51 protein-coding genes and 2 tRNA genes (1 of these 53 only partly in view) are annotated in these 57144 nt (G+C 61.8%); 43 read left to right on the top strand and 10 right to left on the bottom strand.

From position 1 onward, the window contains the following. Positions 1 to 1852: the 3' portion of a molybdopterin cofactor-binding domain-containing protein gene (locus AB4Z32_RS17690; protein WP_442123172.1), read on the top strand. The gene continues 470 nt to the left of window position 1, outside the view; the window shows 1852 of its 2322 coding nt (coding positions 471-2322); its start codon lies beyond the left edge, outside the window; its stop codon occupies positions 1850 to 1852. Here AB4Z32_RS17690 and AB4Z32_RS17685 read toward each other — a convergent pair whose 3' ends face one another. Next, on the bottom strand, positions 1853 to 2278 hold the full coding sequence (locus AB4Z32_RS17685; RefSeq protein ID WP_442123171.1) for a thioredoxin family protein: 426 nt from the start codon (positions 2276 to 2278) through the stop codon (positions 1853 to 1855). It abuts the gene before it with no gap. Between the two features lie 52 nt (positions 2279 to 2330). Between AB4Z32_RS17685 and tsaB the strand changes: the two genes are divergently transcribed. The 4 genes from tsaB to AB4Z32_RS17665 are packed head-to-tail and all read left to right on the top strand — an operon-like array spanning position 2331 to position 5464. Further along, on the top strand, positions 2331 to 3053 hold the full coding sequence (gene tsaB / locus AB4Z32_RS17680) for a tRNA (adenosine(37)-N6)-threonylcarbamoyltransferase complex dimerization subunit type 1 TsaB (protein ID WP_442123170.1): 723 nt from the start codon (positions 2331 to 2333) through the stop codon (positions 3051 to 3053). Beyond that, entirely contained in the window at positions 3053 to 3523 is a 471-nt protein-coding gene (gene rimI / locus AB4Z32_RS17675) for a ribosomal protein S18-alanine N-acetyltransferase (RefSeq protein ID WP_442123169.1), read from the top strand. Before tsaB ends, rimI begins: the two co-directional genes overlap by 1 nt. Beyond that, on the top strand, positions 3520 to 4500 hold the full coding sequence (locus AB4Z32_RS17670; protein WP_442123168.1) for a uracil-DNA glycosylase: 981 nt from the start codon (positions 3520 to 3522) through the stop codon (positions 4498 to 4500). Before rimI ends, AB4Z32_RS17670 begins: the two co-directional genes overlap by 4 nt. Beyond that, the gene (locus tag AB4Z32_RS17665; RefSeq protein ID WP_442123167.1) at positions 4466 to 5464 is read left to right on the top strand and encodes a DUF1853 family protein; all 999 of its coding nucleotides are present in this window, start codon (positions 4466 to 4468) and stop codon (positions 5462 to 5464) included. Before AB4Z32_RS17670 ends, AB4Z32_RS17665 begins: the two co-directional genes overlap by 35 nt. Positions 5465 to 5699: 235 nt before the next feature. On the opposite strand, the gene lplT is transcribed toward AB4Z32_RS17665, so the two are convergent. Beyond that, positions 5700 to 6962, bottom strand: coding sequence for a lysophospholipid transporter LplT (gene lplT / locus AB4Z32_RS17660; protein ID WP_442123166.1), 1263 nt, complete (start codon positions 6960 to 6962; stop codon positions 5700 to 5702). A gap of 162 nt (positions 6963 to 7124) precedes the next feature. Between lplT and alr the strand changes: the two genes are divergently transcribed. From alr to AB4Z32_RS17580, 16 genes are all read left to right on the top strand, one after another. Continuing rightward, a complete protein-coding gene (gene alr, locus AB4Z32_RS17655; protein WP_442123165.1) occupies positions 7125 to 8228 on the top strand; it encodes an alanine racemase in 1104 nt (367 codons plus the stop codon). A 27-nt stretch (positions 8229 to 8255) separates the two neighbouring features. Further along, positions 8256 to 9635 carry a DNA repair protein RadA gene (gene radA, locus AB4Z32_RS17650; RefSeq protein ID WP_442123164.1) on the top strand — a complete coding sequence of 460 codons (1380 nt, stop codon included), beginning with the start codon at positions 8256 to 8258 and terminating at the stop codon, positions 9633 to 9635. Between the two features lie 49 nt (positions 9636 to 9684). Beyond that, positions 9685 to 10002, top strand: coding sequence for a PilZ domain-containing protein (locus AB4Z32_RS17645; RefSeq protein WP_442123163.1), 318 nt, complete (start codon positions 9685 to 9687; stop codon positions 10000 to 10002). A 478-nt stretch (positions 10003 to 10480) separates the two neighbouring features. After that, the gene (gene pstS / locus AB4Z32_RS17640; protein WP_442123162.1) at positions 10481 to 11524 is read left to right on the top strand and encodes a phosphate ABC transporter substrate-binding protein PstS; all 1044 of its coding nucleotides are present in this window, start codon (positions 10481 to 10483) and stop codon (positions 11522 to 11524) included. A gap of 68 nt (positions 11525 to 11592) precedes the next feature. Next, complete coding sequence (gene pstC, locus AB4Z32_RS17635; protein ID WP_442123161.1) at positions 11593 to 12600, top strand: phosphate ABC transporter permease subunit PstC; 1008 nt, start codon at positions 11593 to 11595, stop codon at positions 12598 to 12600. Beyond that, complete coding sequence (pstA, locus tag AB4Z32_RS17630; RefSeq protein ID WP_442123160.1) at positions 12601 to 13455, top strand: phosphate ABC transporter permease PstA; 855 nt, start codon at positions 12601 to 12603, stop codon at positions 13453 to 13455. Positions 13456 to 13465: 10 nt separating this feature from the next. Next, entirely contained in the window at positions 13466 to 14275 is an 810-nt protein-coding gene (pstB, locus tag AB4Z32_RS17625; RefSeq protein WP_442123235.1) for a phosphate ABC transporter ATP-binding protein PstB, read from the top strand. 47 nt (positions 14276 to 14322) lie between these two features. Next, on the top strand, positions 14323 to 15024 hold the full coding sequence (phoU, locus tag AB4Z32_RS17620) for a phosphate signaling complex protein PhoU (protein WP_442123159.1): 702 nt from the start codon (positions 14323 to 14325) through the stop codon (positions 15022 to 15024). A 4-nt stretch (positions 15025 to 15028) separates the two neighbouring features. Next, complete coding sequence (locus AB4Z32_RS17615; RefSeq protein ID WP_442123158.1) at positions 15029 to 15721, top strand: response regulator; 693 nt, start codon at positions 15029 to 15031, stop codon at positions 15719 to 15721. Between the two features lie 105 nt (positions 15722 to 15826). Continuing rightward, positions 15827 to 17119 (top strand): phosphate regulon sensor histidine kinase PhoR, encoded by a 1293-nt coding sequence (gene phoR, locus AB4Z32_RS17610; RefSeq protein ID WP_442123234.1) that lies wholly within the window; start codon positions 15827 to 15829, stop codon positions 17117 to 17119. Positions 17120 to 17204: 85 nt separating this feature from the next. Next, entirely contained in the window at positions 17205 to 18122 is a 918-nt protein-coding gene (locus tag AB4Z32_RS17605; protein ID WP_442123157.1) for a patatin-like phospholipase family protein, read from the top strand. Positions 18123 to 18155: 33 nt separating this feature from the next. After that, a complete protein-coding gene (locus AB4Z32_RS17600) occupies positions 18156 to 18563 on the top strand; it encodes a GlcG/HbpS family heme-binding protein (protein WP_442123156.1) in 408 nt (135 codons plus the stop codon). Positions 18564 to 18785: 222 nt separating this feature from the next. Continuing rightward, entirely contained in the window at positions 18786 to 19955 is a 1170-nt protein-coding gene (gene carA, locus AB4Z32_RS17595) for a glutamine-hydrolyzing carbamoyl-phosphate synthase small subunit (protein ID WP_442123155.1), read from the top strand. After that, positions 19956 to 23186, top strand: coding sequence for a carbamoyl-phosphate synthase large subunit (carB, locus tag AB4Z32_RS17590; RefSeq protein ID WP_442123154.1), 3231 nt, complete (start codon positions 19956 to 19958; stop codon positions 23184 to 23186). Positions 23187 to 23275: 89 nt separating this feature from the next. Beyond that, complete coding sequence (gene greA / locus AB4Z32_RS17585) at positions 23276 to 23749, top strand: transcription elongation factor GreA (RefSeq protein WP_442123153.1); 474 nt, start codon at positions 23276 to 23278, stop codon at positions 23747 to 23749. Between the two features lie 46 nt (positions 23750 to 23795). Then, positions 23796 to 24215: a DUF4149 domain-containing protein gene (locus AB4Z32_RS17580; protein WP_442123152.1), complete on the top strand. Its 420-nt coding sequence runs from the start codon at positions 23796 to 23798 to the stop codon at positions 24213 to 24215. A 33-nt stretch (positions 24216 to 24248) separates the two neighbouring features. Here the strand turns inward: AB4Z32_RS17580 and yhbY are convergent, their stop codons facing one another. Further along, complete coding sequence (gene yhbY, locus AB4Z32_RS17575) at positions 24249 to 24716, bottom strand: ribosome assembly RNA-binding protein YhbY (protein ID WP_442123151.1); 468 nt, start codon at positions 24714 to 24716, stop codon at positions 24249 to 24251. A 46-nt stretch (positions 24717 to 24762) separates the two neighbouring features. On the opposite strand from yhbY, the gene AB4Z32_RS17570 reads away from it, so the two are divergent. The 11 genes from AB4Z32_RS17570 to AB4Z32_RS17520 all read left to right on the top strand — a co-directional run bounded on the left by AB4Z32_RS17570 (position 24763) and on the right by AB4Z32_RS17520 (position 35404). Beyond that, complete coding sequence (locus AB4Z32_RS17570) at positions 24763 to 25401, top strand: RlmE family RNA methyltransferase (protein WP_442123150.1); 639 nt, start codon at positions 24763 to 24765, stop codon at positions 25399 to 25401. Between the two features lie 258 nt (positions 25402 to 25659). Then, complete coding sequence (gene ftsH / locus AB4Z32_RS17565) at positions 25660 to 27543, top strand: ATP-dependent zinc metalloprotease FtsH (RefSeq protein WP_442123149.1); 1884 nt, start codon at positions 25660 to 25662, stop codon at positions 27541 to 27543. A 72-nt stretch (positions 27544 to 27615) separates the two neighbouring features. Next, positions 27616 to 28455: a dihydropteroate synthase gene (folP, locus tag AB4Z32_RS17560; protein ID WP_442123148.1), complete on the top strand. Its 840-nt coding sequence runs from the start codon at positions 27616 to 27618 to the stop codon at positions 28453 to 28455. Positions 28456 to 28482: 27 nt separating this feature from the next. Continuing rightward, positions 28483 to 29823, top strand: a complete 1341-nt coding sequence (glmM, locus tag AB4Z32_RS17555; protein ID WP_442123147.1) for a phosphoglucosamine mutase — start codon at positions 28483 to 28485, stop codon at positions 29821 to 29823. Between the two features lie 82 nt (positions 29824 to 29905). Next, positions 29906 to 29982 (top strand) — tRNA-Pro (locus AB4Z32_RS17550). A 69-nt stretch (positions 29983 to 30051) separates the two neighbouring features. Continuing rightward, positions 30052 to 30128, top strand: a tRNA-Arg gene (locus tag AB4Z32_RS17545). A gap of 267 nt (positions 30129 to 30395) precedes the next feature. Further along, complete coding sequence (locus AB4Z32_RS17540) at positions 30396 to 31307, top strand: hypothetical protein (RefSeq protein WP_442123146.1); 912 nt, start codon at positions 30396 to 30398, stop codon at positions 31305 to 31307. A 132-nt stretch (positions 31308 to 31439) separates the two neighbouring features. Continuing rightward, entirely contained in the window at positions 31440 to 31631 is a 192-nt protein-coding gene (locus AB4Z32_RS17535; protein WP_442123145.1) for a DNA-binding protein, read from the top strand. Further along, entirely contained in the window at positions 31628 to 32104 is a 477-nt protein-coding gene (locus AB4Z32_RS17530; RefSeq protein ID WP_442123144.1) for a hypothetical protein, read from the top strand. The genes AB4Z32_RS17535 and AB4Z32_RS17530 overlap by 4 nt, the downstream gene beginning before the upstream one ends. A 1-nt stretch (position 32105) precedes the next feature. Further along, on the top strand, positions 32106 to 34811 hold the full coding sequence (locus tag AB4Z32_RS17525) for a hypothetical protein (RefSeq protein ID WP_442123143.1): 2706 nt from the start codon (positions 32106 to 32108) through the stop codon (positions 34809 to 34811). 200 nt (positions 34812 to 35011) lie between these two features. Continuing rightward, complete coding sequence (locus AB4Z32_RS17520; RefSeq protein WP_442123142.1) at positions 35012 to 35404, top strand: hypothetical protein; 393 nt, start codon at positions 35012 to 35014, stop codon at positions 35402 to 35404. Positions 35405 to 36040: 636 nt separating this feature from the next. Here AB4Z32_RS17520 and AB4Z32_RS17515 read toward each other — a convergent pair. Then, a complete protein-coding gene (locus AB4Z32_RS17515) occupies positions 36041 to 36970 on the bottom strand; it encodes a DUF4435 domain-containing protein (protein WP_442123141.1) in 930 nt (309 codons plus the stop codon). Further along, positions 36967 to 38124 (bottom strand): AAA family ATPase, encoded by a 1158-nt coding sequence (locus AB4Z32_RS17510; RefSeq protein ID WP_442123140.1) that lies wholly within the window; start codon positions 38122 to 38124, stop codon positions 36967 to 36969. The genes AB4Z32_RS17515 and AB4Z32_RS17510 overlap by 4 nt, the downstream gene beginning before the upstream one ends. 196 nt (positions 38125 to 38320) lie before the next feature. Between AB4Z32_RS17510 and AB4Z32_RS17505 the strand changes: the two genes are divergently transcribed. From AB4Z32_RS17505 to AB4Z32_RS17495, 3 genes are read left to right on the top strand one after another with little or no spacing between them, the layout of a single operon-like run. Then, positions 38321 to 38884, top strand: a complete 564-nt coding sequence (locus AB4Z32_RS17505) for a recombinase family protein (protein WP_442123139.1) — start codon at positions 38321 to 38323, stop codon at positions 38882 to 38884. A 10-nt stretch (positions 38885 to 38894) separates the two neighbouring features. Beyond that, on the top strand, positions 38895 to 39491 hold the full coding sequence (locus tag AB4Z32_RS17500; RefSeq protein WP_442123138.1) for a hypothetical protein: 597 nt from the start codon (positions 38895 to 38897) through the stop codon (positions 39489 to 39491). After that, complete coding sequence (locus AB4Z32_RS17495; RefSeq protein ID WP_442123137.1) at positions 39484 to 41058, top strand: hypothetical protein; 1575 nt, start codon at positions 39484 to 39486, stop codon at positions 41056 to 41058. The genes AB4Z32_RS17500 and AB4Z32_RS17495 overlap by 8 nt, the downstream gene beginning before the upstream one ends. A 508-nt stretch (positions 41059 to 41566) precedes the next feature. On the opposite strand, the gene AB4Z32_RS17490 is transcribed toward AB4Z32_RS17495, so the two are convergent. After that, the gene (locus AB4Z32_RS17490) at positions 41567 to 41827 is read right to left on the bottom strand and encodes a hypothetical protein (RefSeq protein WP_442123136.1); all 261 of its coding nucleotides are present in this window, start codon (positions 41825 to 41827) and stop codon (positions 41567 to 41569) included. 269 nt (positions 41828 to 42096) lie between these two features. Between AB4Z32_RS17490 and AB4Z32_RS17485 the strand changes: the two genes are divergently transcribed. The 4 genes from AB4Z32_RS17485 to AB4Z32_RS17470 all read left to right on the top strand — a co-directional run bounded on the left by AB4Z32_RS17485 (position 42097) and on the right by AB4Z32_RS17470 (position 48391). Next, entirely contained in the window at positions 42097 to 42339 is a 243-nt protein-coding gene (locus AB4Z32_RS17485; RefSeq protein ID WP_442123135.1) for a helix-turn-helix domain-containing protein, read from the top strand. Positions 42340 to 42420: 81 nt separating this feature from the next. Next, positions 42421 to 43986, top strand: a complete 1566-nt coding sequence (locus tag AB4Z32_RS17480) for a type I restriction-modification system subunit M (RefSeq protein ID WP_442123134.1) — start codon at positions 42421 to 42423, stop codon at positions 43984 to 43986. Next, positions 43976 to 45193 carry a restriction endonuclease subunit S gene (locus tag AB4Z32_RS17475; RefSeq protein WP_442123133.1) on the top strand — a complete coding sequence of 406 codons (1218 nt, stop codon included), beginning with the start codon at positions 43976 to 43978 and terminating at the stop codon, positions 45191 to 45193. Before AB4Z32_RS17480 ends, AB4Z32_RS17475 begins: the two co-directional genes overlap by 11 nt. 39 nt (positions 45194 to 45232) lie before the next feature. Further along, a complete protein-coding gene (locus AB4Z32_RS17470) occupies positions 45233 to 48391 on the top strand; it encodes a type I restriction endonuclease subunit R (RefSeq protein ID WP_442123132.1) in 3159 nt (1052 codons plus the stop codon). 35 nt (positions 48392 to 48426) lie between these two features. Here the strand turns inward: AB4Z32_RS17470 and AB4Z32_RS17465 are convergent, their stop codons facing one another. Continuing rightward, positions 48427 to 48630 (bottom strand): hypothetical protein, encoded by a 204-nt coding sequence (locus AB4Z32_RS17465; protein WP_442123131.1) that lies wholly within the window; start codon positions 48628 to 48630, stop codon positions 48427 to 48429. Continuing rightward, positions 48627 to 49973, bottom strand: a complete 1347-nt coding sequence (locus AB4Z32_RS17460) for a tyrosine-type recombinase/integrase (RefSeq protein WP_442123130.1) — start codon at positions 49971 to 49973, stop codon at positions 48627 to 48629. The genes AB4Z32_RS17465 and AB4Z32_RS17460 overlap by 4 nt, the downstream gene beginning before the upstream one ends. Positions 49974 to 50283: 310 nt before the next feature. On the opposite strand from AB4Z32_RS17460, the gene AB4Z32_RS17455 reads away from it, so the two are divergent. Then, complete coding sequence (locus AB4Z32_RS17455) at positions 50284 to 51264, top strand: MBL fold metallo-hydrolase (protein ID WP_442123129.1); 981 nt, start codon at positions 50284 to 50286, stop codon at positions 51262 to 51264. A gap of 16 nt (positions 51265 to 51280) precedes the next feature. On the opposite strand, the gene AB4Z32_RS17450 is transcribed toward AB4Z32_RS17455, so the two are convergent. Beyond that, positions 51281 to 52510, bottom strand: coding sequence for a family 1 glycosylhydrolase (locus AB4Z32_RS17450; protein ID WP_442123128.1), 1230 nt, complete (start codon positions 52508 to 52510; stop codon positions 51281 to 51283). Positions 52511 to 52724: 214 nt separating this feature from the next. On the opposite strand from AB4Z32_RS17450, the gene AB4Z32_RS17445 reads away from it, so the two are divergent. The 3 genes from AB4Z32_RS17445 to AB4Z32_RS17435 all read left to right on the top strand — a co-directional run bounded on the left by AB4Z32_RS17445 (position 52725) and on the right by AB4Z32_RS17435 (position 56475). Beyond that, complete coding sequence (locus AB4Z32_RS17445; protein WP_442123127.1) at positions 52725 to 54539, top strand: TonB C-terminal domain-containing protein; 1815 nt, start codon at positions 52725 to 52727, stop codon at positions 54537 to 54539. 124 nt (positions 54540 to 54663) lie between these two features. Continuing rightward, complete coding sequence (locus AB4Z32_RS17440) at positions 54664 to 55788, top strand: polysaccharide biosynthesis/export family protein (RefSeq protein WP_442123126.1); 1125 nt, start codon at positions 54664 to 54666, stop codon at positions 55786 to 55788. Between the two features lie 33 nt (positions 55789 to 55821). Next, entirely contained in the window at positions 55822 to 56475 is a 654-nt protein-coding gene (locus AB4Z32_RS17435; RefSeq protein ID WP_442123125.1) for a Wzz/FepE/Etk N-terminal domain-containing protein, read from the top strand. Between the two features lie 112 nt (positions 56476 to 56587). Here the strand turns inward: AB4Z32_RS17435 and AB4Z32_RS17430 are convergent. Further along, positions 56588 to 57144, bottom strand: a 557-nt coding sequence (locus tag AB4Z32_RS17430; RefSeq protein WP_442123124.1) for a polysaccharide biosynthesis protein, incomplete at its 5' end; no start/stop codon positions are given.

Raw genomic sequence — 57144 nt, 5'->3', positions numbered from 1 at the left:
CACCGGCGGTTCGACCAGCGTGAAGGATGCCTGGGGGCCGATGCGCGAGGCCGGCGCCGTGGCGCGCGCGATGCTGGTGCGGGCGGCGGCCGAGCAATGGAAGCTCGATGCGGCGCGCCTGTCCACCCGCGACGGCTACGTCCTGCACCCGGACGGGCGGCGTCTCGGCTACGGCGAACTGGCGGCACGTGCCGCGGTGGTCGGTGCCGACATCGAAGCGGGCGACGTGCGCCTGAAGACCCCGGCCGAGTTCCGCCTGATCGGCCAGCCCGTGCCGCGCCGCGACAGCCCGGCCAAGGTGAGCGGCAGCGCGCTGTTCGGCATCGACGCACGCGTGCCCGGCATGCTGTATGCGGCAGTGAAGATGGCGCCGGTGGTCGGCGCCGGCGTCGCTTCCTTCGATGCCGCCAAGGCGATGGCGATGCCGGGCGTCGTGAAAGTGGTCGAGGTCTCGTCCGCGCTGCCGGAGTTCTCCGGCGCCGGCGCCGGCGTGGCGGTGGTGGCGAAGACCTGGTGGCAGGCCAGGCAGGCCGCGGCAAGCCTGCCGGTGGAATGGAGCGCCAGCCCGCACGCGGGCCTGTCCAGCGAGGCGATCTTCGCGGACTTCGCGAAGCTGCTCGACAGCGAAACCGGCTTCACCTATTTCGAGAGCGGCAGCCAGGACGTGCAGGGTTCGGCGCAGACGATCCAGGCCGAATACCGCGCGCCCTTCCTGGCCCACGCCACCATGGAGCCGATCAACTGCACGGCCCAGCTCAAGGACGGCAAGCTCAAACTGTGGAGCTCGACCCAGGTGCCGAGCGTGGCGGTCGAGGTCGCGGCCAGGGTGGCCGGCGTCGATCGCGCCGACGTCTCGCTCGACCTGATGCTGCTGGGCGGCGGTTTCGGCCGGCGCCTGGAAACCGATATGGTGGCGCAGGCGGTGGCGATCGCAAAAGCGCTCAGCGGCCAACTGAGCGGCCAGCCGGTGCAGCTGATCTGGACCCGCGAGGACGACATCACCCATGACGTCTACCGCCCGCAGGCGCTGGCGCGCTTCACGGCCAGGCTGGACGCGGAGGGCAGGGTGCTGGCCTGGGATAACAAATCCGTCAGCGGCGCGATCGGCCACCAGTACTTCCCGCGCAACCTCGGTTTGCCGGGCATCGGCCCGGACAAGACCACGGCCGAGGGCGAGTACGACATGCAGTACGCGATCCCGAACCGCCGCATCGCCCACGTGATCGCCGGCAGCGCGGTGCCGATCGGTTACTGGCGCTCGGTCGGCCACTCGCACAACGCCTTCTTCAAGGAGGGCTTCCTCGACGAAGTCGCGCACGCGGCCGGCAAGGACCCGGTGCAGCTGCGGCGCGAACTGCTGCGCGGGCATCCGCGCCACCTGGCGGTGCTGGAGGCGGCGCTGGCGAAGGCCGGCACCGCGCCGGACGGGCGCGCGCACGGCGTGGCGGTGCACCAGTCCTTCGGCAGCATCGTGGCGCAGGTGGCCGAGGTGTCGGTCATCGGGAAGCAGATCCGCGTGCACCGCGTGGTGTGCGCGGTCGATTGCGGCATCGTCGTGAATCCGAACATCGTGGCCCAGCAGGTCGAGTCGGCGGTGGTGTTCGGCCTGTCGGCGGCGCTCGGCGGCGAGATCACGCTGAAGGACGGCCGCGTCCAGCAGGGCAACTTCGGCGATTATCCGGTGCTGAGGATGAGCGAGGCGCCGCTGGTCGAGACCGTGATCGTGCCGAGCATGGAAGCGCCCGAGGGGATGGGCGAGCCGGCCACGCCGCCGGTGGCGCCGGCGGTGGCGAGCGCGCTGTTCAAATTGACCGGGCAGCGTTTGCGGAGTTTGCCCTTGCGTCTGGCGTGATTATTCGGCGTTGTTTAATAACACGCGCAAATTGGCATCCCGCTGCCACACGCGCCGCTCCTCGCTCGACGTCGCCAGGCGCGCCAGTTCCTCGTCCGCCAGCGCCGCCTGGGACTGCACCAGGCGGTCGGCCAGGTTCGCATCCGGCAGCATGGTACCGAAGAAGGCGACCATGTCGCGGCGCTGCAGCAGCAGGGTAGGGAAGTTCTCGACGTCGAGGTCGCCGACCACGTCGGCCTGGTCTTCGATGTCGATCCAGACGAAGGTCTTGTCCGGGTGGCGCGCGGCCAGGCCGTCGAAGGCGGCGCGGTAGGACGAGCAGGTGCCGCACCAGGCGGCGCACAGGCAGGCGACGACCCAGCCTTCGCCGTCCAGGGCGGCGGCGAGCTGTTCGCGATTGTCGGGCTCGAGAGTCAGGCTTTGCATGGGCCGGATTTTACGGCTTTTGGCCGACAGGCGCCACGGGTTAAAATACGGCATGCCTATCATCCTTGCCATCGAAACCTCGTCCGAACTGGCTTCCTGCGCGCTGTTCAATAGCGACGCGCTGCCGCACATCGTCCTCGCCCGCGAATCCTCCGGGGTCCGCACCCACTCGCAATCCGTGCTGCCGATGGTGCAGGACCTGCTGCGCGAAGCCGGCGTCGCGCTGGCTGACTGCGACGCCGTCGCTTTCGGCGCCGGTCCCGGTTCCTTCACCGGCGTGCGCACCGCCTGCGGCGTGGCCCAGGGCCTGGCCTTCGGCGCCGGCCTGCCGGTGCTGCCGCTGGTGACCCTGGAGGCGATGGCCGAAGCCTGCCGCGCCCGCACCGGGGCGACCGAGGTGCTGGCGGTGCTGGATGCGCGCATGGGCGAAGTCTACTGGGCCCAGTACCGTTATCGGGATGGCGGCTGGAGCGAAGTGTCGGCGCCCGCCCTGTGCGCGCCCCAGGACGTCGCGCCGCTGCCGGCCGCCGGCCTGGCCGCCTGCGGCAACGGCTTCGCGGCCTATCCGGACGCTTTCGCCGGCAAGGACTTCGCCGCGAACGCCATCGGCGACATGCTGCCGCACGCGCGCGAGATGGCCGTGCTGGGCGTGGGCGCGCTGGCCGCCGGCCTGGCGGTGCCGGCCGACCAGGCCCAGCCCCTCTACCTGCGCAACAAGGTCGCCTATACCAGCGCCGAGCGCCAGGCGATCAACGCGGCCAAGGCGGGCGGCTGATGGACTTTCGCGCGCAGCAGTCCCTGGCATTGCGGCCGATGACGGCGGCGGACATCGACGAGGTCCATGCCCTCGAACAGAGCGTGTTCCCGCATCCCTGGAGCCGCGGCAATTTCGTCGATTCGCTGGCCAGCGGCTACGATGCCTGGGTGCTGCGCGAACCGGACGCAGGTCCGCTGGCCGGCTACTTCCTGCTGATGTATGCAGTGGACGAAGCCCACCTGCTGGACGTCGCCGTGTGCGGCGCGCGCCATGGCACCGGCCTGGGACGTCACCTGCTGGACCGGATCGCGGCGCGTTCGCGGGCGATGGGCATGGCCTCGATCCTGCTCGAGGTGAGGCCGTCGAACGAACGCGCGCTGAAGGTCTACGAGCGCTACGGCTACACGCAGATCGGGCGCCGCAAGGGGTATTATCCCGCCCATGAGGGACGCCGCGAGGATGCGATCGTGATGAGGTATGTACTATGAACGGATTGGCCGACCGCGACGCCGTCTTCCTGGCGGAGATGGGGATCACGCCGCTGTGGCATTTGCGGGATGCGCCGGTGGCGCCGGCCGTCGAGGCTGCGGCGCCGCTGGAGGAGGCGGCTGCCCTGGAGCAGGCCGTGGAGGCGGTGGTGGCGGAAGCCGCGCCGGTTGCACCGGCTGCGCCGCCGGATGCGGCCGAGGATGCGTTCGCCGCGCCCGCACCTGTAGCGGTACCTGCACCTTCACGCGCGCCTGCGCCGCGTCCGGCGGAGCAGGGGCCGCGTCCGCTGCAGCCGGTCGCCCAGTCGGTATCGGCCCTGGCACCAGTGGCGCCCGAAGACCTCGCCTGGGACGATGCCGCGCTGCCGCTCGATGCCACGCCGGAAGAAATCGCGCAGATGGACTGGGACCGGCTGCAGCTGGCGATCGCCGCCTGCCGCCGCTGCAGCGCCTGCCGCGACGGCCGTGCGCCGGTGCCGGGCACGGGGTCGAAGAAGGCGCGCTGGCTGGTGGCGGCCGGGGCGACCACGGCGGCCGACGAAAAGGCCCGCATCCCGCTCGCCGGCGATCCGGGCAAGCTGCTCGACAATATGCTGGCCGCGGTCGAGCTGTCGCGCGAGCGCGATGTCTACATCACCAACCTGATCAAGTGCCGCCCGACCACGTCCGCCGGCGGCGATCGCGCGCCGACGTCCGAGGAGGCGGCGGCCTGCCGTCCCTACCTGGAGCGCGAGCTGGCCTTGACCGGCGCCGGCACCGTGCTGACCCTGGGCCAGATCGCCGCCAATACTCTGCTGGGGCGTCCGCTGGCGGAGCCGCTGGCCGGCGTGCGCGGCAAGCCGTATCCGCTGCGGGACGGCGAGGCGACCCTGGTCGCGACCCTGCATCCGGGCGAGCTGCTGCGGCGCGGCGGCGACAAGGCGCTGGCCTGGGCAGACCTGTGTGCGGCAAGGGCAAGCCGTGCGCGGCGCGGCTGACAACTACCAGGCGCATTTCGAGCGCCGCTGGAGCCACCTGCGGCGCGCCAGGGTAAGGGCCCTGGCCTGGCTGCTGGACGCGCCCGACCTGCTCGACATCCACGACCCGCACTGGGAAGGCCGGATCGCGACCCTCGGGCCGATGACGCTGGAAACCGAGCGCTGGCTGGTCGCCCTGGACCAGGATCCGTCCGCGCTCGACGAAGCGCTCGGCGCCAAGATGACCACGCGCCTCGGCCTGTACGCCGAAAAGCTGATGGCCTTCTATTTCGCGCAGAAGGGCAGGCTGGTGGCCCATGGCTTGCAAGTGCGCGCCGGGCGCGACGCCACCATCGGCGAATTCGACTTCCTGCTCGATGCCGGCCCGGATGGCCTCGAGCACATCGAGTTCGCCACCAAGTTCTACCTGCTGCAGGGCGAGGCGCACGAGGGCCTCGCGGCCAGCTTCGACAACTTCGTCGGCCCCAACCTGGCCGACAGCCTGGGCCGCAAGATGCGCAAGGTGTTCGATCGCCAGCTGCAGCTCGGAAGCCATCCGGCCGCCCGGGAAGTGCTGCCGCGCCCGGTGACCAGTGCCAAGGCCCTGGTGAAAGGCTGGCTGTTCTATCCGGCCGGGACTTATTTCGCCATGAACGGCATCAGCGCCGGCCACTGCCGCGGCTTCTGGTGCGCGCTGTCCGAGCTGGAGCAGATGGACGCCGACCGCTTCCTGATCCTGCCGCGCCTGCAATGGCTGCCGCCTTTCCGCGCCTCGTCCGCGACCTGGATGCTGGACCGCGCCCAGCTGGTCGCCGAACTCGCCGACCATTTCGCCAGCTCGGGCACGCCGGTGCTGGTGGCGCTGGTCCGCGATGGTCGGGCCAACGGCGGCATCAACGGCCAGGGCGCCATCATCGAAACCGAGCGCGGCTTCATCGTCCCCGACGACTGGCGCGAACGCGCCATCACCCGCCCGCACCCCTAAAATTCGGGGTCAGAGCACATTTTCCCTTCAATTCGGGGTCAGAGCGATTTTTGGGAACATGGCCGTGCGGAAGGCGCACTCAAGAGATTCGGCAAATGGATGAAATATTCTTTCATTTTTAGAAAAATATTGAAATAATATTTCATGAGCCTCGGAGCCTCACTCTTCGGAGCAATTGCCCAAAAAAGTGCTCTGACCCCGAATTAAAGCGGAAAAGTGCTCTGACCCCGAATTTTTAGTGCTTGTGCTCGCCGATCAGCGCCAGCGAGTCGTGCTCGCGCTGGTTGGCGGCGTGGCGGCGGCCGATCATGTGCATCAGGCCGGCGAGCATGCAGCCGAACAGGACGATGATGATGTTCAGGTCCAGGTTCAGCGTGAGCATGATGGCGTATACCGCCAGCATGGTCAGGATCGACAGGTTCTCGTTGAAGTTCTGTACCGCGATCGAGTGGCCGGCGCTCATCAGCACGTGGCCGCGGTGCTGCAGCAGGGCGTTCATCGGCACCACGAAGAAGCCGGACAGCAGGCCGATGATCATCAGCAGGGGCACGGCGACCGTCACCGAATGCACCAGGGTCATGCTGGTCACGACCAGGCCCATGACGACGCCCAGCGGAATCACGGTCAGCGATTTCTTCAGCGGGATGATCTTGGCCGCGGCGGCGGCGCCTGCGGCGACGCCCAGTGCGAAGGTGCCGATCAGGAAACTCGACTTATCCAGCGGCATTTTCAGCGAACGTTCGGCCCACTTGATGACGATCAGTTGCAGCGTCGCGCCGGCACCCCAGAACAGCGTGGTGACGGCCAGCGAGATCTGGCCCAGCTTGTCCTTCCACAGCGTGGCCGAGCAGTTGGCGAAGTCTGCAATCAGCCTGGTCGGGTTGCGCTCCTGGTGATCATAGCGCGCGCCCGTGTCTGGAACGCCAAGGTTGAAAATGGCCGCCAGGATGTACACGCCGATCAGCACGGCCAGCGAGGCCTGGCTCGGCGTCGCGATGATGTTCTGGATGACGGGCAGGTGCAGACCCACAAGCCAGGCGCCGCCCATCGGGCTGACGAGGGCGCCGCCAAACGCGGTGCCCAGGATAATCGACAGCACCGTCAAGCCTTCGATCCAGCCGTTGGCGACGACGAGCTTTTCCGGCGGCAGCAGTTCGGTCAGGATGCCGTATTTGGCAGGCGAGTACACGGCCGCGCCGAAGCCGACCACGGCATAAGCGAGCAGCGGATGAATGCCGGTGAACACGAGGCCGCAGCCGAAAATCTTGATGAGATTGGCAATGAACATCACCCGGCCCTTGAGCATCGAATCGGCAAATGCGCCGACGAAAGGAGCCAGGAGGACGTAGAACAGGACGAATGAGAGTTTTAACAGAGGAATCAGCGACGGTGGCGCATGCATCGCTGCAAGCAGATCGATGGCGACGAACAACAGCGCACTATCTGCGAGCGACGAAAAAAACTGCGCCGCCATGATGGTATAAAAACCACGGATCATTCGAAACGTTCTAAAAGCTAGTGTGGGTTGCTTTATACCATGAAAGCCCGCCGCGCCAAAGAAATCGACAACACGCCATTTCAACAGCAGCGGCCACGGTTGGCGCCGAGTTGGCGCTAAAATAGCACTTCCGTTCGCCAGTTTCGACCCCATCTCCGCCCTATGCCACGCCCGATCCACGCCCTCATCCATCTCGATTCCATGCAGCACAACCTGGCCCGCGCCCGCGCCTGCGCGCCGACCGCCAGGGTGTGGGCGGTGGTCAAGGCGAATGCCTACGGTCACGGCCTGGAGCGCGGCATGCGCGGTTTCGCCCAGGCCGACGGCCTGGCCCTGATCGAGACCGAGAACGCCCTGCGCCTGCGCGAAATGGGCTGGGTCAAGCCGATCCTGCTGCTGGAGGGTATTTTCGACGCCTCCGACGTGCCGCTGCTGGCCGAGCACAATATCAATAGCGCGGTGCACTGCCTGGAGCAGATCCAGATGCTGGAATATACCCAGCTCTACCGCCCGATCGACGTCCACCTGAAGATGAACACGGGGATGAACCGGCTCGGCTTCCGTCCCGGCGAGTACGCGGCCGCCTACAAGCGCCTGCGCGCCATTCCCGGCATCCGCAACATCACCCTGATGACCCATTTCGCCAACGCCGACGAGCTGGAGCACCCGCGCCTGTCGATTACCGAGCAGGTGCGCCGTTTCCGCGAAGGGGCGGCCGGCCTGGAAGGGCAGCGCAGCCTGTCGAATTCCGGCGGCGTGCTGCACCAGGCGGAACTCGCCAAGGAATTGCACAACGACTGGGTCCGTCCCGGCGTGATGCTGTACGGCGGCACCCCGGGCGGCGCTTCGGCGCGCGATTACGGCCTGCTGCCGACCATGACCCTGAAATCGGAGCTGATCGGGATCCAGCGGATCGAGGCCGGCGACACGGTCGGCTACGGCAGCCGCTTCGTGGCGGAAGCGCCGATGACGATCGGGGTGGTCGCCTGCGGCTACGCGGACGGCTATCCGCGCCACGCCGAGCACGGCACGCCGGTGCTGGTGGACGGCGTCCGGACCCGTCTCGTGGGCCGGGTGTCGATGGACATGATGACGGTCGACCTGACCCCGGTCGCCAACGCGCGGGTCGGCAGCAAGGTCGTCCTGTGGGGCGACGGCTTGCCCGTGGACGAAGTCGCGGCCAGCGCCGGGACGATCGGCTATGAATTGATGTGCGCCCTGGCACCGCGCGTGCGCGTAGCCGAAGGCCGCCTCGGAACCGACTGAGAGCGCTCTAATATAAGAGAACAAGCAATGGCAAAATCCCGTACCAGTTTCGTCTGCAGCGATTGCGGCTCCGTGGCGAGCCGCTGGACCGGCCAGTGCACGGACTGCAAGGCCTGGAATACCATGACCGAGCAGGTCGAGACCGCCGGCCTGAACCGCATGTCGCAGACGCCCCAGATGCACAAGAGCCTGGCGCAGACCGCGCCGGTGCTGTCGCTGAAGGACATCGAGGCGCTCGACGTGCCGCGCTTCGGCACCGGCATCGAGGAATTCGACCGCGTGCTGGGCGGCGGCCTGGTGGCCGGCGGCGTGGTGCTGATCGGCGGCGACCCCGGCATCGGCAAGTCGACCCTGCTGCTGCAGGCGCTGTCCAACCTGGCCGCGAGCCGCAACACCCTGTATGTATCGGGCGAGGAATCGGGCGCCCAGATCGCCCTGCGCGCCAAGCGCCTGCAGGTCGAGGCCAAGGACCTGAAGCTGCAGGCCGAGATCCAGCTCGAGAAGATCCTCGGCACCCTGGCCGACCTCAAGCCGGAGGTGGCCGTGATCGACTCGATCCAGACCCTGTACTCGGACGCGCTGACCTCGGCGCCGGGCTCGGTCTCCCAGGTGCGCGAATGCGCGGCCCAGCTGACCCGGGTGGCCAAGCAGACCGGCATCACCATCATCCTGGTCGGCCACGTCACGAAAGAGGGCGCGCTGGCCGGCCCGCGCGTGCTCGAGCACATCGTCGACACCGTGCTGTACTTCGAGGGCGACACGCAAAGCAGCTTCCGCCTGGTGCGGGCGATCAAGAACCGCTTCGGCGCCGTCAACGAGCTGGGCGTGTTCGCGATGACGGAAAAGGGCTTGAAGGGTGTGTCGAATCCCTCGGCGCTGTTCCTGTCCCAGCACGACAGCCAGGTGCCGGGATCCTGCGTGATGGTGACCCAGGAAGGCACGCGGCCGCTGCTGGTCGAGATCCAGGCGCTGGTGGACGCCAGCCACCTGCCGAATGCGCGCCGGCTGTCTGTCGGCCTCGAACAGAACCGCCTGGCGATGCTGCTGGCGGTGCTGCACCGCCACGCCGGCATCGCCGCCTTCGACCAGGACGTGTTCATCAACGCGGTCGGCGGCGTGAAGATCGCGGAACCGGCGGCCGACCTCGCGGTGCTGCTTGCCATTAATTCATCGATGCGTAACAAACCGCTGCCGCGCGGGCTGGTGGTGTTCGGCGAAGTCGGCCTGGCCGGCGAGATCCGTCCGGCCCCGCGCGGTCAGGAACGCCTGCGCGAAGCCGCCAAGCTGGGCTTCTCGATTGCCGTGATCCCGAAATCGAATGTGCCGAAGCAGAAGATCGAAGGCATGACCATCGTCGCGGTCGAACGCATCGACGAAGCCTTCAGCAAGCTGCGGGAGCTCGACTGAACCTTTATAATCCCTGGCTCGTTTGATGAGTGGTCAAGGTAAAAAGGTAATGAAAGATCAAAGGCAGTCGGGACGCAAGATCGTGAAGGTGAAGGCGGTTGTCGCGATGGAGGGCATGGGGCCGATCCCGGGACGGACCTCGGACGTCGGCTCCAACGGCGTCAGCATCGCGGTGGATTATCCGCTGCAGGTGGGGCAGGCGGGGCAGCTCAGCTTCGACCTGCTGGTCGACGGCAAGCTGGCGCCGATCGCGGCGCGCGCCAAAGTCATCTATTGCATCTTCAGCGGCGGCGATTTCAAGGTCGGGTTCCAGTTCCTGAACCTGGATTTGAACGCCATGACCCAGCTTTCGCGCTTCCTGCGCTGAGTTTTCCTCGATAAAAAATGAAAGCGGCGAGCGCCCATTGGGCCTCGCCGCTTCGGTTTTCAGGCTATCAAGCCTTCGCTGCTATTCGTGATAGCGGTCCGTCAACTTCTCCGAGCCTCCATGGCCCTCGCTGATGGCTTCGAAGATCACCAGTCCGGCGATCCCTGCCAATACTGCTCCGACTGCAATCAAGGCCAACATCGACATAAACGCCGTTTGGCGAGTCCTCCCCGATGATTCCGCACGCTCGGCTGGCGTGGCGTGCGCACGCTGATCAAACCCTCCATACAGTCCCTACACCTTCACGGTAGCAGAGAATAAGGCATTTACAAGGATCGATTTCCGCTGTTCCGCATAGTGCCGTCCGCCCTATATGACATCCATGACGGCCATGTCATAAAGCCGTCATATTCGCCTACTACACTGCGCAGCATTAGCACGGCGTCACCACCCTTAACCAAGTAACCAAGGACCTGATATGCGCATGAAGCAACTGCTGGCAACCCTGATCATCGGCACCTCGGCCGCCTTCGCGAGCACCGCGACCCTGGCAGCGGACATCACCGGTGCGGGCGCTACCTTCCCGTACCCGATCTACGCCAAGTGGGCGGAGATGTACAAGAAGGCCTCCGGCAACGGCCTCAACTACCAGTCGGTCGGCTCGGGCGCCGGCATCAAGCAGATCAAGGCCAAGACCGTCGATTTCGGCGCCTCCGACATGCCGCTGGCAGCCGACGAGCTGAACCAGGCCGGCCTGTTCCAGTTCCCGGCCATCATGGGCGGCGTGGTGACCGTGGTGAACCTGGACGGCATCGCTCCCGGCCAGCTGAAGCTGACCGGTCCGGTCGTCGCCGACATCTTCCTCGGCAAGATCACCAAGTGGAACGACCAGGCCATCGCCGCCCTGAACCCGGGCGTCAAGCTGCCGGCCGAAGACATCACCGTCGTGCACCGCGCCGACAGCTCGGGCACCTCCTTCCTGTTCACCGACTACCTGTCGAAGACCAACCCGGAATTCAAGGCCAAGATCGGCGCCGGCACCGCGGTGAAGTGGGCCACCGGCGTGGGCGGCAAGGGCAATGACGGCGTCGCCGCCAACGTCCAGCGCATCAAGGGCTCGATCGGCTACGTCGAGTGGGCTTACTCGAAGAAGAACAAGATGAGCCACACCCAGCTGAAGAACCGCGACGGCGTCTTCCTGCAGCCGGACGACGACGCCTTCAAGGCCGCCGCCGCCAACGCCGAATGGGCCAAGACCCCGGGCTTCTCGGTGGTCCTGACCGACCAGCCGGGCAAGGCTGCCTGGCCGATCACCGGCGTGTCCTATATCCTGGTGCACAAGACCCAGGAAGACGCCGCCAAGGGCAAGGAAGTGCTGAAGTTCTTCGACTACGCCTTCAAGCACGGCGGCGCCGCAGCGGCCGACCTGGACTACGTGCCGATGCCGGACAGCGTGAACAAGCTGGTGCAGGACGCCTGGAAGGCCAATCTGAAGGATGCTTCGGGTAAGGCGATCTGGTAAGGATTGACCACGTGGTTCCCGCGTAGGCGGGAACCACGTGCAAACGGTTCAAAAAATTGAATAAACACATGAGCGCACAAACCGCGATCGCAGCAGATCAGGCAGCCCTGGACGACGCCGGCGCTGCCCGCCTGCGCAACACCATGCGCAAGCAGCGCATCCAGGACTTCTTCTTCCATAAAGTCACCCTGCTGTTCGCGGCTTCCGTGCTGCTGGTGCTGGTCGGGATCATCGTCTCGCTGGCGATCGGCGCGGCGCCGGCCTTCCGTGAATTCGGCGCGCGTTTCATCGTCACCAACGAATGGGACCCGGTCAACGACCAGTTCGGCGCCCTGATCGCCATCACCGGCACCCTGGCCACCTCGGTCATCGCGCTGCTGGTGGCCGTGCCGATCAGCTTCGGCATCGCCCTGTTCCTGACCGAGATCTGCCCGACCTGGCTGCGGCGCCCGATGGGCACTGCGGTCGAGCTGCTGGCCGGCGTCCCTTCCATCATCTATGGCATGTGGGGCCTGTTCGTGTTCGCGCCTTTCTTCGGCGACCACATCCAGCCGCTGCTGAAAAAGACCCTCGGCCTGCTGCCCTTCGTCGGCAAGATGTTCCAGGGCCCGACCATGGGCCTGGGCATCCTCACCGCCGGCATCATCCTGGCCGTCATGATCATCCCCTTCATCGCTTCCGTGATGCGCGACGTGTTCGAGATCGTCCCCGCGGTGCTGAAGGAATCGGCGTACGGCCTCGGCTGCACCAAGTGGGAAGTGGTGCGCAAGATCGTGCTGCCCTATACCCGTAACGGCGTGGTCGGCGGCGTCATGCTGGGTCTCGGCCGCGCGCTCGGCGAGACCATGGCCGTCACCTTCGTGATCGGCAACGCCAACGAGATCTCCTGGTCGCTGTTTGCCGCCGGCAACTCGATTTCGTCGACCCTGGCCAACGAATTCGCCGAGGCCAGCTCGCCGCTGCACGTGTCTTCGCTGTTCGCGCTGGGCCTGATCCTGTTCGCGATCACCTTCATCGTGCTGTCGGCCGCCAAACTGATGTTGCTGGGTATGTCCCGCAAAGAAGGAGCAAAATAAATGGAAGGCGTCATGAATCCGGTCTACCGCCGCCGCCTGCTGGGCCACCGCATCGGCATCGCACTGTCGGTGCTGGCGATGGTCGTCGGCCTGGGCTTCCTGGCCTGGATCCTGTTCACCCTGCTGGTGCACGGTTTCGGTGCGCTCTCGCATACCCTGTTCTCGCTGGACACGCCGGCGCCGGGCAGCGAGGGCGGCATCCGCAACGCCATCGTCGGCAGTCTGCTGATGGTCGGCCTGTCCGCCCTGGTCAGCACCCCGGTCGGCATCCTGGCCGGCATCTACCTGGCCGAGTTCGGCCAGAACAACAAGTTCGCCGCCGTCACCCGCTTCGTCACCGACATCATGCTGTCGGCGCCCTCGATCGTGGTCGGCCTGTTCGTCTACGCGCTGCTGGTGCCGCGGATGGGCCACTTCTCGGGCTATGCCGGCACCCTGGCGCTGTCGCTGATCGCGATTCCGGTGGTGGTGCGCACCACCGACAACATGCTGCACCTGGTGCCGAACAGCCTGCTCGAAGCGGCCTTCGCCCTCGGCGCGCCGCGCTGGAAGGTGGCGACCACGGTGCGCCTGCGCGCGGTGAAGGCGGGCGTCGTGACCGGCGTGCTGCTGGCCGTGGCCCGCATCTCCGGCGAAACCGCGCCGCTGCTGTTCACCGCCCTGAACAACCAGTTCTTCACGGCCGACATGAACCAGCCGATGGCCAACCTGCCGGTGGTCATCTACCGCTTCGCCATGAGCCCCTACGAAGACTGGCAGTCGATCGCCTGGGGCGCGGCCCTGCTGGTGACCTTCAGCGTGCTGCTCCTGAATATCCTGTCGCGGACCCTGTTCCGCCAAAAGAACCCGCAATAACATGATCATGATGACCCAAGCCGCCATCTCCACCGCGAACGCCAAAGCGACCGTGAACAAGCCGAAAGCCAAGACCATCGAAGTCCAGGGCCTGGACTTCTACTACGGGAAGACCAAGAGCCTGAAGAACGTCAGCCTCGACATCCACGACAAACAGGTCACGGCCTTCATCGGTCCCTCGGGCTGCGGCAAGTCGACCCTGCTGCGGACCCTGAACCGCATGTACGATTTGTATCCAGGGCAGCGCGCAGAGGGATCGATCCTCTACCGCGGACGCAATATTTTGGAGCCGGGCGTGGACGTCAACATGCTGCGCGCGAAAGTCGGCATGGTGTTCCAGAAGCCGACCCCGTTCCCGATGTCGGTCTACGACAACATCGCCTTCGGGGTTCGCTTATATGAAAACCTGTCGAAGGGCGAGATGGACGAGCGCGTGGAATGGGCGCTGAAGAAGGCGGCGCTGTGGGCCGAGGTCAAGGACAAGCTGAACAAGAGCGGCCTGTCGCTGTCGGGCGGCCAGCAGCAGCGCCTGTGCATCGCGCGCGGCGTGGCGGTCAAGCCGGACGTGCTGCTGCTGGATGAACCGACCTCGGCGCTGGACCCGATCTCGACCGCGAAGATCGAGGAACTGATCAGCGAGCTGAAGGGCGACTACACGATCGCCATCGTGACCCACAACATGCAGCAGGCGGCGCGCTGCTCGGACTACACCGCCTATATGTACCTGGGCGAGCTGGTCGAGTTCGGCGAGACGGACCAGCTGTTCATGAATCCGTCCAAAAAAGAGACGCAAGACTACATTACCGGCCGATTCGGTTAATGCGGGCGGATACGGTAAGATAACCATATAGAACAGGAAACACAGACATGGTAGGCGAACATTCTTCCAAGCAGTACGACCAGGAACTGGAAGCCATCCGTTCCAAGGTGCTGCTCATGGGCGGCATGGTGGAAACCCAGTTCGACGAGGCGATCGAGGCCTTCCGCGTCGGTAACGCCGACCAGGCCGACAAGGTGATCGGCGACGACCAGGCCGTGAACCAGCTCGAAGTGCAGCTGGACGACGCCTGCAGCCACCTGATCGTTCGCCGCCAGCCGGCCGCGAACGACCTGCGCACCGTGATGGCGACGATCAAGGTGATCACCGACCTCGAGCGCATCGGCGACGAAGCCAGCAAGATCGCGCGCACCGCCAAGAGCCTGCACGAGCGCGGCATGATCGGTTTCAACCACTACGACATCGTGCGCACCATCTCGCGCAACACCGCCGACATGCTGCACGACGCCCTCGACGCCTTCGCCCGCCTCGACGGCAAGCAGGCATTGCAGATCATCGCCCAGGACGACGAGATCGACTATGAATTCCGCACCATCCTGCGCAACATGATCACCTTCATGATGGAAGACCCGCGCACCATCTCCTCGGCCCTCGACACCCTGTGGGTGGCGAAAGCGATCGAGCGCATCGGCGACCACGCCAAGAACATCGCGGAATACGTGATCTACGTGGTCGAGGGACGCGATATCCGCCACTCGAAACCGGCCCTGGTCAGCCAGGCGGAAAGCTGAGCGGATGGCGGCCAACACGAGTGTCCTGATCGTCGAGGATGAACCGGCGATCGTCGAGCTGGTGAGCTACTCGCTGCGCGAGACCGGCTGGGAGATCCGCACGGCGTCCAACGTGGCGGCGGCCTGGGATTCGATCGTGCATGGACGTCCCGACCTCTTGCTGCTGGACTGGATGCTGCCCGACCAGAGCGGGCTGCGGCTGCTGTCGCGCCTGCGCGGCGACCGTGATTTCCAGGACATCCCGGTGATCATGCTGACCGCGAAGAGCATGGAAGAGGACAAGATCGCCGGCCTGAACACGGGCGCCGACGACTACGTCACCAAACCCTTCTCGCCGCGCGAGCTGCTGGCGCGGGTCAAGGCCCTGTTGCGGCGCAAGAGCCCGCACCTGGCCGAGGCGCCGCTGTCGGCCGGCCGGGTGACCCTGGATCCGGGCAGCTGCACCGTCACCCTGGACGGGCGCCAGCTCGAGATGGGCAATGCGGAGTACCGCCTGCTGAAGTTCCTGATGGCCCACCGCGAGCGCGTGTTCTCGCGCAGCCAGCTGCTGGACAAGGTCTGGGGCGATGCCTCGGCGGTCGAGGAACGCACCGTCGACGTCCACGTGCTGCGCCTTCGCAAGGCCCTGAAGGAAGCCGAAAAGTTGATCAAGACCGTCCGCAGCGTCGGCTACATGCTGACCGAGAAAGAACTGTAAGCCGTGCAAGCCGCTCCAGAATCCTCTCCCGAATCCGCTCAGGAGCCCACGCCGGACGCCAGCGTCGCCGCGCCCACGCCGTCGTCCGCGCCGGCGGCCGCCGGCATCCATCCGCGCCTGCTGTTCTGGGTGCCCGCGCTGCTGCGCCTGGGCCTCGTGTTCCTGGCCGCCGGCGTCGCCTGGTGGCTGTTCGGCATGGTGGCCGGGCTGTCGCTGGCGCTGCTCATCACCATGACCCTGCTGGTGGTGCAACTGGCCTACCTGCACCAGCTGGGCGAATGGCTGGACCATCCGCACAGCAGCCGCCTGCCCGACGGCTGGGGTTCCTGGACCGATGTCTTCGCCCGCTTGTATAGACTGCGCCGCGACGACGAGCGTAACCAGAACGAGCTGGCCGAATGGCTGGCGCGCTTCCGCCAGGCCATGCACCTGCTGCCGGAAGGGGTGGCGATCATGGACGACGTGCTGTTCCTGGAGTGGTGCAACCCGGCCGCCGAGCGCCACCTGGGCCTGACCCTGGAGAAGGACAAGGGCCGCCGCGTCACCAACCTGATCCGCCATCCGGAATTCATCGACTACATCATCCTCGGCCGCTACGAGCAGCCGCTGACCTTGTCCTTCCGCGGCCGCAAGCTGGTAGTGCAGATCATCCCCTTCGAGAACCGGCGGCAGATCCTGGTGACCCACGACGCCACCGAGACCGAAAGGATCGAGGCGATGCGCCGCGACTTCATCGCCAACGCCTCGCACGAGCTGCGCACGCCGCTGACGGTGGTGGTCGGCTTCCTCGAGATCGCCATGGCCGACCCGGGGATGGACGAGCGTACCCGCGTGGCCCACCTGAAGCTGATGACCGAACAGGCCCAGCGCATGCAGCGCCTGATCGAGGACATGCTGACCCTGTCGCGCCTGGAATCGAGCGACTATCCGCTCAAGCGCGAGCGGGTCGACGTCAAGACCCTGGTCGAGCAGGTGGCGCTGGATGCGCGCGCGCTGTCGAACGGCCGCCACACCATCGACTTCACCGTCGACGGTCCGGACGTGATGGGCAGCCTGGACGAACTGCGCAGCGCCTTCGGCAACCTGGCGACCAATGCGGTGCGCTACACGCCGGAAGGCGGCAGCATCAAGCTGGCCTGGGAGCGCGGTGCGAACGACCTGCGCTTCTCGGTGGCGGACACCGGCATCGGCATCGACGAACAGCACATCTCGCGCCTGACCGAGCGCTTCTACCGCGTCGACAAGAGCCGCTCGCGCGAGACCCAGGGCACGGGGCTGGGGCTGGCGATCGTCAAGCACGTGCTGCTGCGGCATGGCGGGAAGCTGACCATTTCCTCGCAGGCGGGGCAGGGGAGTGTGTTTACGGCGGTGTTGCCGAATACTTCCTTGCCGGGGTGAGTGGGGCGGCTTAAGCTTCATCTACGTCAGCAGCAAGCAGACTCGGGTTACAATCGTCTTTTACCGATTCGACCCTCCTGGATCCATGCTGTCTCGACGCTCCCTCCTGTCCGCCACGGCCGCGGCCCTGCTGCTTGCCGGCTGCGGCAGCGCTCCCACCCAGCCTTCCGCACCCATCGCCGCCGCCCCGGCACCGCAGCCGCGCCATGTGAAGATCGGCCTCGCCCTCGGCGGCGGCGCCGCGCGCGGCTTTGCCCACATCGGCGTGATCAAGGCCCTCGAAGCCCAGGGCATCGTGCCCGACATCGTGGTCGGCACCAGCGCCGGCTCGGTGGTCGGCTCGATGTACGCTTACGGCTACAACGGCTTCGCCCTGCAGAAGATGGCGATGGAGATGGACGAGGCTTCGATCTCGGACTGGGCCCTGCCTTTCTTCAGCAAGTCGTCCGGCGTGCTGAAAGGGGAGGCGCTGCAGGCCTACGTCAACAAGGCGGTCCACAACCTGCCGATCGAAAAGCTCAAGATCCCCTTCGGCGCGGTAGCGACCGACCTGAAGACCGGTCAGCCCATCCTGTTCCGGCGCGGGAACACCGGCATGGCCGTGCGCGCCTCCTCGGCCGTGCCGAGCGTGTTCCAGCCCGTCAGGATCGCCGGCAAGACCTATGTCGACGGCGGCCTGGTGGCGCCGGTGCCGGTGCGCTTCGCCAAGGAGATGGGCGCCGAGTTCATCATCGCCGTCAACATCTCGAGCGCGACCGAGGCCCAGGCCACGGCCAGCTCGCTTGACGTCCTGATGCAGACCTTTACCATCATGGGCCAGCGCCTCAACCAGCACGAGCTGAAGGAAGCCGACGTCGTCATCACGCCGGCGCTGGGCGCGATGGGGAGCGCCGACTTCAACGGCCGCAACCTGGCGGTGCTGGCCGGCGAACAGGCCGCAGCAAGCGTCATGCCGCAGCTGAAGGCCAGGCTCAAGGCCATGCAGCTGACCCCGGCCCCCTGAAGAATTCATCACCACGACAACAAGGAAGACACGATGCAAACCAAGCCAGTACTGACCCTCGAAGACGCCAGGAAGATCGCCGCCGCCGCCGAGCAGGAAGCCGTCACCAATAAATGGAACGTCGTGATCTCGATCGTCGACGACGGCGGCCACCTGCTGTGGCTGCAGCGCATGGACGGTACCGCCCCGATCTCGTCCTACATCGCGCCGCAGAAGGCCAAGACCGCCGCCCTCGGCTGCCGTGAATCGAAGATCTATGAAGACATGATCAACAACGGCCGCGTGTCCTTCCTGAGCGCACCGGAACTGCAGGGCATGCTGGAAGGCGGCGTGCCCATCGTGGTCGACGGCCGCACCGTCGGCGCGGTCGGCGTCTCGGGCGTGAAATCGACCGAGGATGCGCAGATCGCCAAGGCCGGCATCGCCGCCCTGGGTCTGTAATTTCCTAAGGGGAACGGCAGGCGGGTGCAGGGATGGACGATTGCCGGATAGGCGGATTCGCGCTATAATTCGGAAGTTTATCCATCACTCACCTGCCGTAGCGCATACCCACTTACATCATCATTCTGTAGACCTCGCGCCCACGGTAGACCTATCGTCGCGGCGTACCCGAAGGTCAGTCTGACGTGGCGCAGCTACGGCAACCTTCTTGGAGAGTTGCCCTTGCCGCCATTTTTTTCTGGCCCAGCCGTTCCAGCCATCCTGGCCCTCGCAGACGGAACCATTTTCAAAGGATATTCGATCGGAGCCATCGGTCACACGACCGGTGAAGTGGTGTTCAACACCGCGATCACGGGCTACCAGGAGATCCTTACCGACCCCAGCTATTCGCGTCAGATCGTCACCCTGACGTACCCGCACATCGGCAACCAGGGCGTGAACCCGGCCGACGTGGAGGCCTCGAAAGTGCACGCCGCCGGCCTCATCATCCGCGACCTGCCGCTGCTGGCGTCGAACTTCCGCTCGACCCAATCGCTGGCGGACTACCTGAAGCAAGAAAACGTGGTCGCCATCGCCGGCATCGACACGCGCAAGCTGACCCGCATCCTGCGCGAGAAGGGTGCCCAGAACGGCGCCATCCTGACCGCCCAGCAGGGCGTGGAACCGTCGGAAGCCCAGGCGCTCGAACTGGCGCGTTCCTTCCCGGGCCTGAACGGCATGGACCTGGCCAAGGTCGTGTCGGTCAAGGAGCCGTATGAATTCACCGAGACCGAGTGGAGGCTGGGCCAGGGCTTCGGCAAGCAGGACAAGCCGCAATTCCACGTGGTCGCCTTCGACTACGGCGTCAAGCGCAACATCCTGCGCATGCTGGCCGAACGCGGCTGCCGCGTCACCGTGCTGCCGGCGCAAGCCACCGCCGCGGAAGCGCTGGCGCTGAACCCGGACGGCATCTTCCTGGCCAACGGCCCCGGCGACCCGGCCGCCTGCGACTACGCGATCGAGGCGGCCAAGCAGGTGATCGATTCCGGCATCCCGACCTTCGGCATCTGCCTCGGCCACCAGATCATGGCGCTGGCCTCGGGCGCCAAGACCGTCAAAATGAAGTTCGGCCACCACGGCGCCAACCACCCGGTGCAGGACCTCGATTCGAAGAAGGTCCTGATCACCTCGCAGAACCACGGCTTCGCGGTGGACTCCACCACGCTGCCGGCCAACTGCCGCGTGACCCACGTCTCGCTGTTCGACGGCTCGCTGCAGGGCTTCGAGCGCACCGACAAGCCGGCCTTCTGCTTCCAGGGCCACCCGGAAGCCTCGCCCGGCCCGACCGATGTTTCGTATCTGTTCGACCGTTTCATCAGCCTCATGCAAGCTCAAGTTCAGGAGAAGAAGTAAATGCCAAAGCGTTCCGACATTAAATCTATCCTGATCATTGGCGCCGGTCCGATCGTGATCGGCCAGGCGGTGGAGTTCGATTACTCCGGTGCCCAGGCCTGCAAGGCCCTGCGCGAAGAAGGCTACAAGGTCATCCTGGTCAACTCGAACCCGGCGACCATCATGACCGACCCGGAAACGGCCGACGTCACCTACATCGAGCCGATCACCTGGAAGGCGGTCGAGCGCATCATCGAGAAGGAGCGTCCCGACGCGATCCTGCCGACCATGGGCGGCCAGACCGCGCTGAACTGCGCGCTCGACCTGCACCGCAACGGCGTGCTGGACAAGTACAAGGTCGAGCTGATCGGCGCCTCGCCGGAAGCGATCGACAAGGCCGAGGACCGCGCCAAGTTCAAGGATGCGATGACCAAGATTGGCCTGGGCTCCGCACGTTCCTACATCGCCCACTCGATGGACGAATCGCGCGCCGCGCAGCGCGAGCTGGGCTTCCCGGTCATCATCCGTCCGTCCTTCACCATGGGCGGTTCGGGCGGCGGCATCGCCTACAACGAAGAAGAATTCGAAGCGATCTGCAAGCGCGGCCTGGAAGCCTCGCCGACCAGCGAGCTGCTGATCGAGGAATCGCTGCTGGGCTGGAAAGAGTACGAGATGGAAGTCGTGCGCGACAAGGCCGACAACTGCATCATCGTGTGCTCGATCGAGAACCTGGATCCGATGGGCGTGCACACCGGCGACTCGATCACCGTCGCGCCGGCGCAGACGCTGACCGACAAGGAATACCAGATCATGCGCAACGCGTCGATCAACGTGCTGCGCGAGATCGGCGTCGACACCGGCGGCTCGAACGTGCAGTTCTCGATCAACCCGGCCGACGGCCGCATGATCGTGATCGAGATGAACCCGCGCGTGTCGCGTTCGTCGGCATTGGCGTCGAAAGCGACCGGCTTCCCGATCGCGAAGATCGCGGCGAAGCTGGCGGTCGGCTTCACGCTCGACGAGCTGCGCAACGACATCACCGGCGGCGCGACCCCGGCCTCGTTCGAGCCTTCGATCGACTACGTGGTCACCAAGATCCCGCGCTTCACCTTCGAGAAATTCCCGGCGGCCGACAAGCACCTGACCACCCAGATGAAATCGGTCGGCGAAGTCATGGCGATCGGCCGCACCTTCCAGGAATCCTTCCAGAAGGCCCTGCGCGGTCTGGAAGTCGGCGTCGACGGCCTGAACGAAAAGACCCGCGACCGCGAGAAGATCGAGGAAGAACTGGGCGAGCCGGGTCCGGAACGCATCTGGTACGTGGGCGACGCCTTCGCCCAGGGCTTCACCCTGGAAGAAGTGCATGCGCTGACCAAGATCGATCCGTGGTTCCTCATCCAGATCAAGGAAATCGTCGACATCGAGCTGTGGCTGGATCACCAGACGCTGGAAAGCCTGGACAAGCCGACCCTGTACAAGCTGAAGCAGAAAGGCTTCTCGGACCGCCGCCTGGCCTTCCTGATGCAGACCACGCCGCAAGCCGTGCGCGAGCGCCGTCACGCGCTGGGCATTCGTCCGGTCTACAAGCGCGTCGACACCTGCGCCGGCGAGTTCGCGACCAACACCGCCTACATGTACTCGACCTATGACGAAGAGTGCGAGTCGAACCCGACCGACAAGAAGAAGATCATGGTGCTGGGCGGCGGCCCGAACCGGATCGGCCAGGGCATCGAGTTCGACTACTGCTGCGTGCACGCGGCCCTCGCCATGCGCGAAGACGGCTACGAGACCATCATGGTCAACTGCAATCCGGAGACCGTGTCGACCGACTACGATACCTCGGACCGCCTGTACTTCGAATCGCTGACCCTGGAAGACGTGCTGGAAATCGTCGACCTCGAGAAGCCGGAAGGCGTGATCGTCCAGTACGGCGGCCAGACCCCGCTGAAGCTGGCGCTGGACCTCGAAGCCAACGGCGTGCCCATCATCGGCACCTCGCCGGACATGATCGACGCCGCCGAGGACCGCGAGCGCTTCCAGCAGCTGCTGCAGAAGCTGGGCCTGCGCCAGCCGCCGAACCGCACCGCGCGCACCGAGGAAGAGGCGCTGAAGCTGGCCACCGAGATCGGTTACCCGCTGGTGGTGCGCCCGTCCTACGTGCTGGGCGGCCGCGCGATGGAGATCGTCCACGAGCAGCGCGACCTCGAGCGCTACATGCGCGAGGCGGTCAAGGTGTCGAACGATTCGCCGGTGCTGCTGGACCGATTCCTGAACGACGCGATCGAAGTGGATGTGGATTGCATCTCGGACGGCGAGACCACCTTCATCGGCGGCGTGATGGAACACATCGAACAGGCCGGCGTGCACTCGGGCGACTCGGCCTGCTCGCTGCCGCCGTACTCGCTGTCGCAGGAGACCATCGATGAGCTGAAGCGCCAGACCTCGCTGATGGCCAAGGCCTTGAACGTGGTCGGCCTGATGAACGTGCAGTTCGCGATCCAGCGCGCCGAAGTGGACGGCAAGGTCCAGGACACCGTGTATGTGCTGGAAGTGAACCCGCGCGCTTCGCGTACCGTGCCTTTCGTCTCGAAGGCGACCGGCCTGCAGCTGGCCAAGATCGCGGCGCGCTGCATGGTGGGCCAGACCCTGGCCCAGCAGGGCGTGACGAAAGAGGTCGTCCCGCCGTTCTACAGCGTTAAGGAAGCCGTGTTCCCGTTCGTGAAATTCCCGGGCGTGGACACCATCCTCGGCCCGGAAATGAAGTCGACCGGCGAAGTGATGGGCGTGGGCATGACCTTCGGCGAAGCCTTCGTGAAGTCGCAGCTGGCGGCCAGCGTCAACCTGCCGACCTCGGGCCGCGTGTTCCTGTCGGTGAAGGGTTCCGACAAGCCGCGGACCGTGGCCGTGGCGCGCGACCTGGTGGCGCTGGGCTTCTCGCTGGTGGCCACCAAGGGCACCGCGGCGGTCATCTCCGCCGCCGGCATCCCGGTCACCGCGGTCAACAAGGTGCTGGAAGGACGTCCGCACATCGTCGACATGATCAAGAATCACGAGATTGCGATGGTGGTGAACACGGTCGAGGAAAAGCGCAGCGCGATCAACGATTCGCGCACCATCCGTACCTCGGCACTGCAGGCGCGCGTCGTGACCTACACGACCATCGCCGGCGCCGAAGCGGCGGTGCAGGGCATGAGTCACCTCGACGAGTTGCGGGTCTATGATTTACAAGGCCTGCATAAAACCTTAAACTAAGCATCAAGAGCAGTACCGATAACCACAGAGTTCGCGCGGCTGGCGCCGTGTGACTCTGTGGTTTTACTTTTGTCTTTCGACGGATAATCATGAATACTCCATTGACCAAACACGGCGCCGAACTCCTGAAGGACGAGCTGCACCAGCTCAAGACCAAGGAGCGCCGCAATGTGATCGATGCGATCGCCGAGGCGCGTTCGCATGGTGACCTGTCCGAAAACGCCGAATACGATGCCGCCAAGGAGCGCCAGGCCTTCGTCGAGGGCCGCATCGCGGAGCTGGAGGCGAAGCTGTCCACGGCCCAGGTCATCGACCCGGCCACCCTCGATGCCGAAGGCCGCGTGGTGTTCGCCTCGACCGTCGACCTCGAAGACCTCGAGGAAGGCCAGAAAGTGACCTACCAGATCGTCGGCATCGATGAAGCCGACCTCAAGCTGAGCAAGGTGTCGGTGACCTCGCCGATCGCGCGCGCCCTGATCGGCAAGTACGCCGGCGACGTGGTCGAAGTGCAGGCCCCGTCCGGCCCGCGCGAATACGAGATCCTCGAAGTCCGCTACGTCTGACGTGAAAGCCGCCGCCGCAGACGCGCAGGTCGCCAACGCCCGGCTGTTGCTCGCCGCCCTGTGGGCCGGCAGCGTGTGGGGCGTCAGCTATCTGGCCGCGCCGAGCGCCTTCGCGGTGCTGGACAGCACGCAGGCGGGCTCGGTGGTGGGCATGATGCTGACGCGCGAGGCCTGGCTCTCGATCGTGCTGGCGCTGCTGCTGGCCGTGCTGGCCTGGCGCTCCGCCGACCTCGATGCGAAGCGGCGCCGCTGGCTGTTCTGGTGCATCGGCGGGATGCTGGCCTGCAGCCTGGTCGTCTATCTCGGCCTGCAGCCGGCGATGGCGGCGATCCGCGAGTCGGCCGGCCCGGCCGGGGTGAGGGCGTCGCCGCAGTGGGGTACGTTCGCGGCGCTGCATGGGGTGTCCCAGTTGTGCTATCTGGTCGAGAGTGTGCTGGGTGCCGTGCTGGTCGTGAAATCGAGGTAGGGTGTAAAAAAACCGGGACTGGCCCGGTTTGTATTACTTCAGTGCAGTCTTCTTGGTGCTGGCCTGGCGCGGCTTGACGCGCTTGATGTTGCCGCCCTGGGTCACGCGTTCGTTACCCTTGAGCAGGACCTTGGTGACGCTCGGCTTCTTGGTGCCGCTCGGGCTCGGCTTGACGATGGTGACTTCGCGCATGCCCTTGCCGGCCTTGGTCGAGCGTTCCTTGACCGCTTCCTTCTTCGGACGATACAGGACCAGCAGCTTGCCGATATGCTGCACGGGCGCCGCGTCCAGTTCTTCGCTGATCCGTTCGTAGATGGCGACGCGTTCCTCGCGGTCGTCGCCGAACACACGTACCTTGATCAGGCCGTGTGCGTCCAGGCTGGACGAGATTTCTTTCATGACGGCCTCGGTCAGGCCGGCTTCGCCGATCATGACGACGGGATTGAGCCCGTGGGCTTCAGCACGAAGGGCTGAGCGCTCGGCCGGTGTAAGTTTGATCATAATGGTTCTTTTTTGATGTACCTGATAAAAGCAGTATTTTACGCCAATGGCCAAGAACAAATTCAATAAAAACTGGATACACGACCACATTAACGACCCGTATGTCAAATTGGCACAGAAAGAGGGTTACCGTGCGCGTGCAGCCTACAAGCTGAAAGAGATCGACGAGGCCGAAAAGCTGATCAAGCCCGGCCAGGTGATCGTCGACCTCGGCTGCACGCCCGGCAGCTGGGGCCAGTACACGCGGCGCAAGCTGGCCGGCGGCGAGGACGGCGGCATCAAGGGCACCATGATCGGCCTGGACATGCTGCCGATGGAGCCGATCGCCGACATGCACTTCATCCAGGGCGACTTCCGCGAGGAAGAGGTGCTCGACCAGCTGGCCGGGGTGCTGGAAGGCCGCCAGGTCGACCTGGTGCTGTCCGACATGGCGCCGAACCTGTCCGGGATTCCGTCGGCGGATGCGGCGCGTATGGAGCATTTGATCGAAATCGCTATTGAGTTTTCTCAAGCGCACCTCAAGCCGTCCGGCGCATTGTTAGTAAAATGTTTTAAGGACATGGGGTTCACGCAAATCCTCGAGCTCTTCCGCAAGGAATTCAAGGTGGTCAAACAGATCAAGCCAAAGGCCAGCCGCGATAAATCCTCGGAAATCTTCCTGCTGGGGCGCGGTCTCAAGAATTAATTCCCGATTTCACCCTTGATTTCCGGGATTGACACCGCACATCAGCCACGGATGGTGAGCTTGGTGAAGCCGCTGACGCCATCATGACGGGCAGAGATATGCTTATTCGTGCGCGTCGGAAATAAAAAACCGTTATAGTGACGGGATAAAGCTTCAAAGCGGGCTTCACGGGCGGGCGTGCGTGGCACCGCCCGCTTATTGCGGTAAAATCCGCGTTTGAAACATGGGAAAAGATGCGTCCGCATCAGAGGAGTTTTCGTGAATAATATGTTTTCCAAATCCGCCATCTGGGTGGTGGTCGCGCTGCTGTTGTTCATGCTGTTCAAGCAGTTCGACAACCACAGCGTCGCGGGCGGCAGCAAGACGATCGCTTATTCCGAGCTGCTCGATGACGTGAAGGCGAAAAAGATCAAGGATGTCACGATCGAGGGATCGAGCATCACCGCTACCCGCCAGGACGACACCAAGGTCCGCACCACCGCGACCATGCTGGACCGCGGCCTGATCGGCGACCTGCGCGACAACAACGTGCACTTCGACGTCAAACCGCCGGAAGAGCCGTCTTTCCTGCAACAAGTCTTCATTTCCTGGTTCCCGATGCTGCTGCTGATCGGCGTCTGGGTCTTCTTCATGCGCCAGATGCAGGGCGGCGGCAAGGGCGGGGCTTTCTCGTTCGGCAAGTCGAAGGCGCGCATGATGGATGAAACGAACAACACCGTCACCTTCGCCGACGTCGCCGGCTGCGACGAAGCCAAGGAGGAAGTCGCCGAGATCGTCGACTTCCTGAAGGATCCGACCAAGTTCCAGAAACTGGGCGGCCGCATCCCGCGCGGCGTGCTGATGGTCGGCCCCCCGGGTACCGGCAAGACCCTGCTGGCGCGCGCCATCGCCGGCGAAGCGAAAGTACCGTTCTTCTCGATCTCGGGTTCCGACTTCGTCGAGATGTTCGTCGGCGTCGGTGCGAGCCGCGTCCGGGACATGTTCGAGAACGCCAAGAAGCACTCGCCCTGCATCATCTTCATCGACGAGATCGACGCCGTCGGCCGCCATCGCGGCGCCGGCATGGGCGGCGGTAACGACGAACGCGAACAGACCCTGAACCAGCTGCTGGTCGAGATGGACGGCTTCGAAGCCTCCTCGGGCGTGATCGTGATCGCCGCGACCAACCGCGCCGACGTGCTGGACAAGGCGCTGCTGCGTCCGGGCCGTTTCGACCGACAGGTGATGGTGGGCCTGCCGGACATCCGCGGCCGCGAGCAGATCCTGAACGTTCACATGCGTAAAGTGCCGATCGGCACCGACGTGAAGGCCGACATCCTGGCCCGCGGCACCCCGGGCTTCTCCGGCGCCGACCTGGCCAACCTGGTCAACGAAGCCGCCCTGTTCGCCGCGCGCCGCAGCAAGCGCCTGGTCGAGATGAGCGACTTCGAGGACGCCAAGGACAAGATCTTCATGGGCCCGGAACGCAAGTCCATGGTCATGCGCGAGGAAGAGCGCCGCAACACGGCCTACCACGAGTCCGGCCACGCGGTGATCGCCAAGCTGCTGCCGAAGGCCGATCCGGTGCACAAGGTCACGATCATGCCGCGCGGCTATGCCCTGGGCCTGACCTGGCAGCTGCCGGAACACGACAGCCTGTCCGGTTACAAGGACAAGATGCTGGAAGAAATCTCGATCCTGTTCGGCGGCCGTATCGCCGAGGAGATCTTCGTCGGCCAGATGTCGACCGGCGCCTCGAACGACTTCGCCCGCGCCACCAAGCTGGCCCGCTCGATGGTCACCCGCTTCGGCATGTCGGAAAGCATGGGCGTGATGGTCTACGAAGACGATGCGAACGAAGGCTTCTTCGGCGGCTCGGTCAAGACCATCTCCGAGGCGACCCAGCAGAAGGTGGACGCCGAGATCCGCGCCATCCTGGACTCGCAGTACGCGCTGGCCCGCCGCCTGCTGGAAGAGAACCGCGACAAGGTCGAAATGATGACCAAGGCCCTGCTCGAGTGGGAAACCATCGACGCCGAGCAGATCAACGACATCATGGCCGGCCGCGAGCCGACCCCGCCGAAGTCGGTCCAGCTGACCAAGCGTCCGTCGAGCGGCGGCGATTCCGGCGGCGTGGCGACCAACGCCCCGGCACCGGCCTGAGCGCCAGCCGATCTCTCATAAAAGGCACCCTGCGGGGTGTCTTTTTTTCTGTTCACGATTATCTTTTTTATCATGCGTCAGTATCTGCAATGTGGCCGTTTCGGCTTCGATCTCGCCCAGCGCCCGCTGGTGATGGGCATCCTCAACGTCACCCCCGATTCCTTCTCCGACGGCGGCCGCTACCAGTCTCTCGAATTCGCCATGGAGCGGGCCGAGCAGATGATCAAGGACGGCGTCGACATCATCGACATCGGCGGCGAATCGACCCGTCCCGGCTCGCCCAGCGTGCCGGTGCAGGAAGAACTGGCGCGCGTGATGCCGGCCATCTTCGCGCTGCGCGAGCTCGGCTATGCGCTGTCGATCGACACCTGCAAGCCGGAAGTGATGCGCGAAGCCATCATCGCCGGCGCCGACATGATCAACGACATCAATGCCTTCAGGGCGCCGGGCGCGATCGAGGCGGTGGCGGACAGCGATTGCGGTTTATGCATCATGCATATGCAGGGCACGCCCCAGGACATGCAGGCCCAGCCGGTTTACCATGATGTGGTAACGGAGGTGATCGCCTTCCTGCGCGAGCGCGTCGAGGCCCTGGAGGCCGCAGGTGTTGCGCGGGAGCGCGTCACGATTGATCCCGGATTTGGCTTTGGGAAGACTGTCGAGCATAATGTCGCCTTGCTTCGTAGTATCAAGCGCATGGAGCACGAACTGGGCCTTCCTGTATTGGCCGGCCTGTCGCGCAAGTCGATGATCGGTGCGCTGACCGGGCGCCCCGTCGAGCAGCGCCTGGCAGGCAGCCTCGGTGGTGCGTTGGCTGCGGTAGCACAGGGCGCCCGCATCGTGCGGGTCCATGATGTGGCAGAGACGGTGGATGCGATCAGGGTGTGGAACGCCACCTTCGCCGACCACTGAACCGCCAACCGAATAGAAGAGAATAATATGGCACGTAAATATTTTGGTACCGACGGTGTACGCGGCCTGGTGGGCGTCGCGCCCATCACCCCCGATTTCGTGATGCGGCTCGGCTATGCCGCGGGCAAGGTGCTGGCCAAGGGCAGCACCGGCGCCAGCGGACGTCCGACCGTGCTGATCGGCAAGGACACCCGCATTTCCGGTTATCTGCTGGAAGCCGCGCTGGAAGCGGGCTTCTCGGCTGCCGGCGTCGACGTGATGCTGGCCGGCCCGATGCCGACCCCGGCGATCGCCTACCTGACCCGCGCACTGCGCCTGCAGGCCGGTGTCGTGATCTCGGCCTCGCACAACCCCTTCCAGGACAACGGCATCAAGTTCTTCTCCGAGCACGGCACCAAGCTGCCGGACGCCGTCGAACTCGAGATCGAGGAAGCGATCGACCAGCCGATGGGCTGCGTTTCGTCCGAGAAGCTCGGCCGCGCGACCCGCCTGCGCGACGCCCAGGGTCGTTACATCGAATTCTGCAAGGGCAGCTTCCCGAGCGAGCTGGACCTGCGCGGCCTGAAGATCGTGGTCGACTGCGCCCACGGCGCCGCCTACGCCATCGCCCCCCACGTCTTCCACGAACTGGGCGCCGAGGTGATCGAGCTGGGCACCAAGCCGGACGGCTTCAACATCAATGACGGCGTCGGCGCCACCGCGCCCAAGGCGATGGCCCGGGCCGTCGTCGAGCACAAGGCCGACCTCGGCATCGCGCTGGACGGCGATGCCGACCGCCTGATCATGTGCGACGCCAACGGCCGCCTGTACAACGGCGACGAGCTGCTGTACGTGATGGTGCGCGCGCGCATGGCGACCGGCAAGGTCGAGGGCGCGGTCGGCACCCTGATGACGAATATGGCGCTCGAAGTCGCCTTCAAGGAAATGGGCGTGGGCTTCGCGCGCGCCAAGGTCGGCGACCGCTACGTGCTGGAAATGATGAAGGAGAAGGGCTGGCTGTTCGGCGGCGAAGGCTCCGGCCACCTGCTGGCCCTGGACAAGCACTCGACCGGCGACGGCATCGTCTCGGCACTGCAGGTGCTGTCGGCGCTCAAGCGCGGCAACCAGAGCCTGGCCGATTGCTGCAAGGAGCTGGTGCTGTTCCCGCAGACCCTGATCAATGTGCGCGTGCAGCCTGGCTTCGACTGGACCAAGAACAATGCGATCGTCGGCGAGAAGGAAGCCGTCGAGCGCGAACTCGGGGACCGCGGCCGTGTGCTGATCCGTCCGTCCGGCACCGAACCCCTGGTGCGCGTGATGGTCGAGGCCAAGAGCGCCGAGCTGGCCGAGAGCATGGCCAAGCGCATCGCCGCGCGTTTCGAAGTCTAAGCCTGAAGGAAAGTTTTGCCTGCATGCAGGCAAAGCCTCTTACATTGACGCCTCCGGGCCGGCGGGGTATGATCGTCCCCATCGGAGTGTAGCGCAGCCCGGTAGCGCACCTGCTTTGGGAGCAGGGGGTCCAAGGTTCGAATCCTTGTACTCCGACCACCGTTTCGAATGCGGGCTGTCCTCGACGGCCCGTTTTCATTTCCTCTGGACAGTTAAGCTGTCCGTCATCTGCCCATAGCTCAGTTGGATAGAGCATCAGCCTTCTAAGCTGAGGGTCGCTGGTTCGAACCCAGCTGGGCAGGCCATAAAAATCAATAACTTACGAGCGATCTTTGTTCTGGCGATCGAGCCAGCGCTGGTCTTCCTCGTCCCGTGTACCCCCTATGTACCCCGCCTGCACCAACGCAACGTTGCGCAAAGGCGGTCGCGCAAGATGCAGAGGGTCGCGCAAATATGCTGTTCACAAGCAGTCCAATGTAGGACGCGTTTGTCATATGTGACAAAGACAACTTCTAGCGCCGCGACTATAGTTGCGTACTTCGATTTCACGTGCGTGAGAGCAGGGGGCGGCAATGACTATTGAATCCGACTTTGGCGATATCGAGGAGTATTTGCCGCTCGAGGCAGCTCTTGCGGTGTTGTCGAGATTTACTAAAACGTCATGGGTTAAGGACGAGCTATTTGACGCGGTAGTACGGTTCAGTTTGCCGGGTTACGCGAAGGTGCCGTCGAACGCTGTTGTCGCCACCCGTTCAGTCGAGGTCAATGGCGACCGGAAAATGCTTTCGGTCCCTGAGATCGGCGCTCGTTTTGCGCTGTTGTTGACCCACGAGATCGACCAGCTAGGGAAAAACCACCAGATCGTGACCAATCGTCCCGCGTTAGTGCTGGGCGACCCGGACTATAAGAGCTGGGACGAGGTCAAGGCGGAACGACACCTACGCCCCTTCAAGCCTGGAGAGCGTACTAAGTACGATAAATGGTTCGAGCCCGCTGGCATTAGCGGCGAGTGGATGGGACAGTCTGATAAGTACTTTTTCACCCGTACCTTTGCGATCTATCCGAACGACATACGGTTCCCGCGCTATACGATCATCGAGCTGATCCGCATGTCCCTGGACCCACTTCGCGCACATGAGCTTCGCCGATTCGTCCCTGATGACTCGCCTGTTGGAGGATCTGCACAATATGAGCGCGATGCAGGCCAAGATGTCAGTTCGGACATACGAGAACAAGCCGGATCGTCCAAACTGGTATCCGCTTCAATTCACGGAAGCAAAAGCGCCAGGAAGAAATGGGACGTGTACGAGTTGCGTCGGTTGTTGGACGAGAGCCGGGAGGCCGGCTCGACACATGAAAAACTGGCGGCAAAGCACGGTGTCACGCGCCAACGCATCGCAGCGTTGCTCAAGCGAGCAAAAGAACTGTTCGGGGTAAAAAAAGCCAGTGCATTTGATTTCGCAGGTGGCCTGAAGCGCAAGTAGTGTTGCGTTGCATTATTGCTGAAAGCGTCTGGAAACCCGCATGGAGCCTGGGTTTAGGGGTTGCGGCAACCCGACCAGAGTGTTGCGGTCCACAGAATCCGTTACGTTACTAACCAACGTAAGGACATCCAAATGGATCCGCTGCAACAACTCCCCCAGACACTGACCACCGCATTGGCGGCGAAGGCATTGAACCGCAAGCCGCAGACCTTGCGCAGCTGGGCTTGCTTTGAAAATGGGCCGCTCCGCCCGATCCGCATCAACGGACGTCTCGCTTGGCCGGTTGCCGATATTGCAGCCTTGCTCAAGGGTGACCGCGCATGAAGGCCCCGAACTATTTCATTGGCTGGGATGGTGAGGTGCCGGCCGTCCTGTACGAAAACAATCCACGTACCGCCGCAAAGCATGCGAACGCGTGTGCAAACGCCCACAAGGCCTTCCTGCGTTCCATCTACGGCTTCCAACCGGAAGAAGGGGATGAGTATGGCGTGGTCCTTGGCGTACAAGTGCAAGGAAGCATTGCGACTGTTGAAATCCGGTTCTTCACCGGGACTACGAAGACCCACAAGGGTACGTTCGAGCTGCCGCTCCACGTGTTCAAAGTCGATGGGGAGCCTATGACACAGAGTATCGCCATCAAGGCCTTCGTTGGTCACGTCGTGCTCGTGACTGTCGTCGACCGCTACGACTTCAACGGGATCATGCTCTCGAATGTGGGGCAGGTCGACCTCGACTTGAACATTGTGCACACCGAACCCAAGCAGGTGTCGCGCCGGGCAGCTAGGGGGCAAGGCTAACATGTTGACTCGTAATGAAACCGTTCAGGGTGCGGAAACTCCGGGTGAAAATGGAGGACGAACTTCTGTAGCGCCGGCTGCTTCGGTCACCGTGCTCACCAATGACAACGGCAACCTCACCAAGACGTTCTTCCTCGACGAAAACGGGGCGGTTCACAAGCAGGCTGCGGCCAAGCTCGTTTACGGCACTTACGAGGTTCGCGAGGTAGTGGACCTTATCGAGCTGAACGCCATCCACGATTCTTTGGCGCCCACCCAAGCTGTGACGTACGGGCGCCCCGCAGCTGGACAGGGCACGGTCGTTTCGCAAAGTGTGACGAACCCTGCGGCAGGCTCAATCACGCGCACCCGTCAAAACTTTCAGTTCCGAGAACAGTTGGGCATCCTCATGCTGGATTACGATCCGCCTAAAGGTGGGCCGGCGTTCACGCCAGCGGAACTGCTGCAAATGATCCGCGGGTGTCACGCGGCCCTGTCGGGTGTCGCCATGCTCTGGCGCCCAAGCGCATCGTCCGGCGTCAATACTGCGGGAATCACTGGCCAGCGCATCTACCTCTTGGTTAGCAATGCCAGTGCAATCCCGGCCATTGGCAAAGCGATCTTCGACCGGCTGTGGCTTACCGGCTTCGGCTACTACGCAGTCAGCAAATCCGGCCAGTTGTTGGAGCGCGGCCCCGTGGACGCATCGGTGTGGAGGCCGGAAGGACTCGACTTTGCCGCAAAGCCAGTGCTCAACAATGGTATTACGCGCGCGTGCTACGCTGGCGAGGTTACGGGCGCGGGCGTCCTCGATGTGTGCGACGTACACGAACTGACTGCGGCCGAAGTCTGCGAGCTGAAGGAAATCAAATCGGCCGCTCGCGCTGCGATGACGCCGCAAGTGCAAGCGGCGAAAGAGAAATACGTCGGGGAAGTGGCGCCCGTGATGGCAGAGCGGCTGAAGAACCTGAATGTGGATACCGACCACGCGACGATCGTCTTGATCCTTGAGCGTGCAACGATGCAGCGCACGCTGATGGGCGACTTCCCGTTGATGACTGCCGATGGTAAATGGGTCACCGTGGGCGCCGTCTTGGACGACCCTGAGAAGTGGCATGGCACTCGCTTCTCCGATCCGCTCGAACCCACAGTCGATAATCGCGTTGCGTGGCTCAACCTCCGCAGCGGCGGGAAGCCCTACTTGTACTCGCACCTGCACCATGGCACGTCCTACCACTTGGACCGTGCACTCGCGTTGATCGAAGTGACGGCAGGCGAACTTCCGCGCATGGTCGATTCGATGGCCTACCTGCTGAAAAAATCAGGGCATATTTACGAGCGCGCGGGTGTCATGGTCTATGTCAGCGACCAAGGCAAGATCGTCCAAGCCGCGGCGAGCTGGATGAAGGTGTACGTCCATCGCCTCTGCCGCTTCGAGCAGTACAACGTCAAGAAGCAGGAGATGGTTCCGACCGAATGCCCGCAAGGCGTAATTAATGGCTTGCTTGCAAACGCAGCGCAGACTCGCATGCCGCGCCTTACCGCCGTGCGCGACGTCCCGACCATGGACGCGAACGGTCGCCTCATCGCATTGCCGGGCTACGATGAAGACTCTGGTCTGCTGCTCATGAGTGAGCAGTTCGCCAAATGGACCGCTATCCGCCAGGCTCCGTCGGACAATGACCTCAGGACTGCGCTGCATGTCTTGTGGAGGCCGTTCGAGCAGTTTCCATACGTGGAGGCCGCGGATAAATCTGTGGCCTTGGCGGCAGTGCTGACTGCTGCAGTTCGCTGCTGCCTGCGGACGGCCCCGGGTTTCGGGTTCAGCGCGACGGCTCCTGGAACCGGCAAAACCCTGCTGGCCCAGTGCATCGGCGCTCTGTATGACGGCACGGCGCCGGCGGTAAGCGCACCGATCATGCATGAAGAGGAGTGGGCCAAGAGCCTCTTCAGTTCTGCGCTTGCTGGTGCAGGCACGCTTCTTTTCGACAACGCGGAACATGCGATCGAATCGGCCAGCCTGTGTGCCGTTACCACCGCCCCGGCCATCAAGGGGCGAGTTCTCGGTGAGTCTCGCGAGGCCGAGGCTGAACACCGCTTGTTGGTGTTGGCAACCGGGAATGGGCTGCAAATGGTCGGGGACTTGAATCGTCGCTTCTTCACGTGTCGCCTGGACGCCCAAATCGATGCGTCCAAGGTTGCCGCCCGTCAGTTTGATTTGGAACCGCTCGGCTACTGCCTCAAGCACCGCCTGGCGATTATCACTGCTGCGCTGACGCTAATTCAGGGCTATGTCAACGCCGGGTTCCCTCAAGTCTGCGATGGACTGGCATCGATGGACGATTGGAACAAGTTGGTCCGATCCACCATCGTCTGGCTGACCAAGCAGTGCATTGCCGATGGCTTCGTCGATCCTAAAATCGCTTTGTTGCGTGACAGCGCAAACGACCCGCAGGCGGCTGCATTGGCAGGGGTGCTCGACATGGCGAAAACAACGTTCGGATCCAAAGGAAAGTTCACCGTCGCCGACCTGATCAAACGTTCGGCTGCAGCCGACGGTTGGAGCGACCTGCTGAAGGATATCGCCGGCGACCATGCGGGCGTCAACCCGCGTCGTTTGGGGCAATGGCTGCTGAAGCACGAAGGACGGATCACCAATCGCCTGAGCATCAAGCGTGCGGGCACGAACCGGACCAAGACCGCGCTGTGGAGCGTCACCGAAGCCTAGAAGACGAAGTCGCAGGAGCGCAGGGATCTGAAGGGATCTTTTTACCTGAAGTTGATCAACGTCAATTTAGTATTTTCAGGCGTAAGGCGACAACTCGCACCCTATCAATCCCTGCAGCCCCTGCATATTGAAATCCACGGCTCGAATTACTTACTCAAACCTACAATCAACCCACCGTCCAACCAACAAGAAAATCCCCGATGTCCCTGACCGAACATAATCGACTGAATAACTGCACTCAAACGAAATCGCCCGAGGACGGCTACTACAGTCTGTCTCAAGAAGAGTTTATGGTTTTGATGCGCGTATTCGAGCAAGTGTTCGGCCTGCTCTGCTTCCGAGAGACTGAGCACTTCCGTTTGTTTCCGTCGATCGAGCCCGCATACTTCAGTGTTTTCGACCAGTACCAGGCTCTCGTTCACATGATCAATACCGCCAACAAGGACGAAGATGCACAAGAGATCACGGCGCTGCGCAAACTGATGGTGAGTTACCTTGGTCCGCTCGATCAGATCATTGCCATCAAACTACGGGGCCGATACTGCTTTTTCATCGCGCCAAAAGTCTGGCTAGAAGATGGTCGGACGCATTAATAGATTCATCCGTCCACTTTTATCCACCGCGAACCGCGCATGCATGTGCCCGGTTCGCTTTTCTTTTAGGTATCAGAAATGAAAGCAGCCAAAGCACCTCGAGTTCCGGTCCTCGAAAACGCGTTCGAGGTGAACTTGCCGAAGATGATGCGGGCTGCGAAGGCTACAGGGTTGTCCAAGCTTGTCTTGGACGATGGCGACGTGCGGACCGTTGCTGTGATTGCTGAGACCCGCCTAGCGGTCGTTCTGGGAGGCCGCCAGTGGGTGGTGGACATCGTGCCCGTCCAGTGCCTCCAGGGCCATCTGCGGCCCCTCCTAAAGTGTCCTCGCGCGCACGAGGGGAGTTTCCAGTCTTTGTATTACCGGACGGGTGAATTGGCGTGCCGCCACTGCCATGCATTGCGGTATCGGACGAACATTGCGGCAACGGCAGTAGATCGGGCACGAATCGCCCGATCTAAGCTATTGCATTCGCTGGGCGCCGAAGCAGGCGGCAACGAAGGGGTACGTCAGCCATACAGATGGCGCAAGCGGCATCTCCGTCTGGTCCTGGAGCATTTACGCCTTAGTAAAATCCATTATGAAGATGTTCGCTCATGGCTCGCACGTGAAAGCGTAGAGCACGATTAAATTCCGCTATATCGATTTATGGGCTAACGTCATGGTAAGTCCCCGTAGTGCGGGCGCATATTGTGCTGAATATTGGCAAGTCGCTCCATGACCTACCTGACCCAACAGGGCGACCATGACTTTATCACCTAGTGAGTTGGTGTTCCCAAGGCTCGGAGGGTGGTTTAAGGCATGCTGCTGCAGGATATTGCTAAACCATTTACCTTTGAAATGAGCCAGAGGCTGCCCCTTTCCGATGTCGCGTATGACAGTCTTCAAATAACGTGAATATAAAGCCTCGAACTTCTCACTTGTAAAACCTAACGCATTTTTTAATGCACTTTTCATTTGGTTGAGTTGCGTCGCGCTTACCGTTCCATTTGGTCCACAATTAATTGCGGACGGCCTAGCGAAGGTTGCGCCAGTGTTTTTCTTCTTGAGTTGACTTATTATGCAGAGCGCCGTCCACTCCTTCCATTGCTCAACGTTAAACTGAATAAAATTCTGTCCCAGCCAAACTTCAGCTTCCGCCTCCGCAGTGCCAAGTGCGTCAGCAACGGCTTTAGCCAAATCTCCACATTGCAAAAGTAGTCCCTCTATATCGTAAGTAGGCGTATACAGGACGTGCGGCGACCGCAAACGCTTACCATTTAAGTCGTCGACATCTTTATCCAAGAAAAAGAAGCAAGAAAATTTTTTCCCAAACTTTTCTCCTTGCAAGGACGCGCCTTTACGCAACTTTTTGTAGAGGTCAATAATCCCGATTTTCCCGCCTATTCCATTCGGTAGCTCCTTTGCTGCCCGAACTTCATATTTTACGGATTTTTTTAGTTCATTCGCAATCACACGATCGTGAAAACGTTTTTGCAAACCGTCTTCCACGAAAACGAAGAGCTGGGCCTTAGATATTTGCAAAGTGCGGAGATATGCTGCACTGGAATGTACAAGACGACTCATATGCTAACAATTTTTTCATCGGCTATTTCTGCCATAACTTCGGGAGAATGTGATGCCACGATAAGTTGACACTCGGGATTGAGGTCGCGGATTGTCTCTACGAACTGCCGTTGCCAGTCTATATGCATCGATAGTTCCGGCTCGTCGATTATTATTGAACTTTGGCCAGCACTCATTGCTGCCAACAGAATTGCGATTAGATGTTTTTCGCCTGAAGAAAGAGCAGCGAGAGATAATGGCGAACCATCCTGCAATTGCAATTGCAATTCATTGCTGTTATTTAAAGCTATCTTTTTTCCAGCAGAAAATAGATTTGAAATTTTTTGCATGAAGAGTGTTGCTGGGACCATTGCCTTTTCGATTGCCTCCTCGAGTCGATTCAGGCTATCCACAATCAATCGAAAATTTTCTTCTGTCTCATACCGCTTGACAAACGAGGCTTTCGTACCAAGAGCGATTTCAGCAGCGGATTGACGTTTCCAAAACTTCTTAACTCGGTCATATGCAACGAGAGGATCTAATTTTGGTCCAGTTTTCTCTTCAATCTTGGGTGCCAAAGCATAGTTTGCGACAGTCCGAAGTCCTTCTTCTTGAATCGCTCTCACACGGGCAAGAACGTTAGAATAGTAACGAAGCCATGATTTATTCACGTTTTCAAAAAACAATGAATCAAGCTCCGCTTCAGTTAAAGGCTTTCCAGATGAGACTTTGTATGTATTACTTAAGTAAAGTCGGGTTGTTGGAAGAAAAGTATGCTTCCAACCACCTTTCTTCAATTTCAGCATGGGGGACAGCGTCCATTCTGCATCTACTGATCTTAAGAATTGGTGTGGGAATTCGCCGGAAGGAAAGGTCTCAATCCATTCAGCCATCGCTTCACTTTGACGGGAAGCCGCTGCAGATTTTCTGTCCCACACATGCTTAATAACCTGTTTATGTTCGACGGAGTAAATGTCGACCTCGGCTTTTTGCACCGGCAGGGCAAGCATTGTCGTTCCATTTAAAGACAAGGCTGCGTCTAAGATCTTAAGAACGGTAGTCTTGCCGCCGCCGTTATCTCCAAAAATAACATTAACATCCCGCTGTAAATCGAAAGAGATTGGCTTCTTCCTACCGAGAAGGCCGTAAATCTTAACGTGTGTAATATGCGCCATTGCCGTTGTACCCCAAGATGATGTTGCAGGACGTTACTATACCCTTTGCAAAAAGGAAACTCTACTAGTCAGAAAACGACCGTTTTCCAACACACATCCGTTAGCCTGGTTAAGTATGTCGAAAACATAGCCTTTACACATATCAACATGTTGGTATATATTCATTCCGTTTTCCAACATGTGAAGAGGCAAGGCTATGGCGGTTTTCGGGTACGGGCGGGTGTCAACAGCGGAGCAGACCGCTGACAATCAGCGTTTGGAAATCGAGCGCGCAGGCTACGTTGTTGAGTACTGGTTTGCTGACACCGTCAGCGGTAAGGCGCATGCAGCACAGCGGCAACATTTCAGCGATATGTTGGCGAAGTTGAGAAAGAATGACAAACTGGTGGTTTCGAAGCTGGACCGCCTCGGCCGGGACGCGCCAGACGTCCTTGCCACAATCAAGGCACTGGCGATGCTCGGGGTTGAGGTGATCGTCCTCCAGTTGGGGAAACTGGACTTGACTTCAGCTGCGGGCAAACTCATGCTAACTATGTTGGCTGCCGTGGCTGAGATGGAGCGAGACTTACTTGTTGAGCGCACCCAAGCGGGGTTGGCGCGTGCGAAATCTCAAGGTAAGGCTCTAGGCCGGCCGTCTAAGACCACTTCCCAACAGCGAGAACAGATTCGTGCCGCGCACACGCAGGGCCACACCATAAGTGGACTGGCGCGCGCGCATAGTGTTTCTCGGTCGACCATTCTGGCCATCCTTAACGAATAAATCGTACCGTATGCTGCCTGACATTCCCCCGATCAAACGCGAGATTACCAAAGCACTTCTTAAGTTCCTTTCCAATCGCATTCGTGAGCATATGGGGGTGATCGGAGAACTTCGAAGCTATTTCGTTAAAGAGGGGGGGCGAGTTGTCATCATCCGCGAAGACGGCTCTGTCGACGAAACGACCATGAACAAGGCTTCAGCCGAGCTGTCGCTCGACTACGCGGAAGTCCCTATGCTGACCCATGATGATGTGCTGGCCAAGCTAGATCAGATTGCGCAGCAGATGGCTTCACAGATGTCGCAGCGAGCGTTCGAGACGATAAACGAGGCTGTCGAAGCGGTCGGCAACACAGTGAATGCTGGAGGCCGACCACTCGGCCCGGACGCCTGCCTGGAAATCCTTGAGAAAATGCATTTGGATTTTAACGATGATGGCACGCATCGCGAGGTAACCGTGGTTGTGCATCCTGAATGCGGCAAAGACGCAATGGCCGCGTTTAGGCAGATGACCGAAGATCCAGAGTACAGCGGACGCTACAAGGCGCTAATCGAAAAGAAATGGAAGGAATGGTGTGATAGAGAGGCTGCTCGAAAATTGGTTGGATAGCGCAAGCGAGCGGACTTATCAAGCCGCCTTCGTGCACATGCTGAACGCCCAAGGTTACCGTGTGCTGCATAGCACTCGACACTGCGCTCTCGAGTATGGGAAGGACGTGATTGCCATTGACCCGGACGGCGTGCCCTGCGCCTTTCAACTTAAGGGAAACGGAGGCGGACGCCTCACACTCAACGGTTTTCGGGAAGTTCAAAGTCAACTTATCCAGTTACTGTCGCAGCCGATCATCTTCCCTGGCATCGATCCTAAAGCACCTCATCGAGCATTCCTGGTTTCGAACGGATATTACGATGAAGAAGTTCAACGAGCAGTGGATGACTTGAATCGAGGAGGGTATAGGTCCCAGCTCGAACTTCTGTCGCGTGGTGATCTGTTGGCTTGGGTTAAGGATAGTAATGTCCAAGTCTGGCCCAGCGAGCTTGTAAATATAAAAGGCTTACTGGAGATGGCGTTGCACGATGGGCGAGATCTTCTTCCACTGGGGCGACTTGCAAGTTTACTTGAAGAGATCCTGGCGTTGCGAGATACAGACAACGCCCTGCGCCAGGCCGAGCTATATCGCGCAGTCTCCAGTGCCGCACTGGTCACAGGCATCTGCCTGAATAACTTTGAAGACGCCGAGAACCATTTAGCAGTCGCATTCGCTTGGGTTCTCTTCTCGGTCAATGTAATTGGGGCGTGTACTCGGGCGGCACTACCTCCAAACGGGCGAGTCAAGGCGGCGCTTGATTTGGCTGATGAGGCAATCAAAGATGCCCTCGTGGCTCTGTTCGATGAAGCAAATGACAATCCAAGTCTTGTTGAAGGCGACCCTTTTGCAGACGTTGAATTGCAAAATTGGCGGAGATGCTTGCTCAATAGCCTTTTTTCGGCACTCTGCTATTTTCCCGATGAATCGGAGGAGGCTCGTCAACGTAAGAATTCCATCCGAGAATGGATAAAGTCTTCCACGGGAGCATACGTCTGGGGCGAAGGAGCCGTTCCAGCTTCGCTCATACACTGGTTCGCGTTGCGAGAGCTAACGGGCGACAACGATGCTTGGTTTGAGAAACAAGTTGGCGCGTTGCTCCGTTTAATAATGTCGTCTAACCAAATTAAGAGCGACCGTGCCTTACCAGTCCCGTACTACGATTTCGCTACGATCCTGCGCGCTAGACTTGGTCTTCTGCCAACGGACGAGTCAGTTGCTTTTCAAGCTGATAGCTTCGCGGGAAACTCGTTTATGGCAGAGGGGCTAATGCATTTATTAGCGGCCATGGGCGATAAAGAAGAGTGTGTAAGTGCGTGGGCTAATTTCACCCGCCTCGGGCATAAACGCTTCGTTCCGGATGTGGCTTGGCAGTACTGTCTACTTCACGCCGAGGGGGGCGTAGAAGAAACAAGGCAATACCGCTCAACTTACGAGTGGAGCCAATTGCTCGACGATGCTTGTAAAACGAACTGTACCTATCTGCCATCCGTGTTAAAAGATCGTCGCCACATACTGATGCTCTGGGTAATCATGTTTCCCTACCGAATGACTTCGGACATTGTGAGAGTACTTTTTTTAGAGGGTTAAGATGGGAGCGCAAAGACACCAGTTTGCGGTTGACCGAATAAGAAATTCGACTTGAAGCATGTTGGTATGGTCGTGGCTGTGAACTACAAAAGGGCTGTGCCGCTGAATGCCTATGTACACCCCGGGGGGGAGGTCGAAGCCATCCCCGCCTGCTCAGTGATCCATCGGTCGTCCCCTCAAAAATTTGCGCGTATAGAAAACGAAAAAAATTTTCGGGGTGCTTCGTGTTCGGGAATCGCTCCTATCGCTATTGCAATATTGGGGGGCGAATGCGCGGTAACGGTATACGACCCGCTGGGCAGGAAGCCGCGAGGAAGCGCGTCGCGTAGACGTTCACTCTAGGCTACATTGCCGGCATCAAGCACATCATCCGCCCCCAAGGACTGACGTCGTTTTTCCGCCCAATGCGCTCGGAGGTCGTTGCTGATGGGGCTAAAAATAAGGCAGCAGGTCGCAGCAGGAAGCAGATGGGATCGTCGAGCGGTCGTGCGTGCGTAGCGAACGCGGGCTATTCCTTATCGTGCTTCTCGATCATCGCGTTACAGAACATCATCGCGCCCTCGCGCAGGATGCGGAGCCTCGACATCCTCGGCACGTTCTCGCAGACCCAATTCATCTTGGCGTGTAGCTCGGCGTCCGGCTGGAAGTTCAGGCCCTTTGGTGGGTCAGTCGGGTTCTCCCATGGCTTTCGCTTGGCCTCTGCGGCTTGCGGAGCCGGCACAGGAGGCGTTTTTTCCGGCCCGACAGGAGCTAGGGCGAGTTCGCCCACTGGCGCGCCTCCTACGCCTTCTGGCGCCGCCCGATGCAGACCTATATGCCGTGCCACCCCATCGGATAGTGCTTGGGTGTCGACGGCCAATCCCTGGCCTGCTGGCGTGGAGATTGTGATTATTACTTTTTCATTCACCATAGTCATTGGCTAACACACTTTGCAAAACGTACATCAAGAATAAATATTCTTTTCATTGAGTGGAAATAAGTCTTTTATGGGGAAGATTGCCCGTGGAAAGAGGTTAATCTTACCCGGAAGATTGGCCTATGCCAATCAGTTCCCCTCACTCGAAAGAAGCTGCCCTTGTCGCGTTCGGCGCTGCTGTTCGCGTAGCGCGGACAGTCCGTGGCATTTCACAAGAAGAGTTGGCACATCGAAGCGGTATCGATCGCTCCTACCTCGGCGCTATCGAGCGGGGTGAGCAGAACTCGGGCTTGCTGCACCTTGTGCGGATGGCAACGGCTCTCGACACTACAGTGAGTGACCTGATGGCGAAGGCTGGGTTGTAGTGCAAATATTGCACTATGGTACTGCGTGAGATGGGATAAGATTGTGGCCGTCAAGAATTAAAGCGTCACACACATCCCTACATGATTGAAGACATCAAGAAAACCCTATGGGCTACAGCCGACAAGCTGCGCGCCAACATGGACGCCGCTGAGTACAAGCACATCGTGCTGGGCCTTATCTTCGTTAAATATATCTCCGACACGTTCCAGACCCGTCGCGATGAGCTGATGACGCGCTTTGCCGACCCCGCCGACGACTATTTTCTCCACGATGTCGACGCCGAGATGCTCGCCGATGAGCTAGAGGATCGCGACTATTACAAAGAGGTCAACGTATTCTGGGTGCCCGAGGCGGCACGCTGGGAGACATTGCGCTCCCAAGCTAAGCAAGCCGACATTGGCAAGCGCATCGACGATGCCCTCTCGCTAATCGAGGCCGAAAACCCGAAGCTGAAGGGGATTCTCGACAAGCGGTATGCTAGGGTACAGCTCCCGGACGGCAAGCTCGGTGAGTTGGTCGATCTGGTCTCGACCATTGGCTTTGGAGAGTCTGGCGACACGGCGAAAAATCATGCTCGCGATCTTCTGGGACAGGTATATGAATACTTCCTGGGACAGTTCGCCAGCGCGGAAGGCAAGCGCGGTGGCCAGTTCTACACGCCCGCGTCGATCGTCAAGACCTTGGTCGCGGTGCTGGCGCCACATCACGGCAAGGTGTACGACCCGTGCTGCGGTTCGGGCGGTATGTTCGTGCAGTCCGAGCGGTTCATTGAGGCGCATGGCGGCAAGATCGGCGATGTCTCGATCTACGGACAGGAAGCCAACCCTACGACGTGGCGACTGGCAGCGATGAATCTGGCGATTCGGGGCATCGACTTCAACCTTGGCAAGGAGCCGGCTGATACCTTTGTGCGCAATCAGCACGCCGATCTGCGCGCCGACTTCGTCCTTGCAAATCCGCCGTTCAACATATCGGACTGGTGGCATGGCAGCCTGGAAGGCGATCCGCGCTGGGTCTACGGCACGCCGCCACAAGGGAATGCCAACTACGCTTGGCTTCAGCATATGCTGTATCACCTGAAGCCCGCAGGTCGCGCGGGCATCGTGCTGGCAAACGGGTCAATGTCTTCAAACCAGAACAGCGAAGGCGACATCCGCCGCGCTATGGTCGATGCGGACAAAGTCGAGGTGATGATTGCGCTGCCGGGCCAGCTTTTCTTCAACACGCAAATACCTGCCTGCCTGTGGTTCTTAGTCAAGGAAAAGCGGTCCCGCCAAGGCGAGGTCTTGTTCATCGACGCCCGCAAACTGGGCAGCATGATCAGCCGCGTGCAGTGCGAATTCACTGAGGAGGTGATTGACAAGATCGCGGGTACTGTAGCGGCGTGGCGCGGCGAATCGGACGCGGGTGAATACCAGGATGTCGCTGGGTTCTGCCGCAGCGTCGCGTTGGCCGAGATTGCTGAGCATGGTCATGTGCTCACACCAGGTCGCTACGTCGGCGCCGAAGCGGTCGAGGAGGATGACGAGGCATTCGTAGAGAAGATGCAGAAGTTGACGGAGATGCTCGGCGAGCAGATGGCCAAGGGGGCAGAGCTGGATCAACTGATACGCCAGAAGCTGGGAGGACTGGGGTATGAGTTTTGAATGGCGCGAAGTGACGCTTGGAGACTTCGTTCGCCTACAACGGGGCCACGATCTGACTGCAAGCGAGCAAAAGGCCGGGACGATTCCAGTGATGGGGTCTGCCGGGCAAAATGGCACTCATAACGTAGCGAAGGCCGAAGGCCCCGGGGTCGTGATCGGGAGAAGTGGAGCATCCATGGGACGCGTACATGCATCAAAGGTTGCTTTTTGGCCGCATAATACGTGCCTCTACGTCACCGATTTTTTGGGCAACAACCCGCGTTTTGCATACCATGCGCTAAAGACACTCGACCTTGCGGCATATAATTCGGGGAGTGCGCAGCCATCGCTCAATCGCAACTACATTTACTCGATGCGACTTCGAGTGCCGCCAAGGTCTGAACAGGATCGAATCAGTGAACTCTTAGACGCACTCGACGACCGCATTGCACTCCTGCGCGAGACTAATACCACCCTCGAGGCAATCGCCCAAGCCCTCTTCCAGTCATGGTTCGTGGACTTCGATCCAGTGCGCGCCAAACAGGACGGGCGCGTGCCCGAGGGGATGGATGAATCAATGGCGGCCTTGTTTCCTAACAGTTTCGATGCATCGTCGCTTGGTTTATTGCCGAGCGGTTGGCTAGTGAATTCACTTGATGAAATCGCCACATATCTGAATGGATTGGCGTTGCAGAAATTTCCTCCGTCAGAGGATTCGTGGCTACCGGTTATCAAAATAGCACAACTCAGAAAAGGCGATACCCTAGGTGCTGATCGCGCGGGTCGCAATATCAAGCCGGAGTACATCGTACGGGATGGTGACGTATTATTCTCATGGTCAGGTAGTCTCGAAGTCGAGATCTGGTGCGGTGGTGAAGGCGCCCTAAACCAGCATTTGTTCAAGGTGACATCCGATCGATTTCCCAAGTGGTTCTATTACCTCTGGACTAAGCATCACCTGGAAAACTTCCGTCAAATCGCCGCAAGTAAGGCGACAACAATGGGGCACATCCAGCGTGCGCATTTGAGTCAAGCAAAAGTGACCGTTCCGTCCGACGAAGTTATCCGTGTCTGCGACGAGTTATTTGCCCCCCTTCTTGATCGTTCCATTTCCCTTATTCTCAAAGCCAGGAACCTGGCTGCCCTTCGCGATACTCTGCTCCCTCGTCTGATATCAGGCCAGTTGCGACTTCAGGAAGTGGACGAAATGCTGAAAGAAGCTGCCTAAAATCTGATCGATAGACTCACGGGCACACGGAGCCGATAAGTGACAGAAGACCAACTCGAACAAGAAACCCTAGCTTGGCTGATTGATACTGGCTACGGCCACGTCTACGGGCCGGACATCGCGCTTGACGGGAAGGCTCCGGAGCGCGCCAACTACACTCAGGTGGTGCTAATCGAGCGTCTGCGGGGCGCCATCGCTAAACTCAATCCTTCGGTCCCATCCGTTGCCCGCGAAGATGCATTGCAACAGGTGCTGAACTTGGACACTCCGGTGCTGTTGTCTGCAAATCGGTTTTTCCATCGCATCCTGGTTAGCGGCGTGCCCGTCGAGTACCAGCGCGACGGCGAGACCCGTGGCGATTTCGTTCGCTTGATCGACTTCACCGACGTAGCCGCAAACGAGTGGCTGGCGGTGAATCAGTTCTCGATCAAGGGGCCGAAGCATACCCGCCGCCCCGACATCATCTTGTTCGTCAATGGCCTGCCGCTCGTGCTCCTGGAACTGAAGAATCCGGCCGACGAGAACGCCGACATCTGGAAGGCGTACGACCAGATCGAGACCTACAAGGAGCAGATACCAGAGGTGTTCCAGTACAACGAGGTGCTGGTGATCGCGGACGGCACCGAGGCCCGCATGGGTTCGCTTTCCAGCAATGCCGAGCGGTACATGGCGTGGCGTACGATCGACGGCCTCGTGCTTGATCCGCTGGGGCAGTTCAATGAGCTTGAGACGCTCGTGCGCGGAGTTTTGGCGCCAGCCTACCTACTCGACTTTCTTCGCTTCTTCGTCCTGTTCGAAGATGACGGGACGCTGATTAAGAAGATCGCCGGCTATCACCAATTTCACGCGGTGCGTGCTGCAATCACGCAGGTAGTGGCGGCATCGCGCCCTGGGGGCACGCACAAAGGCGGCGTAGTGTGGCATACGCAAGGCTCGGGCAAGAGCATCACCATGACCTGCTTCGCGGCGCGCGTGATGCGCGAGACAGCGATGGAGAATCCGACTATCGTGGTGATCACCGACCGCAACGATCTCGATGGCCAGTTGTTCGGTGTGTTCTCGCTGTCGCAAGATCTGCTGCGCGAACAGCCGGTCCAAGCTCTGACTAGGCAGGACTTGCGCGCCAAGCTGGCCAACAGGCCATCGGGCGGTATCGTGTTCGCGACTATCCAAAAGTTCATGCCAGGCGAGGACGAAGACACTTTCCCACTCCTGTCCGACCGGCATAACATCGTCGTAATCGCCGACGAGGCACATCGAACCCAGTATGGCTTTGAAGCGAAGCTGAAGGCCCGCAAGATAAAGCCGGCTTCGCTCGGCACCGGAACGCCCCCGGCATCACTTGTGCGCGCGGAAGAGGCCCCAGCGCAGTACTTAGAGCGGTATCAGGTCGGCTATGCTCAGAATCTTCGGGATGCGCTCCCGAATGCGACCTTCGTCGCGTTCACTGGCACGCCCGTATCGAGCGAAGATCGCGACACACGGGCGGTCTTCGGCGATTACATCCACATCTATGACATGCAGCAGGCCCGCGACGATGGCGCGACGGTGGCGATCTACTACGAGTCGCGCTTGGCCAAGCTGGGGCTGAAAGAAGAATCGCTCGATGTCATCGACGACGAGGTGGAAGAGTTGGCGGAAGACGAGGAGGATGATCAGAAGGCGCTCCTCAAGAGTCGCTGGGCCGCGCTTGAAAAAGTTGTAGGTTCCGAGCCGCGCATCAAGCAGATTGCCGCCGACCTAGTCCAGCACTTCGAAGAGCGTGACAAGGCCCAGACGGGCAAGGCAATGGTAGTGGCCATGAGCCGGGACATCTGCGTGCACCTGTACAACGCGATCATTGACCTACGGCCCGCCTGGCACGACGACGATCCGGGAAAGGGCGTGATTAAAATCGTGATGACCGGCGCGGCCAGCGACAAGCCGCTGCTGCGCCCCCACATCTACTCGAAGCAGGTCAAGAAGCGCATAGAGAAGCGGTTCAAAGATCCAGACGATCCAATGCGACTGGTGATCGTAAGGGATATGTGGCTTACCGGCTTCGATGCGCCGTGCGTGCACACGATGTACGTGGACAAGCCGATGAAGGGTCACAATTTGATGCAGGCGATCGCGCGCGTTAACCGCGTGTTTCGCGACAAGCAGGGTGGGCTTGTGGTGGATTACATCGGCATCGCTAGCGACCTGAAACAGGCGCTCAAGGAGTACACAGCCAGCAATGGCCGAGGGCGTCCTACAGTCGATGCGCACGAGGCTTACGCCGTGCTGGAGGAGAAGTTGGATGTGTTGCGCGCCATGCTTCACAAAATCGACTATAGCGGCTTCCTGACTGGTGGGCACGGCATGCTGGCCAAGGTCGCGAACCATGTGCTCGGCCTGGAAGACGGCAAGAAGCGATTTGGCGATACGGCTCTCGCCATGTCAAAGGCGTTCACCCTGTGTTGCACGCTCGACGAGGCGAAGGCCGTACGTGACGAGGTTGCATTCTTCCAGGCGGTTAAGGTGATGCTGACCAAGAAGGACATCAGCGCCAAGAAGCGTACGGACGAAGAGCGCGACTTGGCCGTCAGGCAGATTATCGGCTCGGCGCTAGTGTCGAATGAGGTTGTGGACATCTTCAATGCGGCGGGTCTGGAGAAGCCGAACATCGGCATTCTCGATGATGACTTCCTCAGTGAGGTGCGCAACCTGCCTGAGCGCAATCTGGCCGTGGAGTTGCTGGAACGCCTGCTCGAAGGTGAAATCAAAGCTCGGTTCGCGACCAACGTCGTGCAGAACAACAAGTTTAGCGAGATGCTAACCAACGTCATTAAGCGTTACCAGAATCGGTCCATCGAGACGGCGCAGGTGATGGAAGAGCTGATCGCGATGGCGAAGAAATTCAGGGAGGAAGCCGAGCGGGGCGCTAAAGCCGGCCTGAACGCCGATGAATTGGCTTTCTACGATGCGCTCGCTGACAACGAGGACTCCGTGCGCGAGCTGGGGGATGAGACGCTCAAGAAGATCGCCCACGAGTTGGCTGACAGCCTGCGCAAGAATGCAAGCGTAGATTGGGCTGTGCGCGATAACGTGCGGGCCAAGCTCCGCCTGCTCGTAAAAAGAATCCTGCGCAAATATAAGTATCCGCCCGTGAAGGAGGAGGCAGCGGTTGCCTTGGTCATGCAGCAGGCGGAGACGCTGAGCGCCGAATGGGCGTAGGTCAGCCGTATGCTCTGACGCATCAAGCTGACGAATCAGTCTCCGCCCTTGTGCAGGTGGTCAATAATCTTCTGCATCAATCTGCCACGCCAATTTTTGTTGAAGTCTGGCAGCGTATAACGGAGCGAGGGCAGTGCCACTCGGCTGGCAATGCGATTGGCGTCGCCAGGGAGTTGGCTCTCAGCGGGATCGGTAACAGGCTGATGGGCATGTCCATCAACCGAAAGCCCCTTTTTCATGGCTGTTCTCCTACAGTTGCGGCAGTTTCAACTGCTTCTCGAGGCTCAGCCGGGGATTTTACTGCGGCCTGTTCCAGGATCCATGCCTCAATCTGATCGTGCCACTTGCGCAGCAGATCGAGAGGGCGTCGGCGGTAATGCTTTTCGGCCAAGGCGCTCGGCTTGTGGCCCATTATCTGCGCCGAAATGCCACTCGGCATCTCGACCCATTCGCACAAGGTGCCGAACGAGCGACGCAGGCCGTGCAACGAAACATGGGGCAGGCCCGCAACTGCTAAAGCCTTGGTGTGCGCAATACGTGGCTCAGCTAGTCTTCCGTCTTTTGCCGCGACGCTGCTGAAGACCCAGTCATTACGGCGTGGCAGGGACGCAAGAAGGTGTGATACGAATGGCGTAAGCGGGATCGTGCGCACGCCCTCAATCTTGTCTTTGATGCTGAGGCTCCGCCATTGGAAGTCGACATCAGCCCAACGCAAACCGGCAAGTTCTTCACGGCGCGCGCCGGTCAAAAGCAGGGCCTGAAGGTATGCGCTGATGACTGGATTTCCGATCTTCTGCACGGCAGCAAACCAAGCAGACAATTGCTCACGTTGCAAGCTGTCGCCTTCCTTGGTCTGCGCCTTCGGAAGTGCATCCCGCACAGTGCGTGCGCTGTATGCATCGGCGGGCACAATGTCGCGGTAGGCAGGGAAGTCAGCGGCCCAACGAATAAACGCACGTAGGAGTCGATAGCTCTGCGCCGTGTTAGTTGGGCGTGCCTTTGCCTCATGCTCCAGCCATGTCGAGATTCTCTGACCAGTAAGCTCGGCCAATGGAAGTTGCATCAAGGGGGCCATTGGCCCTGCTACAGTCTCTCCCTTCCCACGCTTTTTTTTCTCGCCGCCAGTTGCGGTCAACGTCGTGTGATTCTGCAGGTGCCCCGCGCTCCATTTTGATTTGCGCGCCTCGATATAGATGGGCCAGACCTCGCCCAGGGTTACGCTTTGCCGTCTGATCTCGGTCCGTGCAGTTTCTGCGGTTACCGCTTTAGCGTCGCGTTTGGCCTGTTCTTCGGCGAGTTCGTCGGCCTTCACCTGACGTGGGTCCTGTCCCCCGTCGACAATAACCTTGAGCCTGCGCGCTTCGTTCTGAGCGGCAAGCAACGTCCAGGTTTTTGGATCACCGATGGTAATGCGGATGACCTGCCCGTTCAGCTTGGCCTGGAAGATAAACGCCTTGGCACCGCCCGGCGATGCCCGGAGCCCCAAGCCTGGCGCCCCGGCGTCCCAGAGAAAGGCGGGGAGCTTGGCTGATTCACAGCGAAAATCTTCGATGCGTCCCGCCGTGAACTTGATTTTTGCCACTGTGTACTCTCCGCTAGTTGCTGTGTACCCCGTGTGTACCCCGGCGGGCAGTATATCAAGCAGTATGCATCAACACAACTTTTGCCGTGTAAAATCCTAACCCTTTGAATTTAAATGCCATGTCCATTCTGCTGAATCATGATCAACAGGCCTAAATGCCGAGTTGTTCAGCCTTCTAAGCTGAGGGTCGCTGGTTCGAACCCAGCTGGGCAGGCCAAGATTTCCTCTCCGCTAGCGAACGGTGCCACCGTAGCGTTCGTGTTAACGTCCATGCCGACAACTACCCCGTCGGATGACAGGAGGAGGAAGCATGCCGCCTTGCCGATTGCCCTGGTCCTGGTACGCCAGCGCTGGACGCGCCGCCCTGCTGGCGGCGCTGGCCATCCCGATCGCCGTCCCTGTGCAGGCCCAGCAGGCGCCCGCGGCCACACCAAGCGGCGAGGTGCTGTCGCTCAAGCTGCCGCCGGGCAGCAATCCGGCCACCGAAGCGAGCGGCAGCGTGCAATTCATCGGCACGGCCACCGTCCTGATCCGCTACGAGGGCTTCACCATCCTCACCGATCCGAATTTCCTGCACAAGGGCGACCACGTGCACCTGGGCTATGGCCTGACGGCCGAGCGCCTGACCAACCCGGCGATCGAACTCGACAAGCTGCCGCCGATCGATTTCGTGCTGCTCTCCCACTTGCATGAAGACCAATTCGACAAGCTGGTCCAGGAGAAGCTGGCCAAGGACACGCCCATCGTCACCACCAAGGAAGCCGCGGCCGCGCTCGAAAAACTCGGTTTCCGGCGCACCATCGGCCTGGGGAAATGGGATCAGCTCGAGGTCGAGAAGGGCGAATCGCGCCTGCGCCTCACCGCCGTGCCCGGACGCCATGGCAAGGCCGGCATGCAGCTCCTGCTGCCCTCCGTGATGGGTTCGGTGCTCGACTTCGGAGCGAATCCCGCCGCGCCGAGCTACCGCATGTACATCAGCGGCGACACCCTGGTGTACGACGACCTGAAGAACATTCCGCAGCACTTCCCCGGCATCGACCTGGCGCTGCTGCACCTGGGCGGCACCCGCATCCTTGGCGTGTTCAAGGTGACGATGGATGGCAAGGATGGCGTCGATCTGATGCAGATCATCCGGCCGCAGCGGGTCATCCCCATTCATTACGACGACTACGATGTGTTCAAGTCGCCGCTGGCGGACTTCGCGCGCGAGCTCAAGGCGGCCGGTCTGGACCAGCAGGTGACCTATCTGGCGCACGGCGAGACCTACACTTTTACTCCTCGCAAGCGCTAGGCGCCTGGATGGCGCCTTACTCCCGCTCTTCGGTGCGCGGCGCCATGGTGGCGTCGTCGTCGAAGGGCCAGCCGGTGTAGGGCGGCACGACGCGCTGGAATTCGTGCGGCATCACGATCGGCACCTGCAGGCACACGCTCTGGGTCGGCAGCACTTCCATCCAGTCGCGCACCAGCTCCTTGTAGGCGATGCCGACCGGGCGGATCTTGCGGTCCAGGTCGAACAGGCCCAGCTCGTTCACATTGCCGTTGTTCTCGCGCAGGGCCGTGTCCCAGTCGATCTGGTCGGTGAGGGAATACCAGGTAAAGCCCACCAGCGGCACGCCGTTGTTGCGTACGCGGAGCACATTGGCCCATTCCTTGCGCAGCCACTGCACGGCTTCGTCGCCGCGCGGACCCTGGGAGAGGTTGGTCTCGGTATGCATCACCGGCAGGCGATAGCGGTTGTAGTACTGGTGGGTGATGACGGCGTAGCCGAAGATCTCGCCGGCCGAGCGCGTCAGGCCGTCGGCCGAGACGTAGTGCTCGTTGGTCTGGTAATAATCGTTGCCCATGATGCAGTGGTGCTTCAGATTATTATTCAGGAAGAAGTGGTACTCATCGCGCGTCATGCCGTTGTCGAGCATGTACTCGTACATCTCGGAATCGACGCGCCGGCCATAGTTGAGGTCGAGCGAGAGGAAGCGCCGGGCATTGTAGAGCTCGGCCGGACCGATGGCCGCCGGGCTCTCGGCGTGGAAATATTCGGTCGATTCGCTCTGTATGAACAACGCGTCCGGACGCAGTTGCAGGATCGCACGCATGGCCAGGATATTGGCCTTGACCAAGTGCTTCATCGCCGTGATGAAGCTGCGGTCGGTCGTCATCTGCTCGTTCCACCAGCCGTACAGGGCGGAGAACAGGGCGCAGATCGACATCTCGTTGATCGGCGTGTACAGCTGCAGCCAGGGATAGCGCCGCGCGAAGGCGCCGGCATACTCGGCGAAGAGTTCCGGAAAATCCGGATTCTGGAAGTTGCCGATCCAGTCCGGCACGCCGAAGTGGCAGAGGTCGACGATGGAAGCGATATTACGCTGGCGCAGGTCGTTGAAGGCCAGGTCGGCGAATTCCCAGTCGTAGCGCTTGGGGCCGAGCCAGGTCCTGTGCAGCGGCGGACCGTAGCGCAACACTTTCAGGCCAAGTTCCTGGACCAGGTCGAAGTCGGTGCGCCAGTGTTTGTAGTGGCCGCATTTTTCGAGCTCATCCATCCGTACCCGACCATTCTGGATGGTTGGATTGCTGTTTTCGATACCCGTAGCAAAGATAAATCCTGGAGACATTCAACCCCCTTTCATCCGGAACGCGGCATTTCATTGTAGCCGGGATCGGATTTGCCGTTCCGAACCGTGCGCGCGTATTGAACTGCAGAGTGATAAGCTATGTAACACTTAGACAATATTTCCAACCGCCATCAGCATGTCCATGCCCATCGCGATTGCGGCGACTGTTCCGCGCGTCCCCGCCAGCCTGGCGCCGTCGAACCGCCGGCTGGCCGGAGGCTTGCTGGTGTCGCTGCTGCTGCATGCGCTGCTGTTGTCGCTGCAGTTCGGTATTCCCGGGCTGAGGGCGGGCGCGGGCAGGCCCTTGAGCATCGTGCTGGCGCCTGTGCCGGCGGCGGTGCAGCCCCTGCCGCCATTGCCTTCCGTGCCGGTGGCGCCGCCTGTCGAGACGCCGCTGCCACCGCCAGCGGCCAGCCTGCCTTTGCCGCCGCCGGCCGCGGTCCTGCCCGCGCCGACCCAGGCCGTGGCCAAGCCCCAGCCCAGTCAGCCGGCGCCGTCGCCCCCGCCGCACCGCGGCTTCACCTTGCGCGATCCGGCGCCCGCCTTGCCGGCCCCGCCGGCGCCCAAGCCGTCGCCACCTGCGCGACGCACCCTGCGCCGGCGCAGCCGTCCGCGCATCCAGCCGCCGAAGGAGACCATGCACACCGAGGTGATCGCGCGCGAGATCGGCGAGGATCCCGGCTTCGTCCTGCCGCAGCCCGAACTGCCCGCATTGACGGAGGTGCCGAAGGCGCCTGAAGACAGCACGCCGCCGGCGCCCCAGCTTGCGCGGCAGGCCGATGAAGACCAGACCGCGCAGGCACGCGCCGCGGCCGAGCGTGAGCTGGCGCAGCAGCGTGAGGCCGAGGAGGCGGCGCGGGTGGCCGAGCAGCAGCGCGCTGAGCAACAGCGCGCCGAGGAGCTCGCGCGGCAGCAGGTGGCCGAGCGGGAGCGAGCTGAGGAAATGGCGCGGCAGCAGGTGGCCGAACAGCGCCGCGCCGACGACCTGGCACGCCAGCAGGTGGCCGAGCAACGCCGGGCTGAAGAACTGGCGCGTCAGCAGCTGGCCGAACAGCAGCGTGCCCAGCAGTTGGCCGAGCAACGGCAGGCTGAAGAGGTGGCGCGGCAGCAATTGGCCGAGCAACGCCGCGTTGAGGAATTCTCACGTCGACAATTGGCTGAGCAGCAGCGCGCACAGCAGCTGGCCGAGCAACGCCGCGCCGAGGAACTCGCACGTCAGCAGCTGGCGGAACAGCAACGGGCCCAGCAGCTCGCCGACCAGCGCCAGGCCGAGGAGCGCGCCCAGCAGGCCGCCGCGCGCCAGCGCGCCGAGGAACTGGCGCGCCAGCAGGCGGCGGAAGCCGAAGCCGCGCGCCGGCTGGCCCGTCAGGACGCGCTGCCCGGCCCGGCGGCTGCCAATCCGGGCAATGCGCTTGCACGTGGCGAGCGCGGTACCGGCGACGGTCTCGACCTGGGCGCCGGGCGGGGCGCCGGCACGGGATCGCGCGGGCTGCCGGGCAAGGATTTCGGTTCGCGCGCCCGCGAGCTGCTGCGTGGTATCGACGTCGCGAAAGCCGTTCCGCCGGCCATGCGCGCCGCCGAACAGGCCCGGCAGGCGGTGCGGCGCGCCCTGGCCGATGCCGCACGCCGCGACGTGCCGCTGCGCCTCTACCTGGACAGCGTGCGCCAGAAGATCGAGCGCAACGCCATCGTCAGCCAGATCCAGCTGTCCAGCGGAACCGTGCATACGGATCCGGTGGTCAGCATCGCGATCCGCAGCGACGGCAGCGTCGAGGACGTCACCATCCTCCGCTCCAGCGGGCGTCCGGACATCGACGACGTGGTGCGCCGCATCGTCAGCCTGAACGCGCGCTACTCGGCCTTCCCGGCCAACGTGGCGGCGAACTACGACGTGATCGAATTGCGCCGGATCTGGACCTTCGCCGAAGTGCTGCGCCTGGTCGAGGAGGTGCGCTGAGCCCCGTCGCGGGGACACTGTTGACCTAAGCCTGCCGTTTGACGTGCGCCAAAGCCATTCCGGGTAGGGGGCTTACCCTGATTCTGATCGCCAGAGGCTGGCAGCACATTTCGACAGGCAACACATGAACGCTTCCAATACGCAATTTCTGGCACGAGTCCTCAGCTTCGTGCTGGCGTCGGCTTTTGTTCTCGTCCTTGCGGGCTGTGCACCCACCATCCATTTCCGCTCGCAGGACCAGGCCGGTGCGGACGAGCCCGCACCACCGACGGAAATGATCACCGAGAAGCTGATCGCCGCCGAGCGCCAGCAGCATCGGGAGGAAGCCAATTTCGAACTCGAGAAGCTGCTGGTGCCCAATCCGCCGCCGTATGCCATCGGCAGCGGGGACGTGCTGTCCATCGTGGTATGGGACCATCCCGAGCTGGCAGGCAATGCCATGAGCCCCGGCAACATCCTGCCCGATCCCAGCGGCGCCAATTCCTCGCCGCCGGGCTTCGTCGTCGATCACCAGGGCCGCATCCAGTACCCGCTGATCGGCATGGTCGGCGTCGAGGGGCTGACCGAGGAGCAGGCGCGCGCACTGTTGACCACCAGGCTGGCGAAGTACCTCGCCAATCCGAACGTCACGCTGCGGGTCCAGTCCTTCCGCAGCAAGCGCGTGTACATCGACGGCGAGGTCAAGTCGCCGGGCCTGCAGGCCATCAACGATATCCCGATGACCCTGGTCGAGGCGATCAACCGTTCCGGCGGCCTGCTGCCGAGCGCCGATCAGAGCCGCATCGTGCTGGAGCGCGGCGAGCAGCGCTACCGGATCAACCTGCGCGACCTGGTACAGAAAGGCATCAATCCCGGCAGCGTGATGCTGGCCCCGGGCGACGTCGTGCGCGTGCATTCGCGCGACGAGAGCAAGGTCTTCGTCTCCGGCGAAGTCCTGACCCCGAAGGCGCTGACGATGCACGACGGCCGCCTCACCCTCAACGAAGCGCTCGGCGAGAGCGGCGGCATCAGCCCGCTGAGCGGCGACGCGCGCCAGGTCTACGTGGTACGAAAGACGCCCGAACGCACGCGCGTGTTCCAGCTCGACGCCCGCGTGGCCGGCTCGCTGGCGATGGCCGAATCCTTCGAGCTGCAGCCGAAGGACATCGTCTATGTGGCCGCCACCCCGCTGGCCAACTGGAACCGCAACCTCAGCCTGCTGATCCCCGGCGCGCTGACCTCCGCCGTGAGCGCGACCAACCGCCCCTGATCCGGCAGCCCCGTCAATGCATGGAGCACGACCATGAGTAATGCAAGCGAGCAGCACGCCCTGACCCATGTCGCCCCTCGTCCGCCGATTGTCGGGGTGCCTTTCGACCCGGGCGCGGTCGAGGGGCCGCATGATGAATCCTCCATCGATCTCAAGAGCTATTTGCGCACGCTGTACGAGAACCGCGGGCTGATCGGCGGGATCACCGCCGTCATCACCCTCGGGGCAGTGCTGTATGCACTGGTCGCCAAGCCGGTGTTCGAGACCAATATGATGATCCACGTGGAGGAGGAAAGCCCGAACGCGTCGAAGAATATCCTGAGCGAAGCCTCGTCGCTGTTCGAGACCAAGAAGGCGGCGATCGCCGAGATGGAGCTGCTGCGCTCGCGCATGGTGGTGTCGCGCGCGGTCGACAACCTGCAGCTGTATATCGACGTCCGCCCAAAATACTTCCCGATCGCGGGCTTCTGGTTCGCCAACCAGAAGGGCGGCGGATTGTCGGAACCCGGGCTGTTCGGCTATGGCGGCTATGTCTGGGGTGCCGAGAAGGCCGAGGTGTCGCTGTTCGAAGTGCCGGACGTCTGGCTGGGGCGCGAGTTCACCCTGACGGCGCTGGGCAACCAGCGCTTCCGTTTTTTCGGCGGCGGCCAGCGCATCGTCTTCGACGGCAATGTTGGCTTGCGCTAGCCGAGTCCGATGATGCCGATCACGGCCGCGCGCTTGCCCAGCCGCTCGGTCAGCTGTTCGAGATATGCCGGTTTGCTTTCATCACGCATGAGTGTCCTCGCCAAACGTTAAATTAGATACGGAACGGCACGAATTTTCGGATCAGGCCCAGGCGCGGCGCGGCGGGCGCGGGTGTGGCCGCCGGCGCGGCCGGGGCCAGTTGCGGGGTGTATTCGGTGACGATGGCCTTGACCATCGACTCGATCATGGCGCGTTCGTGGGTCTCGCAAGCCATCATCAGGCAGGTGATGAAGGTCTCGAGCACGCTCGGGTGAAGGGCGTTTTCCTTCATGCGCATGATGCGCGGGTGGTCGCTGGGGAAGATCACGCCGTCGGTCAGCAGCTCCTCGTGCAGCTTCTCGCCCGGGAACAGGCCGACGTAGCGGATCTCGATGTCGCCGCCAGGGTTCTGGACGCTCTTCTCGGTCAGGCCGTGCAGGGCGATCATGGTGCGCGCCAGGTCGACGATGCGCACCGGTTCGCCCATGTCGAGCACGAACACGTCGCCGCCCTTGGCCATCGCGCCGGCCTGGATCACCAGCTGGGCGGCCTCGGGGATCAGCATGAAGTAGCGCGACACTTCCGGGTGGGTGATGGTCAGCGGACCGCCGCGTGCGATCTGGCGCCTGG

Origin of the sequence: Massilia sp. 2TAF26, from assembly GCF_052115005.1 — a bacterium.
In the GTDB taxonomy this organism is placed as follows: Bacteria; Pseudomonadota; Gammaproteobacteria; order Burkholderiales; family Burkholderiaceae_D; genus Telluria.
The sequence above is the reverse complement of the archived record's forward strand: the minus strand, read 5'-3'. Positions and strand labels throughout refer to the sequence as shown.

Excerpts from the sequence above, each read along its gene's own strand:
- AB4Z32_RS17685 (WP_442123171.1), bottom strand. The coding sequence starts at position 2,278 with ATGCAAAGCCTGACTCTCGAGCCCGACAATCGCGAACAGCTCGCCGCC.
- tsaB (WP_442123170.1), top strand. The coding sequence starts at position 2,331 with ATGCCTATCATCCTTGCCATCGAAACCTCGTCCGAACTGGCTTCCTGC.
- rimI (WP_442123169.1), top strand. The coding sequence starts at position 3,053 with ATGGACTTTCGCGCGCAGCAGTCCCTGGCATTGCGGCCGATGACGGCG.
- AB4Z32_RS17670 (WP_442123168.1), top strand. The coding sequence starts at position 3,520 with ATGAACGGATTGGCCGACCGCGACGCCGTCTTCCTGGCGGAGATGGGG.
- lplT (WP_442123166.1), bottom strand. The coding sequence starts at position 6,962 with ATGATCCGTGGTTTTTATACCATCATGGCGGCGCAGTTTTTTTCGTCG.
- alr (WP_442123165.1), top strand. The coding sequence starts at position 7,125 with ATGCCACGCCCGATCCACGCCCTCATCCATCTCGATTCCATGCAGCAC.
- radA (WP_442123164.1), top strand. The coding sequence starts at position 8,256 with ATGGCAAAATCCCGTACCAGTTTCGTCTGCAGCGATTGCGGCTCCGTG.
- AB4Z32_RS17645 (WP_442123163.1), top strand. The coding sequence starts at position 9,685 with ATGAAAGATCAAAGGCAGTCGGGACGCAAGATCGTGAAGGTGAAGGCG.
- pstS (WP_442123162.1), top strand. The coding sequence starts at position 10,481 with ATGCGCATGAAGCAACTGCTGGCAACCCTGATCATCGGCACCTCGGCC.
- pstC (WP_442123161.1), top strand. The coding sequence starts at position 11,593 with ATGAGCGCACAAACCGCGATCGCAGCAGATCAGGCAGCCCTGGACGAC.
- pstA (WP_442123160.1), top strand. The coding sequence starts at position 12,601 with ATGGAAGGCGTCATGAATCCGGTCTACCGCCGCCGCCTGCTGGGCCAC.
- pstB (WP_442123235.1), top strand. The coding sequence starts at position 13,466 with ATGACCCAAGCCGCCATCTCCACCGCGAACGCCAAAGCGACCGTGAAC.
- phoU (WP_442123159.1), top strand. The coding sequence starts at position 14,323 with ATGGTAGGCGAACATTCTTCCAAGCAGTACGACCAGGAACTGGAAGCC.
- AB4Z32_RS17615 (WP_442123158.1), top strand. The coding sequence starts at position 15,029 with ATGGCGGCCAACACGAGTGTCCTGATCGTCGAGGATGAACCGGCGATC.
- AB4Z32_RS17605 (WP_442123157.1), top strand. The coding sequence starts at position 17,205 with ATGCTGTCTCGACGCTCCCTCCTGTCCGCCACGGCCGCGGCCCTGCTG.
- AB4Z32_RS17600 (WP_442123156.1), top strand. The coding sequence starts at position 18,156 with ATGCAAACCAAGCCAGTACTGACCCTCGAAGACGCCAGGAAGATCGCC.
- carB (WP_442123154.1), top strand. The coding sequence starts at position 19,956 with ATGCCAAAGCGTTCCGACATTAAATCTATCCTGATCATTGGCGCCGGT.
- greA (WP_442123153.1), top strand. The coding sequence starts at position 23,276 with ATGAATACTCCATTGACCAAACACGGCGCCGAACTCCTGAAGGACGAG.
- yhbY (WP_442123151.1), bottom strand. The coding sequence starts at position 24,716 with ATGATCAAACTTACACCGGCCGAGCGCTCAGCCCTTCGTGCTGAAGCC.
- AB4Z32_RS17570 (WP_442123150.1), top strand. The coding sequence starts at position 24,763 with ATGGCCAAGAACAAATTCAATAAAAACTGGATACACGACCACATTAAC.
- folP (WP_442123148.1), top strand. The coding sequence starts at position 27,616 with ATGCGTCAGTATCTGCAATGTGGCCGTTTCGGCTTCGATCTCGCCCAG.
- glmM (WP_442123147.1), top strand. The coding sequence starts at position 28,483 with ATGGCACGTAAATATTTTGGTACCGACGGTGTACGCGGCCTGGTGGGC.
- AB4Z32_RS17540 (WP_442123146.1), top strand. The coding sequence starts at position 30,396 with ATGACTATTGAATCCGACTTTGGCGATATCGAGGAGTATTTGCCGCTC.
- AB4Z32_RS17535 (WP_442123145.1), top strand. The coding sequence starts at position 31,440 with ATGGATCCGCTGCAACAACTCCCCCAGACACTGACCACCGCATTGGCG.
- AB4Z32_RS17530 (WP_442123144.1), top strand. The coding sequence starts at position 31,628 with ATGAAGGCCCCGAACTATTTCATTGGCTGGGATGGTGAGGTGCCGGCC.
- AB4Z32_RS17525 (WP_442123143.1), top strand. The coding sequence starts at position 32,106 with ATGTTGACTCGTAATGAAACCGTTCAGGGTGCGGAAACTCCGGGTGAA.
- AB4Z32_RS17520 (WP_442123142.1), top strand. The coding sequence starts at position 35,012 with ATGTCCCTGACCGAACATAATCGACTGAATAACTGCACTCAAACGAAA.
- AB4Z32_RS17515 (WP_442123141.1), bottom strand. The coding sequence starts at position 36,970 with ATGAGTCGTCTTGTACATTCCAGTGCAGCATATCTCCGCACTTTGCAA.
- AB4Z32_RS17510 (WP_442123140.1), bottom strand. The coding sequence starts at position 38,124 with ATGGCGCATATTACACACGTTAAGATTTACGGCCTTCTCGGTAGGAAG.
- AB4Z32_RS17505 (WP_442123139.1), top strand. The coding sequence starts at position 38,321 with ATGGCGGTTTTCGGGTACGGGCGGGTGTCAACAGCGGAGCAGACCGCT.
- AB4Z32_RS17500 (WP_442123138.1), top strand. The coding sequence starts at position 38,895 with ATGCTGCCTGACATTCCCCCGATCAAACGCGAGATTACCAAAGCACTT.
- AB4Z32_RS17485 (WP_442123135.1), top strand. The coding sequence starts at position 42,097 with ATGCCAATCAGTTCCCCTCACTCGAAAGAAGCTGCCCTTGTCGCGTTC.
- AB4Z32_RS17480 (WP_442123134.1), top strand. The coding sequence starts at position 42,421 with ATGATTGAAGACATCAAGAAAACCCTATGGGCTACAGCCGACAAGCTG.
- AB4Z32_RS17475 (WP_442123133.1), top strand. The coding sequence starts at position 43,976 with ATGAGTTTTGAATGGCGCGAAGTGACGCTTGGAGACTTCGTTCGCCTA.
- AB4Z32_RS17465 (WP_442123131.1), bottom strand. The coding sequence starts at position 48,630 with ATGAAAAAGGGGCTTTCGGTTGATGGACATGCCCATCAGCCTGTTACC.
- AB4Z32_RS17455 (WP_442123129.1), top strand. The coding sequence starts at position 50,284 with ATGCCGCCTTGCCGATTGCCCTGGTCCTGGTACGCCAGCGCTGGACGC.
- AB4Z32_RS17450 (WP_442123128.1), bottom strand. The coding sequence starts at position 52,510 with ATGGATGAGCTCGAAAAATGCGGCCACTACAAACACTGGCGCACCGAC.
- AB4Z32_RS17445 (WP_442123127.1), top strand. The coding sequence starts at position 52,725 with ATGCCCATCGCGATTGCGGCGACTGTTCCGCGCGTCCCCGCCAGCCTG.
- AB4Z32_RS17440 (WP_442123126.1), top strand. The coding sequence starts at position 54,664 with ATGAACGCTTCCAATACGCAATTTCTGGCACGAGTCCTCAGCTTCGTG.
- AB4Z32_RS17435 (WP_442123125.1), top strand. The coding sequence starts at position 55,822 with ATGAGTAATGCAAGCGAGCAGCACGCCCTGACCCATGTCGCCCCTCGT.